General features: G+C 62.7%; 48 protein-coding genes and 2 pseudogenes. 25 read left to right on the top strand and 25 right to left on the bottom strand.

The window, feature by feature from the left end:
* A partial coding sequence (locus NKJ08_RS24140; protein WP_352783644.1) for a hypothetical protein occupies positions 1-345 on the top strand: 345 nt, incomplete at its 5' end.
* On the opposite strand, the gene NKJ08_RS24135 is transcribed toward NKJ08_RS24140, so the two are convergent.
* On the bottom strand, positions 342-1,121 hold the full coding sequence (locus NKJ08_RS24135; RefSeq protein WP_352523416.1) for an SDR family oxidoreductase: 780 nt from the start codon (positions 1,119-1,121) through the stop codon (positions 342-344). The genes NKJ08_RS24140 and NKJ08_RS24135 overlap by 4 nt on opposite strands.
* Positions 1,122-1,241: 120 nt before the next feature.
* Here NKJ08_RS24135 and NKJ08_RS24130 point away from each other — a divergent pair, with 120 nt between their 5' ends.
* Positions 1,242-2,063: a UDP-2,3-diacylglucosamine diphosphatase gene (locus NKJ08_RS24130; protein ID WP_352523842.1), complete on the top strand. Its 822-nt coding sequence runs from the start codon at positions 1,242-1,244 to the stop codon at positions 2,061-2,063.
* Positions 2,064-2,190: 127 nt separating this feature from the next.
* Positions 2,191-3,408: an MFS transporter gene (locus tag NKJ08_RS24125; protein WP_352523418.1), complete on the top strand. Its 1,218-nt coding sequence runs from the start codon at positions 2,191-2,193 to the stop codon at positions 3,406-3,408.
* On the opposite strand, the gene dgcA is transcribed toward NKJ08_RS24125, so the two are convergent.
* Complete coding sequence (gene dgcA / locus NKJ08_RS24120; protein ID WP_352523420.1) at positions 3,379-4,362, bottom strand: N-acetyl-D-Glu racemase DgcA; 984 nt, start codon at positions 4,360-4,362, stop codon at positions 3,379-3,381. The genes NKJ08_RS24125 and dgcA overlap by 30 nt on opposite strands.
* Positions 4,363-4,440: 78 nt before the next feature.
* Here dgcA and NKJ08_RS24115 point away from each other — a divergent pair, with 78 nt between their 5' ends.
* The 4 genes from NKJ08_RS24115 to NKJ08_RS24100 all read left to right on the top strand — a co-directional run bounded on the left by NKJ08_RS24115 (position 4,441) and on the right by NKJ08_RS24100 (position 8,523).
* On the top strand, positions 4,441-5,625 hold the full coding sequence (locus NKJ08_RS24115; protein WP_352523421.1) for an ABC transporter permease: 1,185 nt from the start codon (positions 4,441-4,443) through the stop codon (positions 5,623-5,625).
* Between the two features lies 1 nt (position 5,626).
* Complete coding sequence (locus tag NKJ08_RS24110) at positions 5,627-6,445, top strand: ABC transporter ATP-binding protein (protein ID WP_352523423.1); 819 nt, start codon at positions 5,627-5,629, stop codon at positions 6,443-6,445.
* 13 nt (positions 6,446-6,458) lie between these two features.
* Entirely contained in the window at positions 6,459-7,832 is a 1,374-nt protein-coding gene (locus NKJ08_RS24105) for an MlaD family protein (protein WP_352523425.1), read from the top strand.
* An 82-nt stretch (positions 7,833-7,914) separates the two neighbouring features.
* Positions 7,915-8,523: an ABC-type transport auxiliary lipoprotein family protein gene (locus tag NKJ08_RS24100; protein WP_502906350.1), complete on the top strand. Its 609-nt coding sequence runs from the start codon at positions 7,915-7,917 to the stop codon at positions 8,521-8,523.
* A 116-nt stretch (positions 8,524-8,639) separates the two neighbouring features.
* Here the strand turns inward: NKJ08_RS24100 and NKJ08_RS24095 are convergent, their stop codons facing one another.
* Positions 8,640-15,134, bottom strand: coding sequence for an apolipoprotein A-IV repeat region-like domain-containing protein (locus tag NKJ08_RS24095; RefSeq protein ID WP_352783635.1), 6,495 nt, complete (start codon positions 15,132-15,134; stop codon positions 8,640-8,642).
* A 284-nt stretch (positions 15,135-15,418) separates the two neighbouring features.
* On the opposite strand from NKJ08_RS24095, the gene NKJ08_RS24090 reads away from it, so the two are divergent.
* The 3 genes from NKJ08_RS24090 (at position 15,419) to NKJ08_RS24080 (ending at position 17,316) form a co-directional block, all read left to right on the top strand.
* Positions 15,419-15,787 (top strand): Hpt domain-containing protein, encoded by a 369-nt coding sequence (locus tag NKJ08_RS24090; RefSeq protein WP_352523846.1) that lies wholly within the window; start codon positions 15,419-15,421, stop codon positions 15,785-15,787.
* A 97-nt stretch (positions 15,788-15,884) separates the two neighbouring features.
* Complete coding sequence (locus tag NKJ08_RS24085) at positions 15,885-16,205, top strand: 2Fe-2S iron-sulfur cluster-binding protein (protein ID WP_023674833.1); 321 nt, start codon at positions 15,885-15,887, stop codon at positions 16,203-16,205.
* An 82-nt stretch (positions 16,206-16,287) separates the two neighbouring features.
* A complete protein-coding gene (locus tag NKJ08_RS24080) occupies positions 16,288-17,316 on the top strand; it encodes an NAD(P)/FAD-dependent oxidoreductase (protein WP_352783632.1) in 1,029 nt (342 codons plus the stop codon).
* Positions 17,317-17,343: 27 nt separating this feature from the next.
* Here the strand turns inward: NKJ08_RS24080 and NKJ08_RS24075 are convergent, their stop codons facing one another.
* A complete protein-coding gene (locus tag NKJ08_RS24075) occupies positions 17,344-18,825 on the bottom strand; it encodes an MDR family MFS transporter (protein WP_352523431.1) in 1,482 nt (493 codons plus the stop codon).
* A 226-nt stretch (positions 18,826-19,051) separates the two neighbouring features.
* Positions 19,052-19,669 carry a DUF922 domain-containing Zn-dependent protease gene (locus NKJ08_RS24070; protein ID WP_352523433.1) on the bottom strand — a complete coding sequence of 206 codons (618 nt, stop codon included), beginning with the start codon at positions 19,667-19,669 and terminating at the stop codon, positions 19,052-19,054.
* Positions 19,670-19,765: 96 nt separating this feature from the next.
* Between NKJ08_RS24070 and folP the strand changes: the two genes are divergently transcribed.
* Genes folP through folK form a run of 3 tightly spaced genes read left to right on the top strand, consistent with a single transcriptional unit; the run spans position 19,766 to position 21,482 of the window.
* Positions 19,766-20,611 carry a dihydropteroate synthase gene (gene folP, locus NKJ08_RS24065; RefSeq protein WP_352523435.1) on the top strand — a complete coding sequence of 282 codons (846 nt, stop codon included), beginning with the start codon at positions 19,766-19,768 and terminating at the stop codon, positions 20,609-20,611.
* Between the two features lie 3 nt (positions 20,612-20,614).
* Positions 20,615-20,974: a dihydroneopterin aldolase gene (gene folB, locus NKJ08_RS24060; protein WP_352523436.1), complete on the top strand. Its 360-nt coding sequence runs from the start codon at positions 20,615-20,617 to the stop codon at positions 20,972-20,974.
* Entirely contained in the window at positions 20,958-21,482 is a 525-nt protein-coding gene (gene folK / locus NKJ08_RS24055) for a 2-amino-4-hydroxy-6-hydroxymethyldihydropteridine diphosphokinase (RefSeq protein WP_352523438.1), read from the top strand. The genes folB and folK overlap by 17 nt, the downstream gene beginning before the upstream one ends.
* A 24-nt stretch (positions 21,483-21,506) precedes the next feature.
* Here the strand turns inward: folK and NKJ08_RS24050 are convergent, their stop codons facing one another.
* The 6 genes from NKJ08_RS24050 to NKJ08_RS24025 form a co-directional block, all read right to left on the bottom strand.
* Positions 21,507-22,055 (bottom strand): DUF924 family protein, encoded by a 549-nt coding sequence (locus NKJ08_RS24050; protein ID WP_352523847.1) that lies wholly within the window; start codon positions 22,053-22,055, stop codon positions 21,507-21,509.
* A gap of 20 nt (positions 22,056-22,075) precedes the next feature.
* Positions 22,076-23,911 (bottom strand): monovalent cation:proton antiporter-2 (CPA2) family protein, encoded by a 1,836-nt coding sequence (locus NKJ08_RS24045; protein ID WP_352783628.1) that lies wholly within the window; start codon positions 23,909-23,911, stop codon positions 22,076-22,078.
* 259 nt (positions 23,912-24,170) lie between these two features.
* Positions 24,171-24,725: a hypothetical protein gene (locus tag NKJ08_RS24040; protein WP_352523442.1), complete on the bottom strand. Its 555-nt coding sequence runs from the start codon at positions 24,723-24,725 to the stop codon at positions 24,171-24,173.
* Positions 24,726-24,812: 87 nt separating this feature from the next.
* Entirely contained in the window at positions 24,813-25,907 is a 1,095-nt protein-coding gene (locus NKJ08_RS24035; protein WP_352783624.1) for a YcjF family protein, read from the bottom strand.
* Complete coding sequence (locus NKJ08_RS24030; RefSeq protein WP_352523445.1) at positions 25,904-27,382, bottom strand: YcjX family GTP-binding protein; 1,479 nt, start codon at positions 27,380-27,382, stop codon at positions 25,904-25,906. Before NKJ08_RS24030 ends, NKJ08_RS24035 begins: the two co-directional genes overlap by 4 nt.
* Positions 27,383-27,446: 64 nt before the next feature.
* Positions 27,447-27,950 (bottom strand): SixA phosphatase family protein, encoded by a 504-nt coding sequence (locus NKJ08_RS24025; protein ID WP_352523447.1) that lies wholly within the window; start codon positions 27,948-27,950, stop codon positions 27,447-27,449.
* A 261-nt stretch (positions 27,951-28,211) separates the two neighbouring features.
* Between NKJ08_RS24025 and dksA the strand changes: the two genes are divergently transcribed.
* Positions 28,212-28,628, top strand: a complete 417-nt coding sequence (gene dksA, locus NKJ08_RS24020) for an RNA polymerase-binding protein DksA (protein WP_023717816.1) — start codon at positions 28,212-28,214, stop codon at positions 28,626-28,628.
* A gap of 84 nt (positions 28,629-28,712) precedes the next feature.
* On the opposite strand, the gene NKJ08_RS24015 is transcribed toward dksA, so the two are convergent.
* Entirely contained in the window at positions 28,713-29,504 is a 792-nt protein-coding gene (locus tag NKJ08_RS24015) for a hypothetical protein (RefSeq protein ID WP_352783620.1), read from the bottom strand.
* A gap of 203 nt (positions 29,505-29,707) precedes the next feature.
* Between NKJ08_RS24015 and cckA the strand changes: the two genes are divergently transcribed.
* Together cckA and NKJ08_RS24005 are read left to right on the top strand one after the other, a co-directional pair.
* Positions 29,708-32,281 carry a cell cycle histidine kinase CckA gene (cckA, locus tag NKJ08_RS24010; RefSeq protein ID WP_352523450.1) on the top strand — a complete coding sequence of 858 codons (2,574 nt, stop codon included), beginning with the start codon at positions 29,708-29,710 and terminating at the stop codon, positions 32,279-32,281.
* A gap of 83 nt (positions 32,282-32,364) precedes the next feature.
* Positions 32,365-33,075, top strand: a complete 711-nt coding sequence (locus NKJ08_RS24005; RefSeq protein ID WP_352523452.1) for a purine-nucleoside phosphorylase — start codon at positions 32,365-32,367, stop codon at positions 33,073-33,075.
* A gap of 103 nt (positions 33,076-33,178) precedes the next feature.
* Here the strand turns inward: NKJ08_RS24005 and NKJ08_RS24000 are convergent, their stop codons facing one another.
* A complete protein-coding gene (locus tag NKJ08_RS24000) occupies positions 33,179-33,574 on the bottom strand; it encodes a hypothetical protein (protein WP_352523453.1) in 396 nt (131 codons plus the stop codon).
* A 300-nt stretch (positions 33,575-33,874) separates the two neighbouring features.
* Between NKJ08_RS24000 and urtA the strand changes: the two genes are divergently transcribed.
* The 6 genes from urtA (at position 33,875) to NKJ08_RS23970 (ending at position 40,036) form a co-directional block, all read left to right on the top strand.
* Positions 33,875-35,185, top strand: a complete 1,311-nt coding sequence (gene urtA, locus NKJ08_RS23995; protein WP_352523455.1) for an urea ABC transporter substrate-binding protein — start codon at positions 33,875-33,877, stop codon at positions 35,183-35,185.
* 100 nt (positions 35,186-35,285) lie between these two features.
* On the top strand, positions 35,286-36,902 hold the full coding sequence (gene urtB, locus NKJ08_RS23990) for an urea ABC transporter permease subunit UrtB (protein ID WP_352523457.1): 1,617 nt from the start codon (positions 35,286-35,288) through the stop codon (positions 36,900-36,902).
* Positions 36,899-38,131 carry an urea ABC transporter permease subunit UrtC gene (gene urtC, locus NKJ08_RS23985; RefSeq protein ID WP_352523459.1) on the top strand — a complete coding sequence of 411 codons (1,233 nt, stop codon included), beginning with the start codon at positions 36,899-36,901 and terminating at the stop codon, positions 38,129-38,131. Before urtB ends, urtC begins: the two co-directional genes overlap by 4 nt.
* Positions 38,132-38,138: 7 nt before the next feature.
* Positions 38,139-38,885: an urea ABC transporter ATP-binding protein UrtD gene (urtD, locus tag NKJ08_RS23980; RefSeq protein WP_352523461.1), complete on the top strand. Its 747-nt coding sequence runs from the start codon at positions 38,139-38,141 to the stop codon at positions 38,883-38,885.
* 70 nt (positions 38,886-38,955) lie between these two features.
* Positions 38,956-39,651 carry an urea ABC transporter ATP-binding subunit UrtE gene (gene urtE / locus NKJ08_RS23975; RefSeq protein WP_006202038.1) on the top strand — a complete coding sequence of 232 codons (696 nt, stop codon included), beginning with the start codon at positions 38,956-38,958 and terminating at the stop codon, positions 39,649-39,651.
* Between the two features lie 208 nt (positions 39,652-39,859).
* Positions 39,860-40,036 carry a hypothetical protein gene (locus tag NKJ08_RS23970; RefSeq protein ID WP_352523462.1) on the top strand — a complete coding sequence of 59 codons (177 nt, stop codon included), beginning with the start codon at positions 39,860-39,862 and terminating at the stop codon, positions 40,034-40,036.
* A 38-nt stretch (positions 40,037-40,074) separates the two neighbouring features.
* On the opposite strand, the gene NKJ08_RS23965 is transcribed toward NKJ08_RS23970, so the two are convergent.
* The 9 genes and pseudogenes from NKJ08_RS23965 to NKJ08_RS23925 all read right to left on the bottom strand — a co-directional run bounded on the left by NKJ08_RS23965 (position 40,075) and on the right by NKJ08_RS23925 (position 48,596).
* A complete protein-coding gene (locus NKJ08_RS23965) occupies positions 40,075-41,226 on the bottom strand; it encodes a GGDEF domain-containing protein (protein WP_352523463.1) in 1,152 nt (383 codons plus the stop codon).
* A 96-nt stretch (positions 41,227-41,322) separates the two neighbouring features.
* Complete coding sequence (locus tag NKJ08_RS23960; RefSeq protein WP_352523465.1) at positions 41,323-42,129, bottom strand: DUF72 domain-containing protein; 807 nt, start codon at positions 42,127-42,129, stop codon at positions 41,323-41,325.
* 24 nt (positions 42,130-42,153) lie between these two features.
* Positions 42,154-42,622: pseudogene (locus NKJ08_RS23955) on the bottom strand (GNAT family N-acetyltransferase).
* Between the two features lie 34 nt (positions 42,623-42,656).
* Positions 42,657-45,578: an excinuclease ABC subunit UvrA gene (gene uvrA / locus NKJ08_RS23950; protein ID WP_352783612.1), complete on the bottom strand. Its 2,922-nt coding sequence runs from the start codon at positions 45,576-45,578 to the stop codon at positions 42,657-42,659.
* 701 nt (positions 45,579-46,279) lie between these two features.
* On the bottom strand, positions 46,280-46,576 hold the full coding sequence (locus NKJ08_RS23945; protein WP_502904174.1) for a hypothetical protein: 297 nt from the start codon (positions 46,574-46,576) through the stop codon (positions 46,280-46,282).
* Positions 46,577-46,673: 97 nt separating this feature from the next.
* Positions 46,674-47,279, bottom strand: coding sequence for an ATP-dependent Clp protease proteolytic subunit (locus NKJ08_RS23940; RefSeq protein WP_254817374.1), 606 nt, complete (start codon positions 47,277-47,279; stop codon positions 46,674-46,676).
* A 26-nt stretch (positions 47,280-47,305) separates the two neighbouring features.
* Positions 47,306-47,815 (bottom strand): SRPBCC family protein, encoded by a 510-nt coding sequence (locus NKJ08_RS23935; protein ID WP_352523470.1) that lies wholly within the window; start codon positions 47,813-47,815, stop codon positions 47,306-47,308.
* Positions 47,812-48,126 (bottom strand): ArsR/SmtB family transcription factor, encoded by a 315-nt coding sequence (locus NKJ08_RS23930; RefSeq protein ID WP_292653450.1) that lies wholly within the window; start codon positions 48,124-48,126, stop codon positions 47,812-47,814. Before NKJ08_RS23930 ends, NKJ08_RS23935 begins: the two co-directional genes overlap by 4 nt.
* A gap of 80 nt (positions 48,127-48,206) precedes the next feature.
* Complete coding sequence (locus tag NKJ08_RS23925; RefSeq protein ID WP_352523472.1) at positions 48,207-48,596, bottom strand: cupin domain-containing protein; 390 nt, start codon at positions 48,594-48,596, stop codon at positions 48,207-48,209.
* A gap of 209 nt (positions 48,597-48,805) precedes the next feature.
* On the opposite strand from NKJ08_RS23925, the gene ssb reads away from it, so the two are divergent.
* On the top strand, positions 48,806-49,315 hold the full coding sequence (gene ssb, locus NKJ08_RS23920) for a single-stranded DNA-binding protein (protein WP_352523473.1): 510 nt from the start codon (positions 48,806-48,808) through the stop codon (positions 49,313-49,315).
* Between the two features lie 123 nt (positions 49,316-49,438).
* Positions 49,439-49,861 (top strand): OsmC family protein, encoded by a 423-nt coding sequence (locus NKJ08_RS23915; RefSeq protein WP_352523475.1) that lies wholly within the window; start codon positions 49,439-49,441, stop codon positions 49,859-49,861.
* Positions 49,862-49,870: 9 nt separating this feature from the next.
* Here the strand turns inward: NKJ08_RS23915 and NKJ08_RS23910 are convergent, their stop codons facing one another.
* The 3 genes and pseudogenes from NKJ08_RS23910 to NKJ08_RS23900 form a co-directional block, all read right to left on the bottom strand.
* Positions 49,871-50,500, bottom strand: a complete 630-nt coding sequence (locus NKJ08_RS23910; protein ID WP_352783608.1) for a MarC family protein — start codon at positions 50,498-50,500, stop codon at positions 49,871-49,873.
* 115 nt (positions 50,501-50,615) lie between these two features.
* Positions 50,616-50,995, bottom strand: a pseudogene (locus NKJ08_RS23905) (VOC family protein).
* Positions 50,996-51,027: 32 nt separating this feature from the next.
* On the bottom strand, positions 51,028-51,558 hold the full coding sequence (locus tag NKJ08_RS23900; protein WP_352523476.1) for a hypothetical protein: 531 nt from the start codon (positions 51,556-51,558) through the stop codon (positions 51,028-51,030).
* A gap of 85 nt (positions 51,559-51,643) precedes the next feature.
* Between NKJ08_RS23900 and NKJ08_RS23895 the strand changes: the two genes are divergently transcribed.
* Positions 51,644-52,098: AraC family ligand binding domain-containing protein (locus NKJ08_RS23895; protein ID WP_352783604.1), on the top strand; the 455-nt coding region annotated here is incomplete at its 3' end.

Below are 52,098 nucleotides of genomic sequence, written 5' to 3'. Positions count from 1 at the left end.
GACAACGCCCCCAGACGCGTCGACGGCATGAACCTGAAAAATGCGCTTGGCCAGATCAAGGCCCACGGTGGTAATCTGCATGGCGGATGGCTCCTTTGCTCGGGTTGCCTGACAGCAAACCCACTGTGGCACTCAGAGGCCGGGAGCGGGAGCCATCCACCTCATCTGCTTTTGAGCAACCGCAGTCAACGTCGTTGCGGCCGACATGAGGCGCGACGCGGCTATTTACCGAGCGAAAGACCAAGGTCGCATTTGGGCCACGGCTTGCCCTTCAACTTCTTCGAAGGAATGGCAGAGAAGGGCCCGTTTCCCTTCGTTTTCAGCGGGTACCAAGCGTTGGATTAGAACGCGCTGACGTAGAGGCCACCATCCACCGGTATGTTCTGCCCGGTCAGATAGCCGGCGTGGACCGAGCACAGGAAGGCGCAGATCTGGCCGAACTCCTCCGGCGTGCCGAGCCGTTTGGCCGGAACGTTGGCTGCGGCCTGCGCCTTGCGGGCGGCGGCGGCAGCCGGATCTTCGACGCTGCCGGCCTCGTGCGGGCCGCGCAGCCGGTCGGTGTCGAGCTTGCCCGGCAGCATGTTGTTGATCGTCACATTGCGGTCGATCACCGTGCGCGCGACGCCGGCAAGGAACGAAGTCAGGCCGGCGCGGGCGCCGGACGACAGATCGAGGCCGGGAATCGGGACGTAGACCGACAGCGAGGTGATATTGACGATGCGGCCGAAGCCGCGCGCCGCCATGCCGTCGATCACGGCCTGAACCAGTTCGACAGGGGTCACCATGTTCTGGGTGACGCCTTCGAGGATCTTTTCACGGTCGAGCGCACGGAAATCGCGAAACGGCGGACCGCCATTGTTGTTGACGAGGATATCTGGATCGGGGCAGGCGGCAAGCAGCGCCTTCTGGACCCCGGGCTTGGATACGTCGCCGACAATCTCGGTCACCTTGACGCCGAATTTCTCGCGCAGTTCAGCGGCGGTTTTGGCCAGCTGATCGGCGTTGCGGCCGTTGACGACCAGATCGCAGCCTGCCTCGGCCAGTGCCATGGCGCAGCCGCGCCCCAGGCCTTTGCTCGAAGCGCAGACTATGGCCTTCTTGCCGCGAATGCCGAGGTCCATGGTGATTTTCTCCTCTGATTGCCGCGGCAACCTACCCGTATGGCTGGACCAATCGCAACCGTCATACGGTTGTTGCATGAATCGGGGCATAGCCTCACGCGAAAGCAACGGTGACAAATGATGTCCGGCGCAGAGCCCCGCACTTTCCGCAGCATGTTCATCTCCGACGTCCATCTCGGATCGAAGGCGGCGAAGGCCGAATTCCTGATCGATTTCCTGCGCCATCACGATGCCGATATCATTTATCTCGTCGGCGACATCGTCGACGGCTGGCGCCTGAGACGAAGCTGGCATTGGCCGCAAAGCCACAACGACGTGATCCAGAAATTGCTGCGCAAGGCGCGCAAGGGCGCCAGCATCACCTACATAGCCGGCAACCATGACGAGTTCGCGCGCCAGTTCCAGGGCGTGCATTTCGGCGGCATCGTCGTCGCCGACCGTGCCATCCACGAGACCGCCGACGGCAAACGCCTTCTTGTCATCCATGGCGACCAGTTCGACACCGTCGTCCACAATGCGCGCTGGCTGGCCTATCTAGGCGACTACGCCTATGACGCGGCGATGCTGGTCAACCGCGTCATCACTCGCCTGCGCCAAGTGCTCGGTCTACCTTACTGGTCGTTCTCGTCCTGGGCCAAGGTCAAGGTCAAGAAGGCGGTGAATTTCATCGGCTCGTTCCAGACCGTGCTGACCGAGGAGGCGCGCCGCTCGCATGTCGACGGCGTGATCTGCGGGCACATCCACCATGCCGCGATCGAAAGCTACGAGGACGTGCAATACATCAACACCGGCGACTGGGTGGAAAGCTGCACGGCGGTGGTCGAGCATTTCGACGGTCAGATGGAGATCCTGCACTGGGCGCATGTCCTGCCTGAAACGCCGGTCGGCGACGAAGTGCTGGTGCCGATCGACATCAAGGGCAGGGCAGTCCAGGCGGCTTGACCAACCCCGGCCTCATCGCGCTTTAATCGGTTAGTCCAACGGTTTCATCGACTTTTTCGCCGTGTTATGCAGCGGCAGGTGTGGTGGGCCGACCCGGCCAAATGCCGTGCCGACGGATCGCCTGTTGATGTCCTCGCTGCCGCCGCTTTCGCCCGAACAGCTCGTCAAGCCACGCCATTTCGAACTGCGCATGAGCTTGATGTTCTTTACGCTTTTTGTGCCGCTCGGAACGCATGTGCCCTATTTCCCGCTGTGGCTGCAGGCGAAGGGGTTCCATGCCGAACAGATAGCCGTGATCCTCGCCGCGCCGATGTTCCTGCGCGTGTTGACGACGCCTTTTCTTACCGCGCTGGCAGACAAAGCGAGGGACCGCGCCAATGTCTATGTCGCGCTGGTCGCCGCATCGCTGATCCTGTCGGCTGGTTACTTCCTGCCGCCGACCTACGCAATGGTACTTGCCGTATCGTTGGCGCTGACGGTCGTCTGGACGCCGCATTCGCCGATTGCCGATTCGCTCGCCCTTTCGGGTGTGCGCCGCTTCGGTTCCAATTACGCAAGCATGCGCAAATGGGGCTCGATCTCTTATCTCTGCGCCAATCTCGCCGGCGGTTTCATCCTGTCGGCGAGCGGTGCCCAGGCCGTCCCGGTGATCATCTTCGCGGCGTTGTGTGCCGCGCTAGCCGCCGGGCTGATTGCGCCGCGCCTCGGCCGCCCGCGCCGCGCCTCGCCACTTTCGGCCGCCGATATCCAGCAATCGGCACCGAAACTCCTCAACCCGTACTTCCTCTATTTTTCGACGGGCGTCGGCGTCATCACCGCCAGCCACGCGTTTCTCTACGGCTTCGTGTCGATCTACTGGAAGTCGATCGGCATCAGTGATTCGGTTGTCGGGTTGCTGTGGGGGTGGGGCGTTGTCGCCGAGATCTGCATGTTCGTCGTCTTCACCCGCGCTTTTGCCTCTTTCTCGGTCGTGTCGATCATGCTGATTGCCGGGATAGGCGCGATCGTGCGCTGGATCGCCTTCCCGCTGATCTGGCCGCTTGGCCTTGGCGTCGGCGGATTTTTCGCAATCCAGACGTTGCACGCGGTTTCGGTGGCACTGGTGCTGATCGGCCTGCAAAAGATGATCGGTGAGACGGTCTCGGAAGAACGCACCGGGGCCGCACAAGGCATCGCCTATTTCTCCAACGGCTTCTTCATGGCCGTGGCGACGCTCATTTCAGGCCCTCTTTATGACCGCTTCGGCGCGAACGGCTTCTTTGCGATGATCCCCATCGCCCTGACGGGCCTGGCGCTGATCGGGCTTGCGGCGCGTTCAACCCCACAGCGCCGGCTCGGGCGGTGACACCAGCGAACCTTGGTAGACGAGACCGGGAACGCGGTCGCGGGCTAGCAACAACGGACCGTCGAGATCGACGAAATCGGCACCCTGCGCTAATAGCACGGCCGGCGCCATCGCCAGCGATGTGCCGACCATGCAGCCGACCATGACGCCAAGACCCAGTTCGCGGGCGCGCTCGCGAAGAACGAGTGCTGCGGTCAGGCCGCCCGATTTATCGAGCTTGATGTTGACGGCGTCGTAGAGGCCGACAAGGGCTTCGAGGTCCTTCGCCTGGTGCACGCTTTCGTCGGCGCAGATCGGCACCGGATGCGCGATGTGGCGAAGAATATCGTCATGTCCCGCCGGCAGCGGCTGTTCGATAAGGGCGATGCCGTGCCCGGCGGCAAAGGCGAGGTTTTCCACGATGTTGCCGTTCGTCCAGCCCTCATTGGCGTCGAGGATGATGCGGCTGTCGGGTGCTGCCTCCGCCACCGCGCGGATGCGGGCGATGTCGTTGTCGCCACCGATCTTGACCTTGAGCAGCGGGCGCTTGGCATTTGCGCGGGCCTGCGCCGCCATCGCCTCCGGCTCGGCGAGCGACAGTGTGTAAGCCGTCTCAAGCGCCCGTAACGGAACGGCGCGTATCATATGCGCCACCGGTGTTCCGCTGATCTTCGCTTCCAGGTCCCAGAGCGCACAGTCAATGGCGTTGCGTGCCGCGCCGGCAGGCATGGCGTCGAGTAGGGCGGTGCGGCTGATGCCGCCCGCGATCTCACCGCGCATCGCCTCGATCGCGTCGCGCACACCCTCCATGATCTCGCCATAGCGTTTGTAGGGAACGCATTCGCCGCGCCCGATATGGCCGCCTTCGCTGATGGTGCAGGAAATCACCTCAGCCTCGGTCTTCGAGCCGCGTGAAATGGTGAAGGTGCCGGCGATGGGAAAGCGCTCGGCCTCGACCGAAATGACACGCGCCATATTTTTCTGCTCCGGCTGTGCAACAAGGAGGATGTCGGCAAATCGACAGGTCGGCCCCGTCAGGCTAAACAGGACGCCATGTTGACCATCCGCAAACGCGAGGCAAGCGGCACTGCCAAGGAGCCCGACCACCAGCCGCGCATCGCGATCGGCGAAGAGGGCGGCGTTCTCGGCTGCGCTTTCTCGGGAAGCTGGACGACACGTACCGTGGCGCTGGTCGACGCCGAGATGCGCAAGATCGAGAAGCGCAGCGGCTTCAAGACGCTGGCGCTCGATCTGTCGCAGATCGAGAAGATGGACACTGCCGGCGCCTGGCTGATCGATCGTCTGGTCAGCAGCTTCGAAAAGAAAGGCGTCGAGATCACGATGCAGGGGCAAAGCGAGATTGCCTCGATCCTGCTCGGCGCCGTCGGCGATGCGGTTCGACGCGAGCCCGAATCCGGTCCGGCAAAGCCGCCCAACTTCATCATTCGCGGGCTCGAGGCGGTTGGCCGGCGCGTCTATGAGATGCGCGACGATTTCCTGGCCGCAATGAACATCCTCGGCGCCACGATACGCGGCTCGCAGATGAAGCTTGGCCGCGGCCATGCCGTCAACATGGCGGCGATCTTCAACCAGATCGATCGCATGGGCGTCGGCGCCATACCCGTGGTGGTGCTGATGTCGGCCATCGTCGGCGCGATCGTCGCCCAGCAAGGCGCCTATCAGCTCAGCTATTTCGGCGCCGATATCTTCGTCGTCGACCTGGTCGGTGTGCTGATCCTGCGCGAACTCGGCGTGCTGATGACGGCGATCATGATCGCCGGCCGTTCGGGCAGCGCGATCACCGCCGAAATCGGCTCAATGAAGATGCGCGAGGAGGTCGATGCGCTGAAGGTCATCGGTCTCAATCCGATCGGTGTGCTGGTGTTCCCGCGGCTGGTCGCGCTGGTCATCGCGCTGCCTTGCCTGACGATCATCGCCAATTTCGCGGCACTTGGCGGCGGCATACTGGCTGCATGGCTCTATTCCGATATTGCACCGGCGGCCTTCATCGACCGGCTGCGCGTCGCCATCGACCTCAGCACCATTTTTGCCGGCCTGATCAAGGCGCCGTTCATGGCCATGATCATCGGCACGATTGCCTCGGTCGAAGGCATGAAGGTTGGCGGCAGCGCCGAATCGCTCGGCCAGCACGTGACCGCCTCAGTGGTGAAGTCGATCTTCGTGGTCATTATCCTCGACGGGCTTTTCGCCATGTTCTATGCAGCAATCGAGTTCTGACATGGCGCTGCCGGGCACAAACTCGACCAAGGTGGCGGAGAAAGCCAAAGAAGACGAGATCGTGCTGTCGGCGCACGACATCACGGTGTCCTTCGCCGATAAGGTCATTCTCGACAAATTGTCGCTCGATATCTGGCGCGGGGAAATTCTCGGCTTCGTCGGCGCTTCCGGTGCCGGCAAGTCCGTCCTCCTGCGTACCATCCTTGGCCTGACGCGCAAGCAATCGGGAACAATCAAACTGTTTGGCGTCGACGTCGAAAAGGCAAGCGAACGGGAGCGCCTTCGCATCGACATGCGGCTTGGCGTGCTGTTCCAGCATGGTGCGCTGTTTTCGGCGCTGACCGTTCTCGAAAACGTCCAGGTGCCGATGCGCGAATATCTCGATTTGCCGAAGAAGCTGATGGACGAATTGGCCATGCTTAAGGTCGAGCTGGTCGGACTGCCGCCGGACGCGGCGCAGAAATTCCCCTCCGAGCTTTCCGGCGGCATGATCAAGCGTGCTGCGCTGGCGCGCGCTCTGGCGCTCGACCCGGACATCGTCTTCCTCGACGAACCGACGTCGGGGCTCGATCCGATCAGCGCCGCGGAGTTCGACGAATTGGTCGTCAAGCTGCGCGATACAATGGATTTGACCGTGTATATGGTCACACACGATCTCGACACGCTGTTTACCGCGTGCGACCGCGTGGCGGTGCTCGGCAACAAGAAAGTGCTGGTCGAGGGCACGATCGACGACATGCTCAGGAGCGAGGAACCCTGGGTAAAATCCTATTTCCGCGGAAAACGCGCCCGGCAACTTGATCTTGCGGCGCGCGCATAGCCATAAGTGAGCAATGGAAACCAGGGCCAACTACGTCATTGTCGGCATTTTCACGCTGGCCGCGATCCTCGCGGCTTTCGCCTTCGTCTATTGGACGGCGGCGATCGGCGACAAGGGTGAGACGACGATACTGCGCGTGCGCATTCCAGGGTCCGCTTCGGGGCTCGGCCGTGGCAGCTTCGTGCTGTTCAACGGCGTCAAGGTCGGCGACGTGCGCCGTGTCTATATCGACGTCGACAATCCGACCGCTGCCATCGCCGACACCGAAATAGACCGGAATACGCCGATCACCAAGTCGACGCAGGCCGATATCGGGCTTGCCGGCCTCACCGGCCAGGCCAACATCGAGCTCAAGGGCGCCGACCCCAAGGAGCCCAAGCTCCTCGACGAGGCGGAAAAGGAAGGCCGTGTCGCCGAGATCGTTGCCAACCCGTCGGCGGTCACCAATCTGCTGCAGACGGCGCAGAACATCTTCACCCGCGCCGACAAGGTCCTTTCGGAGCTCGAAGGCTTCACCAAGGACGTTCGCGGGCCGCTCACGCAGACCGTCAACAATGTCCAGACCTTCTCCGATGCGCTGGCCAGGAATTCGGACGGCGTCGACAAGTTCCTGGCCAGCGTCAGCTCGCTGGCAGACGAATTGAAGGGCGTTTCGGGCAAGCTCGACAGCACCCTGAAGGCGGCGGAAGGGCTACTCAACGCCGTCGACAAGGACCAGATCAAGAGCATCGTCGCCAATGTCGACACTGTCACCACCAACCTCAAGGAAACCAGCAAGCAGTTCGACACGGTCATCAAGAACGTCGACACGGCGGTAGGCTCGATCAACGAGTTCGCCCAGAAGACGCAAGGCACGCTGGCCAAGGTCGACGGCGTTCTCGACGGCATCGATCCGGCTGAGGTTCGCACCGCGCTGGCCAATATCCAGAAGGCCAGCGAAAACGCCAACGAAGCTGCCGCCGACATCGCCAAGGTGACCAACAAGTTCGCCAACCGGGCCGACGACATCGACGAAACCATCAAAGACGCGCACCAGCTCGCAGGACGCCTCAACGATGCCTCGGTGCGAGTCGACGGTATCCTTGCCAAGGTCGACAAACTGCTCGGCTCCGGTCAGGCCGACGGCGTCATGGCCGATGCCAGGGCGACGCTCAAATCGTTCAAGCAGGTCGCCGACACGCTGAATGCCCGCCTCGGTACCATCACCGACAATCTGGCGCGGTTCTCGGGACAGGGGCTGCAAAACGTCGAATCGCTGGTCCAGGACAGCCGTCGTTCGATCAACCGCATCGAAGAGGCCGTGACCGACCTCAGCCGCAATCCACAGCGGATCCTGTCCGGCGGCGAGGGTGAGGTTCGGCAGTTCGACGGCAGGGTGCGCCGTTGACTTTGGCCTGCGCCCACCGCAAGAACATAGCTTGCAGATACGCGTTGTTTCCACGATCCGGGGGGGATCGCGTTTGAAGTCGATCAGTTCAGGCAGCGTCCGATCGAGTGGGTTCAAGGCCGGAGCGGCACTGCTGGCGCTTTCGCTCGCCGGCTGCGCGGCGCTGGGCGGCAAGCCGGCGCCGCTGGATACGTTTGAGCTTTCGGCGCCGTCGCTGGAAGCGCGTGGCCACAGCCGTCGCCAGATCCTCATCGCCCAGCCATCGGCGCTCAAGGCGCTGGACAGCCAAAACATCGTCATCAAGCCATCGCCGCGATCGATCCAGTATCTCAAGGGCGCGCAATGGGCCGACCGGCTGCCGATGATCGTACAGGCGCGGCTGGCAGAGACCTTCCAGCGCTCGGGCAGCTTTACCGGTGTTGGCAAGCCGGGCGAGGGGCTGGCGATCGACTATCAGGTGATCGTCGAAATCCGCTCGTTCGAGGTGCGGGTCGACGGCGGCGAACATGCCGAGATCGAGCTGTTCGTGCGCCTGTTGAACGACCGCAACGGCGAAGTACGGGCGTCGAAGACGTTTAGCGCGACCGCGCCCGTTTCGGGCAGCGGCAACCAGGCCTATGTCGGCGCGCTCGATGCCGCGTTCGGCGATGCGGCCAGGCAAATCGTCAACTGGACGGACACTGTGATCTGAACCGGCCAGACGCCGCCAGGCGCGATCATCCGGGCCGCCGATCTGTTCAGACTCAATCGGCGTAAATGAAAAAGGCGGGAGTTTCCCGCCTTTTTCGTTTGGCCTCTATCGCCCGCTTAGTGCAGGCGGCCGCTGGCGTGGGCCAGCATGGTATAGACCTTGCCGGTATCCGACGTCAGGTAGGTCTGCGCCATGATGTTGTCGCGGTCGTTGCGCGACACGTCCTTGAGCAGCTTTTCGAAATCATCGCAGTAACGGTCGACGGCGGCGCGGAACTCCGCCTCCGACTGATATTTGCGGCGGATCTCGTCGAACGTCTGCTGGCCCTTCAGTGTGTATAGACGCCTCGTGAAGACGTCACGCTCGCCGCGCCGGTAGCGGTTCCACAGCTCGATCGAGGCATCGTGATCGATGGCGCGGGCGATATCGACGGAAAGCGAGTTCAGCGACTCCACGACGTGAAGCGGCGAACGCGGAGCGGGAGCCGGACGCGGCGCTTCGGCAGGCGCTGCCGGCTTGGCGTCGTCTTCGCGCGATGCACCGGTCAGGAGGTCGCGCACCCAGCCGCCCTGCGGCGTGCGGCCGTTTGGTTCGCGCTGGCGCGGCGCTGTGTCTGCAGAACGTTCGAGGTCGAGCGTGCCGCGCAGCGCCGTCTCGCCCGAAGGCGCCTGCGGTGCACGGCGCTGTTCCGGAGCCGGAGCTGGGCGGCGTGGCGGTTCGGCGGCGCGCGCGGCAGGCGCTTGCGGCGCCGGACGGAGGTTGCGCTGCTCCGAACTGTCGGCGCTGCGGCCAGATTTCGCAACGATTTCAGAAAGTTCCTTCAGCGCGTTGATCTGCTCGGAAACGGCACGGCGGATAGCCGTGGTTGATTCCTTTGCCTCTTCCGGCATTTCGATGACGCCTTTCTTGAGCTCGGCGCGGGTGAGGTCGAGCTCGCTCTTGATTGAACCGGCGGTGCGCCGCATCTCCTCGGTCGCATCGGCAAAGCGCTTGGTGGCCGAATCGACCACTTCGGAAATCGCGGTGCGGATCTTGTCGGCGGATTCCAGCGTCTTGCCTTCGGCGTTCTGCAGCGTCTGGCCGACCAGATTCTCGAACGAGCGCATGACCCTTTCGAGATCTTCCGATTTCTTGACAAGGCCGACAGCGAGGTCTTCCAGCGACGATTGCCTTTCGAGCGTGTGCTCGAGGTTGCTCTGGGCCGAGCTCAACAGGTCCGAGGCACTGGACAGCAACCGGCTGTGCTCGTCGAACTTGGTGGCGATAGAGGCAACCTCGCGCAAGGTCGAGGACGACAGCTCGGTGAGCCGCGTCGTATTCGAATCGACCAGGCGCGCCGAGCTGGCGAAGGTCTGCGCGGTCTTTTCCGTGGTCGCCGCGAAGCTTTGTGTGCTGCCGGTCAGGCGTTCGTCGACCTGGCCGAGATTGGTCGCTGCCTGCTCGATCAATTGACCGAGCTGCGAGCTGGAGGTGGTCATGCGGCCGATGAGGTCGGCAACGCTGTCAGCAAGCGTCGAGCGCGCGCCTTCGACGGCCGACAGGGTTTCGGCCGTGCGGCTGGCGAGGGCGTCGACGAGGGCGGCGTTTTGAGTGCGCAGCTTCTCGGTCGCACGTTCGGTGACCTCTTCCATGCTCTTTTGCAGCTCGGAGCCGCCTTGGGCGAAGCGCTCGACCAGAGGTCGTGCCGTCTCGTCCAGGATTTTCGATATTTCGGCCGAACGTGCCGCAAGCATCGTATTGAGCTCGCGAGTATTGGCACCGATGGTCTTTGCGGCGTCATTGGTGCTCTGGCCGATATGCTGGCCGACCGCGGTGAAGGTTTCGGCGATCGTGTTGGCACGCGAGATCAGCTGCGCCTCGGCGTTCGAGACCTGTTCGGTGAGCTTTTGGCCCATTGTCTCGGCGGTGTAGGCGAAGCGGTTCTCGACGCTCACGACCTGCTCCTCGACGCGGGCCGCTGTGGCAGCAGCACTCGATGCCAAGCGTTCGTCGGCGCCGGCAAGCACCTGCTCGATTTCACGGGCATGGACGGCGAGTTCCTGGCCAGTCTGCCTGGCGCGTTCGGCAACCCGCTGCTCGGTGCTGGTGAAGGCGCCGACAATGTTGTCGGCATGTTCGCCGATGGCGGTGCTGCTGTCGGCGATACGGGACACCAGGCGATGATCCGCCTCCTCGAAGATGCGGCCGATCTCGGACGCACGGGCCGAAAGTGCTTCGGAGCCTTCGGCAATGCGCGAGATAAGTTGCTGGTCGGCGGCATCGAAAATGCGGCCGAGATCCGACGCACGTGCCGCGAGAGCTTCGGCGGATTCGCCGATGCGCACACCCAGCCGCTCATCGGCTGTTTCGAAATTGCGCAGGATGTCGCCGGCACGTGCAGCCAGCGACTGGGCCGTTTCGATGGCGCGAGAGACCAGCCTGTGATCCGCCGCGTCGAAGGTACCGGCAATCTCACTTGCTCTGGCTGCCAGCTGATCGGCCGTCTCCTGAGCACGCGCCAGCAAGGTGTTCGACGTGTCGTCGGCGCGGGCAATCAGCGCGCTCGACGTATCCTCGGCGCGTGCGGCGAGGCGGCGATCCGCCTCCTCGAAGGTGCGCGCGATGTCCTCCGCCCTGGCGAGCAGGGCGGTCGAGGTCTGCTCGGCGCGCTCGGCGATCTTGCGGTCGGCATCGCTGAATGCTGCGCCAGCCTGCTCATGCAGCGCGCTGGTGACTTCCATGACCTTCTCGCGCAGCGCTCCGGCGACGAAGACGGCACTTCTTTCGAGCACACTGCGAACGTTGTCGACACCCGTCGACAGCGCCCGCTCCATGGTGCTGGCGCGCTCCTCGATGATGCCTGTCTGCCGGCTGAACGCCTGCTCGATCTTTTCCACGTCGGCAGCAATTGCATCGGAGATGTCGGTGCTCCTGGCGGCGATCTGGTCGATATGGCCGGACAGCGAACGGTCGACATCCTTGCGCGTATCGGCGAGCCTGGAGAGATCGTCCTGCAATGCGCGGGTCAGCATGTCGCGGCCCTCGGTCAGCTTGCCGACATGACCAGCGACGATCTCGTCGACCTCGCTGCGGCTTAATGCAAGCCTCTCCAGGTCGGCTTCCAACGCGCGCCTGAGGATGTCGCGGCCTTCGGCCAGTTTCTCGACCTGGCCGGCAACCAGCCCATCGATGCTCGAGCGGCTTTCGGCCAGCTTGGCGAGATCGTCCTCGAGCGCCTTCGACAGGGTCGAGCGGTCCTGGACGAGCTTCTCGGCGTGGGTTGCGACAAGGCTGTTGACGTTGCCGAGATCGGCTTCCAGCGCACGCGAAAACTGTGCGCGATTGTCGGTCAATAGCTGCGACTGATCGGCGATGGCACCCCTGATCGTGCTGAGATCGGCCTCCAAGGCGCGCCTGAGGATGTCGCGGCCTTCGGCCAGCTTTTCGACCTGGCCGGCAACCAGCCCGTCGATGCTCGAGCGGCTTTCGGCCAGCTTGGCGAGATCGTCTTCCAGCGCGCGCTTGAGGATGTCGCGGCCCTCAGCCAGTTTCTCCACCTGGCCGGCGGCCAGCCCGTCGATGCTCGAGCGGCTTTCGGCCAGCTTGGCCAGATCGTCTTCCAGCGCGCGCTTGAGGATATCGCGGCCCTCAGCCAGCTTGTCCACCTGGCCGGCGACCAGCCCGTCGATGCTCGACCGGCTCTCTGCCAGCCTGGCGAGATCGTCCTCGAGCGCCTTCGACAGGGCCGAACGGTCCTCGGCGAGCTTGTTCATATGATCGGAGACGACGCCCCGCACAGTCTCGAGATCGGTCTCCAGTGCCCGCGACAACTGACCGCGATCCTCCGCCAGCTTTTCGGATTGACTGGCGATGACGCCCTTGACGGTGCTTAGATCGGCTTCCAGCGCGCGCTTGAGGATGTCGCGGCCCTCTGCCAGCTTTTCGACCTGGCCGGAAACCATCACATCGATGCTCGAGCGGCTTTCGGCCAACTTGGCGAGATCGTCTTCGAGCGCCTTCGACAGAGTCGAACGGTCTTCGGCGAGCTTGTTCATGTGATCGGAGACAACGTCCCGCACGGCCTGCAGGTCGCCCTCCAGTGCCCGGGACAACTGGCCACGGTCTTCTGCCAGCTTTTCGGATTGGCTGGCGATGACGCCCTTGATCGCGTTCAGGTCCGATTCCAGCGCGCGCTTGAGAATGTCGCGGCCTTCGGCCAGCTTCTCGACCTGGCCGGCAACCAGCCCGTCGATGCTCGACCGGCTCTCTGCCAGCTTGGCAAGATCGTCTTCAAGTGTCTTCGAAAGCAGGCTGCGATCATCGGCGAGCCTGCCCGAATGATGGGCGATCAGACCTCTGATGTCGGACAGGTCGTTCTCGAGCGACTGGGAAAGCCCGCTGCGGTCTTGCGCCAATTTCGCGGAGTGGGTCTCGATGAGGCTATTAATGCCGGCGATGTCGGCTTCCAGCGCACTGGCGAGTATGGCGCGACCCTCGCCGATCTTTTCGACCTGACCGGCGACAAGGCCGTCGATGCTGGCGCGACTGTCTGCCAGCTTGCCGAGGTCGGCCTCGAGCGCGCGCGAAAGAATGCTGCGGCCTTCGGCGAGCTTGCCGACGTGTCCGGCAACCATTTCATCAATTATCGTGCGGGCTTGCACGAGTTTTCCAGAGTCTTCGTTCAATGCCTGGGCAAGCCTGTTGCGGCCCTCTTCAAGCCTTTCTAGATGGCTGCCCAGCGAAGCGTCGATCGCCGCGCGCGATTCGTTGACCTTGCGCAGATCCTCTTCAAGAGCGCGCGAGATCTGGCCGCGGCCTTCGGCAAGCTTCTGCACCTGGTTGGTCACCGCTGCGTCGATTTCGGCGCGGCCCTCGGCGAACTTCGCCAGATCGGCCTGCATTGCCGCCGCCATCCGGTCGCGGCTTTCGGAAAGCTTGCGGCTGTGGTTTTCGACGGCTTCCTCGATGCCGGCGCGAGCATCGGCAAGCCGCTGGATGTCCGTATCGAAGGAACGCGATACGACATGGCGCGCCGCTTCCATGCGCCCGGCGAAATCGCCGGCGCGGGCTTCAAGCATGGTCGAGGTCGACGAAACGATGTCGGCCATGTCGGCGCCGATCTGGGTCTTGCCCTGATCGATCATCGCCGACAGCGTCTCCTTGCTTTCCTGGAAGGTGTGGGCGATTTCGCGCGCGCGCTCGACCAGCGTCTCGTTGATCTGGCGTGCGCGAGCCTCCAGCGCGGCGTTGAGCTTCTGCGTACCGGTGTCGAGCGCCTCGGCGCGGGTCTGGAACTCGCTGATCAGCGTCTGGCCACGTTCGGCAAGCGTCCGCTCGATGCCGTTGAGGCTGGCTTCGAATTCGGAATTGAGTGTGCGGGCGGCACCGCCGAGCAGCGACACCATGCCGGTCGTGCGGTCGTCGAGCAGGTCGATCAGCGACCGCGTCAGGCCATCGGTGGTGTCCGTCAGCTTGGCGATGCGGGTGTCGAGCAGGCTGGCAAAGGCCTCGCCCGACGTCGACAGCCGGTCGGTGATCGATTCCAGCCGGCCTTCCACCGAATCGAAGATCGACATCGAGCTTCCGTTGATCCTGTCGATCAGCGTGTCGCCGGATTCGTTGATCGTCATCGACAGCTTGGTCGAGGCGTTGAGAATGCTGTCGCGAATGATATCGCTGGCGGCGTTGATCTCGTCCTTCAGCGTCTCGTGGGCGCCGGTGATCGAGGCGCGCACGCGCTCGGCATGGGTGACGACCGCTTCGCGCTCGCTGCCCAGCCCGTCGACAAGCGAGCGGATGCGGGACTCGTTCTCCGAATAGGAGCGCTCGATCTGGTTCACCTCGCTGTGAACCAGCGTTTCGAGTTCGACTGCACGCGCAAGCGTGCGTTCGATGCCTTCGCCCATGGCCGCCACCTCGCGGCGAACCGCTTGGCCGATCATCATGACGCGGTCCTGGGCAAGATTTTCCGGCTCGGCCAGACGGAAGGCCACCTCGGTCATCGACTGCGCGGCAAGGCGCATCTCCTGAGCGCGGCGAATCATCACTGCGAATGCCCAGAACAGGATGACGGGCACGATTGCCGCGACCGCCAGGCCGATCAGCTCAGGACGGGCGAAAAACTGATCGACGGTGCGGATGTTCCAGATGCCAGGTCCGAACAACAGGTTCGCGAGCCCACCGGCGCCGGCGATCCAGGCCAGCGAAACAAAAGCCACGACCCAATAGATCGTGTTCGAGGCGCGCAGATTGAGGGTGTGCAGAAGCGTCTTATAGTCTTTTTGGCGATCGTCATTGGCCGGCGAGAAAGCGGCCGGCTGCGAGCCATTGCGCGTCGCAACGGGGCGCAACTCAGCCGGCTTGGCTTTTGGCGCGGGATTTGCGTTCTGGCTTTGATTGGCGGCAGGTGCCGCGTTCTGGCTCTGGTCGGGGGCAGGCGCCTCGTTCTGGCTGCGACCTTCGCGCGCCAGTTCGTCGGCGGCTTGCGATATCTGCGCTTCCAGATCTTCCATGGATGCCGCGATGTCGAAGTCGCCGCCGGCATCGCCGCTCAGATCGATATCAAGTGCCTTTTCGAGTTCCCTGGCTACGTCGCTGTCGAGCGTTCTCGTCGTCGTTGGTTTCTTCGCCATGCCTTCGCTACCCTGTACAAGCTGCCGCGGGACTTATGTTCTGCTTATTGATTCTGCCTAGCGTGTCCCGCGCAGGAGGCTGAAAATGGACCTGTCGTATCGTAATGACACAGCGGGGTAAAGAAAACATGCATTCCGCCCGATACGTAAAACTTTAAATATAAGGTTAACGAAGCCGTGATTTCGGCGCCGTTATCGCGACATTTTTCCGGGCCAATCATTAACCCGTTATCCACCGGATACGCCTAGTTTTTGCGGCGGCCGAAGAACGGAGTCTCAAAGTGATACGTGGCGAAAACGGCATTGCCTTCTCGATGCCCGGCGGCGACGTGTCGGGGACAGCCGGGGCGCGGCCGATCGACCTGGCGCATCTTGCGCGCCAGACGATGGGCGATCGGAGCCTCGAGCAGGAGGTGCTGGCGCTGTTCGTCCAGCAGGCGCTGTCGGTGCGCGACAAGATCGTCGATGCGGATGTCAGCCAGCGGCTGCTACTGGCGCACGGGCTCAAAGGCTCGGCGCGCGGGGTCGGTGCCTTCGCCATTGCCGATTGCGCCAGTGCGATCGAATGCCGGCCCGAAGACGCCAGCACGCTGAAGCGGCTTGGCTCGCTGATCGAAGAAGTGCGCGATTTCGTCGCCGCCATCAGCCGATAGGACTTATTCCCAAAACGCCACGCAGCGGCGCTTTCGCGCCGCAGTTGACTTGTCCGGCAGAGTGATTATGTCGGCTCAGACTCCCTTCAGGTGACAAATGACCAAGCTGACCTTCATCGCCCATGACGGCACGCATTTTGACGTGGATGCCGAAAACGGCTCGACCGTCATGGAAAATGCGATCCGCAATGCGGTGCCGGGAATAGAAGCGGAATGCGGCGGCGCCTGCGCCTGCGCGACCTGCCATGTCTATGTCGACGAAGCCTGGACGGCGGAGGTCGGCGAGCCGGAAGCTATGGAAGAGGACATGCTGGACTTCGCCTACGAGGTCCAGCCGAACTCGCGGCTGTCATGCCAGATCAAGGTGCGCGACGCCCTCGACGGGCTGGTCGTGCGCGTGCCGGCCCGCCAGGGCTGAAGCCGATTTTTGCCGCTGCCGCTTGGCAGCGGACCAATGGTCATGCAGTGTCGCGCCGTTTTCCCATAAAGGCGCACGCTCCATGACCGCTATCACCAAGACGGACGTACTCATTGTCGGGGCAGGGCCTGTCGGCCTGTTTGCCGTATTCGAGCTCGGCCTCTTCGACATGAAGTGCCATCTGATCGACATACTCGACCGGCCCGGTGGGCAATGCGCCGAACTCTATCCGGAAAAGCCGATCTACGACATTCCGGGCTGGCCCTCGATCTCGGCGCAAGGCCTGGTCGACAAGCTGCTTGAGCAGATCGCGCCGTTCAAGCCCGAATTCACCTATAACCGCATGGTTTCGAGTCTGGAAAGGCTGGAGGACGGCAGCTTCCGCGTCACGACCGACGAAAACGAGGTGTTCGAAGCCAAAATTGTGGTGATCGCCGCCGGCGGCGGCTCTTTCCAGCCGAAGCGGCCGCCGATTCCGGGCATCGAGCCCTATGAAGGCAAGGGCGTGTTCTACTCGGTGCGCCGGATGGAGGACTTTCGCGGCCACGACCTCGTCATCGTCGGCGGCGGCGATTCGGCGCTCGACTGGACGCTGAACCTGCAGCCGGTCGCCAAGAGCGTGACGCTGGTGCACCGGCGCCCCGAATTCCGCGCAGCGCCCGACAGCGTCAACAAGATGTACGCCATGCAGGAGATGAAGGAGCTGGAATTCCAGGTTGGACAGGTGACTGGCCTGACCGGCACCGACGGCCAGCTAGTCTCCGCCACCATCAAGGGGCCGGAGGGCGATATCGAAGTGCCGTGTACGCGGATGCTGCCGTTCTTCGGCCTGACGATGAAGCTTGGCCCAATCGCCGAATGGGGCCTCAATCTTCACGAGAACCTGATCCCGGTCGATACCGAAAAATTTCAGACGTCCGTGCCCGGCATCTTCGCCGTCGGCGACATCAACTGGTATCCCGGCAAGCTGAAGCTGATCCTGTCGGGGTTCCATGAGGTCGCGCTAATGGCGCAGGCAGCCAAGCGCGTCATCAGCCCCGGCGAGCGCATCGTGTTCCAGTATACGACCTCGTCGACCAGTCTGCATAAGAAGCTCGGCGTGGTCGACTGAGCCTCGCTGTATTTTCGTCAGGCGGGTCTACTCCGCCATGGCCGGGGCCACAGCCTCGGCATGGCCGCGAAGCGTTTTCTCCGGCATCAGCCAGAGCGTGATGAACGACAGCAGCAAGGTCGCCGCCGCGGCAAGAAAGATCATCACAAAGGGCGTAACTGACCCGATATGGCCGACCTCCTGCGCGCCTTCGCTGGCCAGCGGCAGCCCGTAGCCAAGGGCGACGGCACCAAGCATTGCGACGCCAAGCGCACTACCCAGCGAGCGGAGGAAGGTGAGCACGCCGGTCGCCACGCCAAGGTGCATGCGATCGACGGCGTTCTGGACCGATACGGTGGCAACCGGAAAGGTCGTGCCTGTGCCCAAGCCTATGCAGGTCGTCAACACCTCGACAACCAACAGCGAGGCATGCCCGGCGACCAGGCTGAGTACACCGAGGCACAGGATCGAGAAAACAGTGCCGATCATGGCGATGCGCTTATAATGGAAAAAGCGCGGGATCATTCGCCCGCTGAACGTCGCACCGGCGACCGTGCCGAGCATCAGCCCAAGCAACGCGGTGCCCGATTCACTGACCGACAGGCCGACGATCGACTGCAGGTAGACAGGCAGATAGACCGACAAGCCGACATTGGCGGCCTGCAGCAGGAACATCGAAAGCGTGCCGGCGAGAACAATCGGATTGCCTAGCACTTCGAGCGAGATCAGCGGTTCGGCCGCGCGCATGAGCCGCAGCGCGAACGCGCTCCAGAACGCAGCAGAGCAGGCGAGCAGTCCAAGGATGTCAGGCGACAACCACGGATACTCGCTGCCGCCCCAGTTCAAGGCAAGCAGCAGCAAGGAGGTGGCCGCGATCAGAAGCACCGCACCGAGGCCGTCGACGCGGTGATGCTTTGCGGCGATCGGCAGCTTCTTGAGCGGCTTGTTGATGATCGCCATGGCCAGCAGGCCAAGCGGGATGTTGATCCAGAAGATCAGCGACCAATGCAGATGCTCGGCGAAGGTGCCGCCGAGCAGCGGCCCGGCGATGCTGGCGACGGCCCAGGTGCCCGAGATCCAGGCGGCGTAGCGGGCCCGCTCGCGCGGCGGCACGAGATCGCCGATCACGGTCTGCGTCAGGGCGAACAGGCCGCCGCCGCCGGCGCCCTGGATCGCCCGGCCGACGACGAGGACCAGCATGTTGGGGGCCATGGCGCTGACCAGCGACCCGGCGAGAAAGATCAGGATTGCCGCATAGACGGTCGGCCGGCGGCCATAGATGTCGGAGATATTGCCGTAGAGCGGCGCCACGGCGGTCGCGGTCAGAAGATAGCCGGTCACGATCCACGGCAGATATTCGGCATGCCCGAGCAGACGTGCCATCGTCGGCATCGCCGGCGCGACGATGGTCTGGTCGAGCGCCGCCAGCAGCATCGACAACAGCACGCCGCCGATGATGGCGTTTTTCTCGGCTTCGGTCAGCGGCGTGCTGGTTTCCACCATCGCTTGCTTGTCGATAGTCTGGTCCATATCGGTTCATCCATTAATGCTTGCGTGCACGTCCGCGAGGCGGCTGGACTGCGTCGAGTGTGCAGATTGGACGTGTTCTCGTGCCTTGAGACTGAGCCTTGCGAACTTGACATATGTCGTTCGCTATAGGCCGATTTCGACAGGGGCTCGAAAGTTTTTCGAAGCTGGCACTATGCTTCGCCAAAATTGGCTTATTCCAAATTGGTTTTGTCCGACGACGCAGAGTTCAGCCGGGAGCGAGCCGGCCGTTCTCGATGCGCTCGATGCGATAGTGCAAAAGCCGCAGGATACGGCTTTGGAAATTGGCGCTTTCCACACGATCGAAGCGCATCTGGTCCTGGTCGTGCTTGGCAAGCATGGCCGCTGTGATTTTCGCGGCCTTGGCCTTGGCCAGTTCGCAGGTCTTTTCCGGGTAGCTCGCCTTCAAGGCGTCTTCGAGTTCGCGGCCATGGTTCTTGGCAATCTCGACGTGGCGTTCCTCATGGCGCTTGATGTCGGCGGATAACGTATCCCAGAACAGCCTGACGCCGGCATCGGCCTTGCGCGGGCGGCGCCATGAGGGAAGGATGACCTTGACCTTGACGGTGACGACGGCGTCAGCAATCCAGCACGAGCCCGGCTTTTCCGCATAACTGACGCGGGTGGTGAACGCCATCTGGGTGGCGCCTGGATGCCGCGACCCGGTGCTTTTCACCTGAGGCCCGAGTTTCGACAGCTGGGTCTCGATGTCGTCGAGCGTCCTGCCGCCGATCGGGAAATAACTATATGTCTTGACGAGAGTCGTAGCGCCGGCCGGGAGTGCGGTCAGAGCGAGCATCAGGGCGCAGAGGAGGGATCGTGTCATCGTGTTGCCTCTTTGCCCACCTTGCTTTACCGCCGTCTCCGGCGCAACGGAATTGATCCCCGGTCGTGGCGCGGGATCGAACATGGTTGATGGGCAATGATGACAGGGCGATGGCAACTGGCACATGGGCGCCATCTCGACCTTGGCGGCAAGGCCGTCGTCGTCGGCATCCTCAACGTCACGCCCGACAGTTTTTCCGACGGCGGGCTGTTCGATGCCCCGGAAAAAGCGGTGGCCCGGGCGCGCCGTATGGTGGAGGAGGGGGCCTCCGTCATTGATCTCGGCGGAGAATCGACACGTCCCGGCGCGACTGCGGTCTCCGCAGAGGAAGAACAGGCCCGCATATTGCCGATCATCGAGGCGCTCGCGAAATCTGGCGGAACGCTGATCTCGGTCGACACCTACCGGGAGGACACGGCCCGGCTTGCCGTCCAAGCCGGCGCGCATATCGTCAACGACGTCTGGGGCCTGCAGCGCGAACCGGGTATTGCCCGCATCGCGGCCGAAACCGGCGCCGGGCTTGTCATCATGCACACGGGACGGGATCGGCAGAAACTGCCCGACGTGATTGCCGATCAGCTTTTCTTCCTCAGGAAGTCGCTGGAAATCGCGCAGCGGAGCGGTGTTGCCGACGACCATATCGTGCTCGATCCGGGCTTCGGCTTCGCCAAGGAGACAGCTGCGGAAAACTTTGACCTGATGGCACGATTTTCCGAGCTTCATGCGCTGGGCTTTCCGCTGATGGCCGGCACATCGCGAAAGCGCTTTATCGGCACCGTCACCGACCGCGACGCGGCGGCAAGGGGTGCCGGAACCGCGGCCACCAGCGTCATCCTGAGGCTCAAAGGCGCGCATCTGTTTCGCGTCCACGATGTCGCAATCAACGTGGATGCGTTGGCCATTGCCGATGCTATGCTGGCACGTGAGACCGGGGAAAGCTGAGCCATGTATGTCATCCGAATGAAGAACTGCGCCTTCTTCGCCCGGCACGGCGTGCTGGACGAGGAGGAGACGCTCGGTCAGCGCTTTTATGTCGATGCCGCACTCACGGTGGATCCAGGGCGGGCGCTGGTCGACGATTCCATCGAAGACACCGTCAATTATGGCATTGCCTTTGCGGTGATCGAAAGGATCATTACCGGCGAGCGGCGCTTTCTGATCGAAGCGCTGGCGCTCGAAGTGGCGAGGGCGCTGACGGCACGGTTTCCGCAGATCAAAAAGGCCGAGATTACCGTGCGCAAGCCGAATGCCCCGGTGCCGGGTGTGCTCGATCATGTCGAGGTGACCGTTGTCTGGCCAGAATAATAATACCAGTAACACCGTCTATCTCAGCCTTGGTGGCAATCTCGGCGATCCGGCGAAGTCGATGGCTGCGGCACTGGGCATTCTGGATGCCGACGAGAGTACGCGCGTCGTTGCCGTTTCGTCGCTCTACCGCACGCCGCCCTGGGGCAAGCTCGATCAGCCGGATTTCCTCAACGCTGCGGCCGAAATCTCGACCGTGCTCGCGCCGCGCGCCTTGCTCGAGCTTTGCCTTGATGTCGAGCGAAAACTGAAGCGGGTGCGCGAGGAGCGCTGGGGTCCACGCCTGATCGATATCGACATTCTCGTGTTCGGCGACCGCATCATCCACGAGACCGGACTGGAGGTGCCGCATCCGCGCATGCTGGAGCGCGCCTTCGTGCTGGCGCCGCTGGCAGAAATTGCGCCGGAGCTTGTGGTCGACGGCAAGAGCGTGTCGGAGCGACTGGCCGCCGTCGACACTTCGGGCATTGGACGGCTGCCGTCGGGCCGGGATTGGTGGACGGCCTGACGCTGCCGCCATCGGTGCCCGAACTCAGCCGGAAAACCCACCGCCGTCGAGGAACATCTGTTCGTCGGGTGTCGTCTCCCGGCCAAGCATCCTGTTTCGATGCGGAAAGCGGCCGAAGCGCTGGATGATATCGCGGTGCTCTACCGCATATTTCAGATAGGACGGGGCTTTGGCGGCGGTAAGCTCCATCGATTTGAGCTGGTCGGCAAGGTCCTCCGAATGCTCATAGGGCAAATAAAGAAAGACGCGGAGCTCTTCGTCGAGCGCCAGGTCATGACCGGCGGCAATCGCCTTCCCGGCGAAATGCCGCGCCAGCGGGTCCGTGGCGTACATGTGGCCGGTGCTGCGAAAGCAGTTTCGCGGAAACTGGTCGAGCAGGATCATCAGCGCCAGCGACCCTTCGGCGTGTTCGGACCAACCGTCGCATTCGCGCCGGGCGGCGGCGAAGTGCAGATCGAGAAACCGGGTGCGGAAGTCGGCATCAAAGGTGTCGCTCTTCTCGAACCATGCATCCTCCCCGGCGTCGCGCCAGAATCTGGTGACGGAGAGAGCGCGCTCGTCCAGTTCGTTCATCATTCGCGTCTTTCCAGGGGTTAGTCGGCCGGCTCGGATTTCTGCAGCACGCCGGCGGTCTCTTCATTGAGCGCCTGGCCCGCGCGCCGTGGTGTGCTGAGCGGCGTCGGGATGGGCGTGCCGATATTGCCTTTGAGAAAGCGCCGCCCGGCGCGGATGCCTTCGGCCTGCTGCAGTTCGAAACGGGCAGCATCGCGGCGACGGACGTCCTCGACGACCTCGGCGACCTCTTCGGGGTCGACGCCAAGAGCTTCCAGCGTCGAGCCGCCGAAGACAAGCGCCGATTCGAAAGTCTCGCGGAGCTGATAGTCGACGCCGGCACGAATGAGCTGTAAGGCGGTGCCGCGGTCGAAGGCCCGCGCCAGCACGGTCAGCAAGGGAAACTCCGCCTTGATCAGCTCCGCGATGCGCACGGCGGCATCGGGCTTGTCGACGCAGATCAGCACGGCGCGGGCCCGCCCGGCTCCCGCGGCACGCAGGATGTCCAGCCGCGTGCCGTCGCCATAATAGACCTTGAAGCCGAAATCGGCCGCCGCCTGGATCATTTCGACCTCATTGTCGATGATCGACACGTCGATCCCGCGCAACAAAAGCGGCTGGCTGGCGATCTGGCCGAACCGGCCAAAGCCGATGATCAGCACGCTGCCGGTCAGGCCGTTGGCGACATCGACGCCTTCGAGCGACTGCTCGTCGCGCGGCGTCAGATACCGCAGTGCTATGATTGCCAAAGGCGCCAGCACCATGGAAATGATGACGATGGCGGTCAGCATCGCATTGGCCTGGCCGTCGATGATGCCCACCGCCGCCGCTGCGGAATAGAGGACGAAGGCGAATTCGCCGCCCTGCGCCATGAAGACGGCGCGCTCGAGCGCTTCCCGATGGCCGGTTTTGAGGATGCGGGCAACGAGATAAATGCCGATCGCTTTCATCACCATGTAGGCAACGACATAGATGGCAATGAGCTGCCAGTTGACGACGACCACATGCAGGTCGAGTGACATGCCGACGGCGAGGAAGAACAGACCGAGCAGAATGCCGCGGAACGGTTCGATGTCGGCCTCCAGCTGGTGACGGAAGGTCGATTCCGACAAAAGCACGCCGGCCAGGAAGGCGCCCATCGCCATCGACAGGCCGGAAAGCTGCATGGCAAGCGCCGATCCGAGCACGACCAGAAGGGCGGCTGCGGTCATCACCTCGCGGGCGCGCGCATCCGCCAGGATACGGAAGAACGGATTGAGCAGATAGCGCCCGGCAACCACCAGACCGACGATAGCGGCAAGGCCGATGCCGACCTCCGTCAACCGATCCGACAGGCTCATATCGGCGCCGCCCGGCGCAAGGAAGGCGATCAGCGCCAACAGCGGCACGATCGCGAGATCTTCCAAAAGCAGGATCGAGACGATGCGCTGGCCCTTGGGCGTGGCCAATTCGCCACGTTCTTCCAGCAACTGCATGACGATTGCGGTCGAGGTGAGCACGAAACCGGCGCCGGCAACGAAGGATTGTGCGATCGGAAAGCCTCCGGCCAGCCCGACGCCGGTCAGCAGAACCGCGCAGACGCCGACCTGCAGCGCGCCAAGCCCGAAAATCTCGCGGCGCATGCCCCATAGCCGTGACGGCTGCATCTCCAACCCGATGATGAACAGGAACATGACGACACCGAGTTCGGCGACATGAAGAATGGCTTCCGATTCGGAGAAGATGCGCAGCCCGAACGGGCCGATCACGACACCGGCCGCCAGATAGCCGAGAATGGAGCCTAGTCCCATGCGCCTGAAGATCGGCACCGCAACGACGCCGGCGGCAAGCAGCGCCACCACTTGGATCAGATCGCTGTTCGATGCCTCTGCCGCCATGCCTGCCGTTCCGCTCTCTTGGGAGTCAAGCGGCCAAGATAGGGGCTTCGGCGCGGATCGAACAGTGCGAATCCAGCGCATCGTGAAAGCGATATTGCAGGCGCACTGCACAGGATAGTGGGGCCTCCGGGGCGGCACGGTAGCGGCCGACGCCTGCAAGGCCTATGACGAGCTGATTGCCGCGATCAAGGGCTGAGCGCCCAGGTGCATGTCAAAGAGGGCGGCGCCGCTTGGCTGCCGCCTTTTTTATGCCGGAGGCTCAGTTCGGAGCGATGGAGCCAACTTCTACCGCATCGATCCGCTTCAACTTCATGCCGATGACCGGGACCAGTTGCTGGTCGACGCGCACGGCAACGGTCACCGTCATCGAATTGTCGTCGGGGACAAGCGCCTGCATCACGCCGCGCAACTGATTGCGATTGATGGTGAAAACCACCTTGTGCGCATCGACGACATTGCCACCGATAATGTCGAGGCCGGAGCCAGCGGCCCCGCCCATGAAGCTGCCCTTGTAACCCTGCCGGCCCTTGTGTTCGATCGTTGCCGACATCTGCTGGGTGAACATGCCGACCCGGCAGCCGCCGTCGAGCGACATGCCGACCTTGCCGTCAGGCGTCGAGCCGATGAAGCTGCAGGTGAATTTCGTGCCCTTGTATTTGCCGGCAACGATTTCTCCGGGGCCGACCCATTTGCCTTCGACCGATCGAAAGAACTGCTTGTCCGGTTCCGCCGCCGAAGCCTTTCCGGCGATGCCGACGATTGCGACAAGCGTGAGCGCCACGGGCAGCACGCTGGACAGAATAACGCTTTTCATCGACGACACCCGGCAACAAAGAGACTGGTTTGGACGCCTCCGACCATGAACAAGATTGGTTAATGCTTTGTCACCCGAAGGCGATAGTCACGTTCCGGAAGCGGATGTTTCTTTTTCTTTCTTTGCTGCAAAGGAGGTCAGCGCGGAGAGGAAATCGCCCAATCCTGGCCGCCTGACAGCGTTAAAGGGCAGGGGCCTTGCGGTTTCCATGGCGGCAATGCCGATGCGCGCGGTCATCATGCCGTTGACGACGCCTTCACCAAGCTTCGCCGACAGCCGGGCGGCGAGGCCGTGGCCGACGATCTGCTGGACGAAACTGTCGCCGACGGCGATCGACCCGGTGACCGCCAGATGGGCGAGAACGCTGCGCGCCAGGCGAAAGAAGCCAAGCGTGCCCGGGCGGCCGCCATAGAGCTCCGACAGGCGGCGAATCAGCCGGCCGGCTTCGAATACGACATAGGCGACGTCGACCAGCGCGCGTGGGCTGACCGCGGTTACCAGCGACACACGCTTCGCCGCATCGAGGATCATCACCTTCGCGCGGGCGTCGAGCGGGCCGAGGATCTCGGTCTCGGCCAGGCGCACCAGATTGCCGCCGTCGATGATCTCGCCGCGCAATTCGGCCAGCGAGCGCCTGCCGGCCGCTGTTTCGGGCTTGGCCGCGACAAAGGCCGACAACTCGTCGACCACGGCACGCGCGGCCTTCGGATCGTCGCGGGCAATCGCGTCGAGTGCCCGCTTCTGCAGCTTTTCGACCTCGGCGAGGCGGGCAATCGCCAGGAATTCGCGGACGAGGATGACCAGAAGCGCCAGGATGGCGATCGCGGCCATTCCGGCGGCCAGCCAGCCCAGCCATTCGGCGCGCTCGAACAGGTCGCGAATCAGCTGGGCGGTCCAGAGGCCGACGGCCAGCGAAACCAGAACGCCCAGCGCGCCGAAGAACAGGCTGCCAAGCAGCGAACGTTTTCGCGGCGCAATCGCCGGCGGCGGTTCGGCAGCGACGATATCAGGCTCGTCGAAGACGTCGATCTCCGCCGGTATGACCACGGCAAGATCCGCCTTCACGGTACGCGGCTTTCGCGCCGGCGCGGCCTCGGACGCGGCATGGCGAGACGTCGGATCTTCCTTCGGCAGGGGCTCCGGCTCGATGCGAAAGGCCGCCGGTCTGCGGGGTGCGCTCATGCGAGATGGTCTCCGATCAGGAACTGCAGCGCGCGGTCGAGCCTGATATGCGGCAGCGACAGCGTCACGCCTTCGGCCGTGCGTTCGAGTTTCGGCGGGCGAAAGCGCACGAAGCGGATCGCCGGGTCGTCATTGTTCTGCCGGTGCTTCGATTCGGAAACATCGAACACCGCATCAACTTTCTCCGGCAAATCACCGGGAAATATGGCCGTTTCGGTGTTCCCGTCAAAGGTTTCGCCATTGATTTTTTCGCCGCGCAATGGCGTGCCGATAATGATCGGCAAAGTCTCGCGGCCCTGCTTGACCGTGCCTTCCCGCGTCGCGCGCATGGCCGCCATGGCGACGACGTCGACGTCGGCGCCGGTGAAATTCGCCCGCGCCACGGCGCGGTCGGCAAGCCGCCGCACGATCGCCTGCAGCCGGTCGTGGCTTTCGTGGTGCAAATGGTCGGCCTTGGTCGCGGCCACCAATATGCGGTCGATGCGCCTCGAAAACAGGTCGGTCAGGAAGTTGCCACGGCCGGGACGGAAACAGGACAGGATTTCGGTGACCGCGCGTTCCAGATCGGCCATCGCGCCGGGGCCGGCATTCAACGCCTGTAAGGCGTCGATGAGCACGATCTGCCGGTCGAGACGCGTGATGTGTTCGCGAAAGAACGGTTTGACGACATGCGTCTTGTAAGCCTCATAGCGCCGCTCCATCATCGCCTGCAGCGATCCGGAGCGGGCGCGCCCGGCGCCGAGTTTCGGCAGCGGCGCGAAGGTCAGCGCCGGCGAGCCTTCAAGATCGCCGGGCATCAGGAAGCGGCCGGGCGGCAAGGTCGAAAGCGCCCGCTCGTCGAGCTTGCAGGCCTTGAGGTAGGCGGCGAAGCACTCGGCGAGGCGCCGCGCCGCCATCTCGTCGGCGTCGGCGTTCGGATCGACGGAGGCGGAGAGTGCCTGCCATTCCCGCGAAAGATCGACACGCACCGGCAACGCGGCCATCTCGAAGGCTTCGCGAGAAAAATCGGCGAAGGACTTGCCGAGCAGCGGCAGGTCGAGCAGCCATTCGCCGGGGTAGTCGACGATGTCGACCGACAATTTGCCGGCAGAAAACATGCGGCTCCAGCCCGAGGCCGCTTCGTATTCGATGGTGAGCCTCAGTTCGGAAATCGCACGCGTCGAATCCGGCCAGAGGCGGTCGTCGACAAGAGCCGCGATGTGATCCTCGTACTGGAAGCGTGGTACGGCGTCGTCCGGCTGCTCTTCGAGAAAAGCCCGGGCGATGCGCCCCGATTTTTGTGCCTCAAACAGCGGCAAGCGCCCGCCATGGACCAGATTGTGCACAAGGGCCGAGATGAACACCGTCTTGCCGGCGCGGGACAGCCCGGTCACGCCAAGACGCAGCGACGGAGTGAAAAGCCCGGCAGCGCGGCCTGACAACGTATCCAAGGCAATCTTCGCCTCGTCGGTGAAAGTCGTCAGCGATGATGCCAAAATCTGTTCTCGCGGGGCCGGTCAGGCTCCGATATAGGCTTTGATGCGCGGCTTTGAAATGGCCTCAGATATCGGCAGGCGTCAGGAAGGCTTCGAGATAGCCGGCGCCCGGCGCAGCCTCTTCAAGACTGCCTTTGAACCGGACCACCGCAAGAGCGGAGGTCGGGAAGCCGTGGTTCAGCATGGCCCGCGCGGTCTCGTCGCCATCGCCTGAGACCGCCATGGCGAGATCCTCAATCATCGGATTGTGGCCGATGACGAGCAGGGGGCCCAGCCCGCCATTCTGCCGGATGGTAGCCAGATACCCGGCGGCATCGTCACTGTAGAGCGTGTCAAAGAACAGCACCCGGCCCGTGTCCGCATAGCCCGCTAAGCTTTCCAGCGTCTGGCGCGCACGCCTGGCGCTGGAACAAAGGGTGAGGTCCGGTAGATAGTTGCGGGCGCGCATCAGCACGCCCATCGCTTCGGCATCGGCGAAGCCGGATGCATCGAGCGGGCGATCGAAGTCGCGGACGCCGGGCAGCGCCCAGCCGGCCTTTGCATGCCTCAGCAGGTAAAGTCTGGTCACGGAACCCCCGATATGTCGGGTACCGACCGGTCAAATGCGGCCGCTGGAATTAGCCATCAGAAGCGCTTCGCGCGCAATGCCGATGCCCGTCAAGCATAATGAATCATGCGCGAATTCGGGCGTGCCGTTCATGCGAATGATGTCGCCAATGTCGGTTTGTCCCACATAAACAAATGCGTGAAACTGTCGTCGATTGAGCTTGTGCAGTTTTCGGTCCGCGAATATATAGGCGCAAAAATTGGGGTTTGTTGGGTGAGTCGAATGAACGACATCGTTACCGCCGATTACGTACCCTCCGAAGACGAGCCGTTCATGAACGAGCGGCAGAAATCCTACTTTCGCCTGAAGCTCGTCACCTGGAAGAACGACATCTTGCGCGAAGCACGCGAAACTCTCGAAATCCTGCAGCAGGAAAACGCCAACCACCCCGACCTCGCCGATCGCGCCTCCTCGGAAACCGACCGCGCCATCGAACTTCGCGCCCGCGATCGCCAGCGAAAACTCATCTCGAAGATCGATTCCGCCCTCCAGCGCCTTGACGAAGGCACTTACGGCTATTGCGAGGAGACGGGCGAGCCGATCGCGCTGAAGCGGCTCGACGCGCGCCCGATCGCTACCTTGTCGATCGAGGCACAGGAGCGCCATGAGCGGCGCGAGAAGGTCTACCGCGACGACTGAGTCGGCGGGAAAAACAGCGGCATCGGTAAAGCGTTCAAAATGGCCGGTTTTCCGGCCATTTTTCATTGGCCGTTCGCTATCAGCCTATCTTTTCTGATTGGACAACTCGCCGAGGAGCTTCGTCATCTCGTCGTCGAGAGAGGGCGATGCCTTCGCCACTGGCTTGCTCGGCGTTTGGCTGAAGCGTGGCTCGTCGAGGGAAACCTCCAGCTCCTTCATCAGCGCATCGTCGATCGACTCATGCCGTGCCGGGGACGATTCATGTCTTGTCGCGGACTCGTGCCTTGCCGGAGGCTCGTATCTTGCCGGGGAGTCCTGTCTTGCCGGCGGCGGTGCATGTCGCGAGACATTGGCGTTGACGGATCCATAACTTGGCAACGGTGTGACGTTCGATGCCGGTTTCGGCGCCGGTGCTGGCATTATTGCCGGGGTTGTCGCCGTCTGGCGGGCTCGGACGGGCGTTGCGGCTGCACTTGCCGGCTGCGGCGGCGCTTGCCTCACCGGCGCGGCTGTGGTCTGAGCCGACCTTGCTGCTGGCTGGTGGCTGTTGTCTCCGGTCAATGCCGGGCGGCGCAGCGCCGAGAGCCTGATGTCGCGCTCGACGACGACGTCGGTCGGGCCACCGATCAAGAGCAGGTGCTCGATATCGTCGCGGCGCACCAGCACCAGCCGCCGGTGACTGTCGACCGCTGTGGCGTCCATGACGGCCAGCCGCGTCTTGCGGTTCCTGCCGCCGGCGACGAATGTTCCGAATGTCAGGCTGCGGACCAGCTTGATGATGAGAAGAATGATGAGCAGAAGGACAAGTACTGCAAACGTCCACAGGATTGCTGCGGCATAACCAGGACCCGCCACGCCATCCAGCCATTGCAGCATTGGTTCCCCCAAAATCGGCTTTCGAAGAGAGGCGACACTAGACTGTTGCGGCAGGCCACCGCAAGTTGCCTTTCACGCTTCGTGAACAGCTTGAAACACCGGGAGCCGAACGGCGTCATTTTTAGCGGACATTTGCCGCCGGGCCTTTTCCCGACCCTGAGAATATGATTCAACCGACACCGGAATTCACGAGCAGGGGGCACATGGCCAAGGAAGCGCGCGGCGATTTCTATCCGGTACCTATCGTCGACCAGAACACGCGACCGGGCGCGGTCACCCGGCTCATCGTCTTCATCGTCGTCCTGACAGGGGCAGCGATCGTCTTCGGCCTTTTCCGCGAGCGACTTGGCGATCCATTCCTGCTCGGCATGCTTGGCGTGCTGGCGATGATCGGCGTCGGCTTTCTGTTCGCCACTGCGATCGGCTTCGTGCACATCACGCCGCGCTCGACAAGCGACGAACTGTCGAAAGCTTTCGTCGATTCGATGTCGCAAGGTCTCCTGGTCACCGACACCAAAGGCCGCATCATCTACGCCAACCGGACCTATGCCGACATGACGGGCGCCGAGTCGGCGGCCGCCCTCAAGACGGTCGAAGGTTTGCTTTCAGACGTTCCCGAGGCCTCGGTGACCATATACCGGCTGGCGTCGGGCCTGCGCGACGGCCAGCCGGGCGACGGCGAGTTTCGGCTGGCCCAGTCCATTCGGCCAGGCGCCGAACCGGGCGCGCGCTGGTACCGCGTTCGTGCCCGCGCGTTCAGCGTTCCCGGCCAGCGGCTGCCCATGCTTGCCTGGCAGCTTGCCGATATCTCGCAGGAACGGGCCGAGCAGGAGCGGTTCTTTCTCGACCTGCAAAAGGCCATCGATCACCTCGACCATGCGCCGGCCGGTTTCTTTTCCGCTGACCAGGAAGGCCGCGTCACCTATATCAACGCGACCCTTGCGGAGTGGCTGGGCATCGACCTGGCCAGCTTCACCCCCGGCGCCATCAAGCTGCCGGAGATCGTCGCCGGCGACGGCATGGCGCTGGTCCGTTCGGTCAAGGCCGACGCGGGTACCACGCGCAATGCCGTTATCGATCTCGATCTGACGACGATGACCGGCGAGGCGCTGCCGGTGCGCTTCATGCATCGTGTTTCGGCCAGCCGAGAGGGCCTCAACGGCCCGACTCGCACCATCGTGCTCAACCGGACGCAAGGCGAGGATGCTTCGGCCGACCTCCGCGCCTCGGAAATACGCTTCACGCGGTTCTTCAATTCGACGCCAATGGCGATAGCCGGCGTCGACCATGCCGGGCGCATCCTGCGCACCAATGCGCCGTTCCTGTCGCTGTTTTCCTCGGTCGTCGACCGCGACGCGGTCGATCGGCGTGTGCGGCTGGATACGGTGATCCACGAGCGCGACCGGCCGGCTTTCGCCGCGGCATTCGAAAAGGCACGCCAGCAACAGGCTGACATCGAACCGATCGATACGGTGCTGCCCGGCAATGAGGAGCGCCACATACGCTTCTACGTCAATGCAGTAGCAGACGGTACCGGCGGCGAGGGTGCCGAGGAATCGGCCATCGTCTATGCCGTCGAGACCACCGAGCAAAAGGCCCTCGAGGGCCAGATGGCGCAGAGCCAGAAGATGCAGGCGGTGGGCCAGCTCGCCGGCGGCATCGCGCACGACTTCAACAATGTGCTGACCGCCATCATCATGGCCTCGGACCTGCTTTTGACCAATCACCGGCCGTCCGATCCGTCGTTCCCGGACATCATGAACATCAAGCAGAATGCCAACCGGGCGGCCTCGTTGGTGCGGCAGTTGCTGGCCTTCTCGCGCAAGCAGACGTTGCGGCCGGAGGTGCTCAACCTGACCGACGTGCTCGCCGATCTAAGGATGCTGCTTGCCCGCCTGGTCGGTAACGACATCAAGCTCAAGATCGACCATGGCCGCGACCTGTGGCCGGTCAGGGTCGATATCGGGCAGTTCGAGCAAGTGGTGGTCAATCTGGCGGTCAATGCGCGCGATGCGATGCCGGCCGGCGGTGACCTCACCGTGCGCACCCGCAACGTCAGCGCCGGGGAATGCAAGACCTTTTCCTATCGCGAACTTACTCCGGCCGACTATGTGCTGGTCGAGGTCGAGGACAGCGGCAGCGGTATCGCGCCTGATGTGCTGAAAAAGATCTTCGAGCCCTTCTTCACGACAAAGGAGGTTGGCAAGGGAACTGGCCTTGGCCTGTCCATGGTCTATGGCATCATCAAGCAGACAGGCGGCTTCATCTTCTGCGATTCCGAAGTCGGCAAGGGATCCGTGTTCCGCATCTTCCTGCCGCGGCACATTGCGGAGGCGAGAAAGGCGGGCGAGGCCGGAGAAGTGCCGGCCGCACCTGCCAAGATCGCCGACTCAGCCAAGGATCTGTCGGGCTCGGCCACGGTGCTGCTGGTCGAAGACGAGGACGCCGTGCGCATGGGCGGCATGCGGGCGCTGAAATCGCGCGGCTATACCGTCCACGAGGCGTCCTCGGGCGTCGAGGCGCTTGAAGTCTACGAAGCGCTCGGCGGCAAGGTCGACATCGTCGTCTCCGATGTAGTGATGCCGGAAATGGACGGCCCGACGCTGCTTGGCGAATTGCGCAAACGGCAGCCCGACATCAAGTTCATCTTCGTGTCCGGCTATGCGGAAGACGCGTTCGCCAAGAACTTGCCGGCGGACGCGCATTTCGGCTTCTTGCCGAAGCCGTTTTCGCTCAAGCAATTGGCCACAATCGTAAAGGACATGCTGGAATCCTGACTCTTCCAATGCTCCGCTTGCGCAATGTCGTGAGACTGCCATGATTGCAGGCGAAACGGGCGACGGGTTTTGGAAAGCATGCCGTGACGCCACACAACGAGGCAAGCAAGGGCGAGTACGCAAGCACGGTGCTGCTGCCGGGCGATCCGCAGCGCGCTGAATGGATGGCACAGACTTTTCTGGAGGCGCCGCGCTGCGTCAACCGCCGCCGCGGCGCGCTTGGTTTTACCGGCCTGTTTCGCGGCAAGCCTGTCAGCATTCAGTCCACCGGCATCGGCGTCCCGTCATTCCTGGTCTACGTGCATGAGCTGCTGGATTTCTATGGTGCGAAAACACTGATCCGTACCGGCACATGCGGTGGGCTGACCGCCGAGCTGGTGCTGCGCAGCCTGGTGATCGCGCAATCGGTGCGCGCTGAAAGCTCAGAAAGCGGCCAGAGTTTCGGGCTCTACCGTGCCGATGCCGGCCCCGATCCGGCATTGTTGGCTCAGGCGTTGGCCCGGGCCGCCGAGCTCGGCATCGATCATCGGGCCGGGCTGACCATCTGCAGCGATATTTTCTATCATCCGCAGGGGCGCGAGCGCTTCGCCGAAGCACAGGCACAGGGCGCGCTCGCCGTGGACATGGAAACCAGCGCGCTCTACCGCATTGCGGCCGATTTCGACGCCCGGGCGCTGTCGATCCTGACCGTCGTCGACAATGTGGCAACCGGCGAGCAGACCGACTATTCCGAACGCCAGGGGCTTTTCACCGATATGACGCGGCTGGCGCTCGACGTGGCGGCGGAGAGCTAGGCGGCTTTCTGCTTCGGCGCGATTTGCTTTTCGACTTTGGGCGAGGGCCACACAAATTAGAGCTGCCTTCCGGCGCGGAACCTTGCCGGGTTCGGCAATTTTTTCAGCGCCTCGTGCAGGTCGAGGCAGTAAAGGCTCCGTCCGACTGCTTCATGATGACATCGAAGGACGGGGTGGTTTCGCCGTCCAGCGTCGCTTGCGTGAGCGAGATCGAGTTGCCGCCGCTGGTGTAGCCGCCTAGTGGACCCAGCCAGGTGATCACCCCGTCTGCGTCCATCTGGTAGTTATGGCTCGGCGGGGCGGCGCCGAAGCTCACCGGACCGCTATAGACGTTTCCCTTGATGGTGATGTCGCCGAGGCTGAGAAACATGCCAAGCAAATAGACCTCGCAATGATAGGTGCCGTCCGGCAGCTTGCCGTCGCTGAAGTTGGCGCGCGCCGCGGTCGTCGTCGCCAGCAGAAGCATGGTGGTGAAAATGCAAGAAGTTCTGAAGGCCATGGCGTCGCTCGTTTGAGAGGCGAACTTGCCCCAGTTCGCTGCGGCGCCGCAATCCTTCGCCGGCGCTCATGTGATGTTGCCTAAAAACAAGTCATCTGTTGGCATATGAGTAAAACTTAGGCTGACGCGGGTGGTCGTTTCTCATTCAAAACCTGGTGAGCGGTGTTCATCTTCTGCGGCTAATATATTAACCCGCTGATAGGGCTGGGAAATCTCAATTCCTCCGATCTTGCTCCGGTGATTGGCACAGCCGTTGCATGGTCTGTTCCGATGCAGTTAACCAGTTTGGGAGTTAAAAGTATGAGGGGCAGTTTCTCGACAATAACAAAAATGTTTTCGGCCGGCGTGGTCACCGCCGGCTTGCTGATGAGCGTTCCCGCCAGGGCGGCCGACGACACCATCAAGGTCGGCATCCTCCATTCGCTGTCGGGAACCATGGCGATCTCGGAGACGACGCTGAAGGACGCCATGCTGATGCTCATCGAAGAGCAGAATGCCAAGGGCGGCCTGCTCGGCAAGAAGCTCGAGGCGGTGGTCGTCGATCCGGCTTCGAACTGGCCGCTGTTCGCCGAAAAGGCGCGCGAGCTGATCTCGAAGGACAAGGTCGCGGCGGTGTTCGGCTGCTGGACCTCGGTGTCGCGCAAATCGGTGCTGCCGGTGTTCAGCGAGCTCGACAACATCCTGTTCTACCCGGTCCAGTATGAGGGTGAGGAAAGCGAGCGCAACGTGTTCTACACCGGTGCGGCGCCGAACCAGCAGGCCATTCCGGCCGTCGATTATCTGATGAGCGAGGATGGCGGTTCGGTGAAGCGCTGGGTGCTCGAAGGCACCGACTATGTCTATCCGCGCACCACCAACAAGATCCTCGAAGCCTATCTGAAGGCGAAGGGCGTTGCTGCCGAAGACATCATGGTCAACTACACGCCGTTCGGCTTCTCCGACTGGCAGACCGAAGTCTCGGCGATCAAGAAGTTCGGTTCGGCCGGCAAGAAGACCGCGGTCGTCTCGACCGTCAACGGCGACGCCAACGTGCCGTTCTACAAGGAACTCGGCAACCAGGGCATCAAGGCCGAGGACATTCCGGTCATGGCCTTCTCGGTCGGTGAGGAAGAGCTTGCCGGTCTCGACACCGCGCCTCTGGTCGGCCATCTCGCCGCCTGGAATTATTTCGAGAGCGTCGATACGCCCGAGAACGAGAAGTTCATCGCCGACTGGCACAAATTCATCAAGAACGACAAGCGCACCACCAACGACCCGATGGAAGCCCACTATATCGGCTTCAACATGTGGGTGAAGGCAGTCGAGAAGGCCGGTACCACCGATCCGGACAAGGTCATCGACGCCATGATCGGCATCTCGGTGCCGAACCTGACCGGCGGCTATTCGACCATGATGCCGAACCATCACATCACCAAGCCGGTGCTGATCGGCGAAATCCAGGCCGACGGCCAGTTCGAAACCGTCTCGCAGACGCCGGGCCTGGTGATGGGCGACGAATGGTCCGACTATCTGCCTGATTCCAAGGACCTGATCTCCGATTGGCGCGCGCCTCTGTCCTGCGGCAACTTCAATGTTGCCACCGGCAAATGCGGCGGCAAGGGAACCAACTGATCCTCCCGGTCTGTCCTCCCAGACCGCAAAGCCTCCGGGCGGGCTCGTCCTCCAGCCTGCCCGGAGGCGACATTCAACCTCCAAGAGCCACCAGAAACCGATGATCCTGATCCGCGCGATTGGCCTGATGCTGCTCCTCCTCCTTGGAATGCTGCTGCCGTCGAACGCCAGCGAAGCCGATCTGCGCGCGGTCGTCGCCAAACTCGCCACCGCCTCCAATTTTTCAGCGATCGAAGCCGTCGTGCGCGAGCTTGCGGCTTCCGGCGATCCGGCCGTAGAACGGCCGCTTGCCGCGCTTGCGGAGGGCAGCCTTTACGTCCGCAAGGCCGATTCACTGGTCTTTGTCGGTAAGGAGAGCGGCGACAGCATCGAGCTGCTCGATGCGCTCACCGGCGAAAAATCGGGCGAAGCTGCCAAGACCGACATCACCAAGATCAAGGTCAACAACACGCTGCGCCGCGTCATCCGCGACGCGCTGGGGACGCTGACGCTTGGCTCCAAGGATTCCGCCGTGCGCATTGCCGCCGCCGACACCATGTTCAAGACGCCGGACGCGGCAAACATCGAGCCGCTCGACACCGCGATCGCCAATGAGAGCGTGGCAAGCGTCAAGGCGCTGCTCGAACAGGCCCGCGCCGCATCGGTTCTCGTTTCCGACAGGCCGGAGGCCGACAAACTGGCGGCGATCGCACTCATCGGTGCGCGCGGCGACCGCGATGCGGTGTCGCTGCTCACGTCGGTAGAGGCCAATTCCGAAGGTGCGGTGAAGGACGCGGCGACGGCGGCGATCGCCAACATCAATTCGACGCTGGCGCTGTGGGATGCCGGCCAGAACATCTGGTACGGCATATCGCTCGGATCGGTGCTGCTGCTGGCGGCGATCGGCCTCGCCATCACCTTCGGCGTCATGGGCGTGATCAACATGGCGCATGGCGAGATGGTCATGCTTGGCGCCTACACGACGTTTGTCGTGCAGGAGGTGATCCGCAATTCCTTTCCCGGCCTGTTCGACTGGTCGCTGGTCATCGCCCTGCCGCTGGCCTTCCTGGTAGCGGCGCTCGTCGGCCTTGTCATCGAGCGCGGGCTGATCCGCTTCCTCTATGGCCGGCCGCTGGAGACCCTGCTGGCGACGTGGGGTGTCTCGCTGATCCTGCAGCAGGCCGTGCGCACCATTTTCGGGCCGACCAACCAGGAGGTCGGCAACCCGTCCTGGATGTCCGGTTCGTTCGATATCGGTCAGCTTGCCGTGACCTGGAACCGGCTCTGGATCCTGGCTTTTGCGCTCGGCGTGTTCGCGGTGCTGCTCTACGTGATGAAACGCACACCCTGGGGGCTGCAGATGCGTGCCGTCACCGCCAATCGCCGCATGGCCGCCTCGATGGGCATCAGGACGCCGTGGGTCGACGCCCTGACCTTTGCATTGGGGTCGGGCATTGCCGGCATCGCCGGTGTCGCGCTCAGCCAGATCGACAACGTCTCGCCCAACCTTGGCCGCGGCTACATAATCGATAGCTTCATGGTCGTCGTCTTCGGCGGTGTCGGCAACCTTTGGGGCACGCTGGTCGGCGCCTTCTCGCTCGGCATCGTCAACAAGTTCCTCGAACCTTATGCCGGAGCAGTCCTCGGCAAGATCGTCGTCCTGGTGCTGATCATCCTGTTCATCCAGAAACGCCCGCGCGGCCTGTTTGCGCTCAAGGGCAGGTCGGTGGAAGCATGATCACGGGACGCTTCTTCGCCGCCGGCGCCGACCGCCGCATCGCCATCACGATCTTCATCCTGCTGGCGGTCGCCATCATCGTGCCGCTGCTCAACCTTGCGGTCTCGCCGACAAGTTCCTTCTACGTGCCATCCTATATCGTCGCGCTCACCGGCAAATATCTCTGCTACGCGCTGCTCGCTTTGGCGCTCGACCTCGTCTGGGGCTATTGCGGCATCCTCTCGCTCGGCCATGGCGCCTTTTTCGCGCTCGGCGGTTATGCGATGGGCATGTATCTGATGCGCCAGATCGGCTCGCGAGGCGTCTATGGCAATCCGCTGCTGCCGGATTTCATGGTGTTCCTGAACTACAAGGAATTGCCGTGGTTCTGGTATGGTTTCGACCATTTCTGGTTTGCCGCGGTCATGGTCCTTGCGGTGCCCGGCCTGCTCGCGTTCATCTTTGGCTGGTTCGCCTTCCGCAGCCGCGTCACCGGCGTCTATCTGTCGATCATCACCCAGGCGATGACCTATGCGCTGCTGCTTGCCTTTTTCCGCAACGACATGGGTTTCGGCGGCAATAACGGCCTGACCGATTTCAAGGACATTTTTGGCTTCAACGTGCAGGCCGACATGACGCGCTCGGCGCTGTTCGCGGCCAGCGCCGTCATGCTCGCGTCTGCCGTCTTCGTCACCTGGGCAATCGTCGGCTCCAAATACGGCAAGCTTTTGATGGCAGTCCGCGACGCCGAGAGCCGCACTCGCTTTCTCGGCTGGCGCGCGGAGAACGTCAAACTGTTCGCCTTCACCGTGTCGGCTGTCATGGCCGGCATCGCCGGCGCGCTTTACGTGCCGCAGGTCGGCATCATCAACCCGGGTGAGTTCGAACCGTCCAATTCGATCGAGGTGGTGGTATGGGCGGCAGTCGGCGGGCGCGGCACCATCGTCGGGCCGATCGTCGGCGCGCTTCTGGTCAATGCCGGTAAATCCTGGTTCACCGGCGTGCTGCCGGAGTTTTGGCTGTTTGCGCTGGGCGGGCTGTTTGTCGCCGTCACGCTGTTCCTGCCCAAGGGCATCATCGGCATGTGGGATTCCTGGCGCGGCAATGCCAAGGCGATGCGGGCAGCCTCGGTCGCCGAGGAAGCCGGCATCGATCCCGACGCGCCGGTGCCGCCGAAAACCGATCGCTCGGCGGCAAGAAAGCCGGGCGACTGGTCGGCCTCCGGCGCCGAACCGCAGCCTGCGGAGTGAAGGCCTGATGTCGAAGAGCAATACCATCCTCTATCTCGACGGCGTTTCGGTTTCCTTCGATGGTTTTCGCGCCATCAACAATCTGTCGCTGGTGCTCGACAAGGGCGAGATGCGGGCGATCATCGGCCCCAACGGCGCTGGCAAGACGACGATGATGGACATCGTCACCGGCAAGACGCGGCCCGATGCGGGCGAAGTTTTCTTCGACGGCGAGGTCGATCTGACCAAACACGATGAGGCCGAGATCGCCATGATGGGCATCGGCCGTAAATTCCAGAAGCCGACCGTCTTCGAAAGCCATACGATCGAGGACAATCTGATGCTGGCGCTGAAAGGCCCGCGTTCGATTTTCCCGGCGCTGTTCCATCGCCGCTCGGCCGTCGAGGCGCGGCAGATCGACGACATTCTCGGCATCATCCGGCTTGGCGACAAGCGCGACGAGCTCGCCGCCAGTTTGAGCCATGGCCAAAAGCAATGGCTCGAGATCGGCATGCTGCTCGCGCAGGATCCGAAGCTGCTCCTCGTCGACGAACCTGTCGCCGGCATGACCGACGCCGAGACCGAGGAAACCGCGCGGTTGCTTAGGGATATCGCGCGCGACCATTCGGTCATCGTCGTCGAGCACGACATGCATTTCGTGCGCGAGCTCGGCGTCAAAGTTACCTGCCTGCACGAAGGCTCGGTGCTTTCCGAGGGCTCGCTCGACTTCGTTTCGGCCGACGAACGTGTCGTCGAAGTCTATCTGGGGAGATGAGCATGGTCTGGCGGGTTCCGTTCCATCATTTCGACCTTTCGTTCTTCAGGCGTTGGAGAAAGCGCTGATCATGCTCGAAGTCTCCAATGCCACGCTACATTACGGCGCCGCCCAGGCGCTGCGCGGCGTCTCGCTGAAAGCCGGCGCCGGCAAGATCACCTGCGTGCTCGGCCGCAATGGCGTCGGCAAGACCAGTTTGATGAGATCGATCGTCGGCCATCACCGGCTGACGAGCGGAAGCGTTGCCTTCGAGGGGAAGGCGCTCGACCGGAGCGCGGCGTATGATCGCGCCCGGTCGGGCATCGCATTCGTGCCGCAGGGCAGGGAGATCTTTCCGCTGCTTACGGTGCGGGAAAACCTCGAATCGGGCTTCGCGCCGCTGAAGCGCGCCGACCGCAACATTCCCGGTCACGTCTTCGAGCTGTTTCCGGTGCTGAAGCAGATGCTCGGTCGCAGGGGCGGTGACCTTTCCGGCGGCCAGCAGCAGCAGCTTGCCATCGGCAGGGCACTGGTGATGCGGCCGAAGCTGCTGGTGCTCGACGAACCGACCGAGGGCATCCAGCCGTCGATCATCAAGGACATCGGCCGCGCCATCCGCTATCTGCGCGACCAGGCCGGCATCGCCGTGCTTTTGGTCGAACAGTATCTCGATTTCTGCCGGGAATTGGCTGATGAGGTCAACATCATGGACCGCGGCCAGATCGTCCATACCGGCCCGGCCGAGGATCTCGACCGCGCGGATGTCCGCAAATTCCTGACTGTCTGAATTCTTATTGATTCTATTACTTTGCAACCCTGGCGCGCCGAAGATTGCATGCTAGGCTTTGCTTGGCCTTGGTGAGTCGGCCGCTTTCCGTATCAGTCTCAATTGGCAGATCAGAGGAAGGTGCGGGCCGCGCCATCACGCTTCATGCGAGCGGCTTCCTTCCTGCGATCTGACTGTTATTTCAACTTTTCGGGCATCAGGGAAGCTGATGGAACGTTACGTCGAGGACTACCAGAAACGACGGCTCACGGAGCGCGTCGACATCATGACCGCCATCAACATTTTGAAATCTCACGGATACGACCACGACGAGCTGATCGCGGAGATCACCAAGGTCTTCTACGTCGATCTCGATGCCTACAATGAGATCGTCATGGCGGCATGAGGACTAGCTGAGGCCGATTACCCTGTGCTGCCGAGCGGCTAGCCTGCCAGTCGGAGCGTGGCGGCCGCGACGCGGTTGCGACCGCCGCGCTTGGCGGCATAGAGCGCCTTGTCGGCGGCACTGAGCACCTTGTCGAAACTCATGCCGTCCTTGCTGCCGAAAGCGTATCCGGCGCTGACCGTACATGTCAGCGGACGGGTTTCGGTCGCAATGACGCGGGCAGCGAAGGCGGTACGTATACGCTCGGCGGTGAATTCCACTGTTTCGGGCAGGGTCCGCTTCAGAGCCAGCGCGAATTCCTCTCCGCCCAAGCGCGCGGCGACATCGGTCGGGCGAAGATTCTCGAGCAGTTCCTCGGCGAACACTTTCAGCACCTGATCGCCCGTGGCGTGGCCGAATTCGTCGTTGATGGCCTTGAAACCGTCGATGTCGAACACGACCACTGCCGTGAACGCCCCGATCGGGGCGCCGCCATTGAGATCGAACAGGGCACGCCGGTTGAGAAGGCCGGTCAGCGGATCGGTCAGTGCATCCAGACGGTGATGCCGGGCTAGACGGCCTTGGTTGAGCGCCAGCGAAAGGGCGCCGATGCCTGTCATGCCGGCAATGACGATGACGAGGCTCAGATCCTCGGCCCAGTTGCTCGGCGCATGTCCAAGAATCAGCTTCCCGTCCCACGCAAGAGCCATGGCACACAGCACGAAGGACATGGCCGTGGTCGAGTAGAGCGCGGCGAGGCCGATGATCGGGACGGGGGCTTCAGCGCGCCCGATCCAGTACTGATAGGCCGTTGCAAACAAAAGCAGGGCGGCAAGAAGATTTTCGAACATGAAGCCGAGACCGTCATAGCCGAACGCCATCGGCGGCAGCGCCAGGGCAAGCGAGATGCAACTGCCGCGAACCGTCAGCGGGATCGGCGACCGGCCGGTTCTGAACTGATAGGCGGCGCCCAGTATGGTCGAGAACCCAACCAGGAGCAGGGCAAACGTCGCGATGCCGAGGATGCGTCCGGGCGTCTCGATATAGTCCTCGTAGATGAAAACGTCGCCGACGATCAACAAAGCGCTAATCGCCCATGTCAGCAGGAACTTTTCGGTTCGCGCGGTCAGCCAGATGCCGAACAGCGTCAGGCTCAGGCAGGCGGCGGAAAAACCGACAGCCAGCAGAAGTGAGTGGTAGTCGAGCGACATGCCCTAACCCGCGGCTGCCCTAGCTCCGCGGATTCATGCAGCAAGGAGGTATCGATAAGGTTACGATGGTGATGAAGATGTCACAATTCGGGGTCGTCAGCCCGTGACCCGCTTCATCAGCGCCATGGCGCCGAATGGAGCGCGGACCTTGCCCTCGGTGATGAAGTAGACGAACACGTCGCGTGGCTTGACCGGCGCGTCCGTCGAAGGATCGGCGCGCGGCAGGTCGGCGGGAACCTTGCCTTCCGCCCAGACCTTTGCCCGGGCTGCCCATTCGTCGAGCCCGTTCGGCGTGTAGCAGTCGGGATTGTCGTCGCTGCCGGTCTGCAGCCGGGCATAGACGAAGTCGCCGGTAACGTCGGCGATCGCTGGATATTTGGCATGGTCGGCATAGACGACCGCGACCTTGTATTTGCGGGCCAGCGCGGCGAATTCCGGCACGACGAAGCTATCGTTGCGCACCTCGACCGCGTGGCGCAGCCCAACGCCGTCCTGCTTTTCCGGCAACAGCTTGAGGAAGGCTTCGAAATCGTCCGGGTCGAATTTTTTGGTCGGCGCGAACTGCCACAGGATCGGCCCGAGCTTGTCGCCAAGTGCTGCGACACCCGACCCGAGAAAGCGCATCACCGATTCGCCGGCCTCGCCGAGCACGCGACGGTTGGTGACGAAGCGGTTGCCCTTCAGCGAATAGACGAAACCGTCCGGCGCCTCGTTGGCCCATTTGACGAAGGTCGGTTCCTTGAAGCTCGAATAATAGGTGCCGTTGACCTCGATGGTCGGCACCTGCCGGCTGGCATAATGCAGCTGCTTGGCCTTCGACAATTTGTCCGGGTAGAAGGACGTGTCCCACGGCTCGAAGGTCCAGCCGCCCATGCCGGCGCGGATTGTTCCTGATTGAGTCATTGTCGTCCTCCCGGTTTGAAAAGATCAGGCGATGGCGGTCGTCTGGACGGCTTTGGCCATGTCGACGATCGTCCATCCTGGCCGGTATGGATTGGGCCGACGACCCGTTTCGCGAAAGCCATGGGCTTTGTACAGTGCGATGTTCCGTTCCATCCTGGCATTGGTATAGAGCCGCACCTCGGGCAAGCTCCACAGGCGGGTCTGTTCCTCGGCCCAGTTGAGCAGCGCGACGCCGAAACCCTTGCCTTGAAAGGCCGGCGCGACGGCGACGCTGAAGATCATCGTATGGTCTGGGTGCCGTTCGAGAACGACCAGGCCGGCCGGCTGTCCATCTTGCTCTGAAAGCCAGACCTCGCCGCGTTCGATGCGCAGCGCATAGTCTTCGGTGACAGGGATCGGTGGCGCCGAGCAAGGCGGTGTAGGGCGCGTAGGCGGCGCCGGTCAGCCGGACGACAGCATCAAAATCACCGGCAAACGCTCTTCTGATCTTCATTTGAAGGTTCTTCCAAACGCTAGCCAGTCCTCATTCACTCCGCCGCTTCGCGCTTACCCCCGGGCCTTCGTTCCAGCAACTCCCTCAGGAACTGCCCGGTATAGCTGCGTTTTTCGCGGGCGATGTCCTCCGGCGTGCCGGACGCCACCAGCTCGCCGCCGCCGTCGCCGCCCTCGGGGCCGAGATCGAGTACCCAGTCGGCGGTCTTGATCACCTCGAGATTGTGCTCGATGACGACGACCGTGTTGCCTTGGTCGACCAGCTCGTGCAGCACTTCGAGCAGCTTGGCGACGTCGTGGAAATGCAGGCCGGTGGTCGGCTCGTCGAGGATGTAGAGCGTCTTGCCGGTCGCCTTGCGCGACAGTTCCTTGGCGAGCTTGATGCGCTGTGCCTCGCCGCCCGACAAAGTCGTCGCCTGCTGGCCGATATGGATGTAGCCGAGGCCGACCTGGTTCAACGTCTCCAGCTTGTCGCGCACGCCGGGCACGGCGGCGAAGAAATCGACGCCTTCCTCGACCGTCATGTCGAGCACATCGGCGATCGACTTGCCCTTGAACAGGACGTCGAGCGTCTCGCGGTTGTAGCGCTTGCCGTGGCAGACGTCGCAGGTGACGTAGACGTCGGGCAGGAAGTGCATTTCGATCTTGATGACGCCGTCGCCCTGGCACGCCTCGCAGCGGCCGCCCTTGACGTTGAACGAGAAGCGCCCCGGCTGGTAGCCGCGCGCCTTGGCTTCCGGCAGGCCGGCGAACCAGTCGCGGATCGGCGTGAAGGCGCCGGTATAGGTGGCGGGATTGGAGCGCGGGGTGCGCCCGATCGGCGACTGGTCGATGTCGATGACCTTGTCGAGGAATTCCAGCCCCTCGATGCGGTCGTGCTCGGCCGGATGCTCGCGCGAGCCCATGATGCGGCGCGACGCCGCCTTGAACAAGGTCGCGATCAGGAAGGTCGACTTGCCGCCGCCGGACACGCCGGTGACCGCGGTAAAGGTGCCGAGCGGAAGTTCGGCGGTGACGTTCTTCAGATTGTTGCCGCGTGCGCCGACGATCTTCAGCCGCCGGTTCTTCTTGGCCTCACGCCGCACCGAAGGCGCCGCCACTTCGAGTTCGCCAGACAGGTATTTGCCGGTGATCGAGGCGGGGGTGGCCATGATCTGCTGCGGCGTCCCCTGGGCGATGATGTGGCCGCCATGGATGCCGGCAGCCGGGCCCATGTCGACGACATAGTCGGCATGCAGGATGGCGTCCTCGTCATGCTCGACGACGATCACCGTGTTGCCGATGTCGCGCAGATGCTTCAGCGTGTCGAGCAGGCGGGCATTGTCGCGCTGGTGCAGGCCGATCGACGGCTCGTCCAGCACGTAGAGGACGCCGGTCAGGCCGGAGCCGATCTGCGAGGCGAGGCGAATGCGCTGGCTTTCGCCGCCCGACAGCGTGCCGGAGTTGCGCGACAGCGTCAGATAGTCAAGCCCGACATCGTTGAGGAAGCGCAGCCGCTCGCGGATCTCCTTGAGCACGCGCACCGCAATCTCGTTCTGCTTGTCGTTGAGGGAAGCAGGCAGATCGGTGAACCACTGGTCGGCCTTGCGGATCGACAGCTCGGTGACCTCGCCGATGTGCTTGCCGGCGATCTTGACCGCGAGCGCCTCCGGCTTCAGCCGATAGCCGCGGCAGGCCGGGCAAGGCGTGGCCGACATGAAACGCTCGATCTCCTCGCGCATCCAGGCTGATTCGGTTTCCTTCCAGCGGCGCTCGAGATTGGGAATGACGCCCTCGAAGGTCTTGGTCGTCTTGTAAGAGCGCAGGCCGTCATCATAGTGGAAGGTGATTTCGCGCTCGCCGGTGCCGTGCAGGATGGCTTGCTTTGCCTCCTCGCTCAAATCCTTGAACTTGTCGCCAAGCTTGAAGCCATAGGCAACGCCCAGCGCTTCCAGCGTCTGCGCATAATAGGGCGAGGTCGACTTCGCCCACGGGCTGACGGCGCCGGCACGCAGCGAGACATTCTCGTCGGGCACGACCAGGCTGGCGTCGATGGCGCGCTGGCTGCCGAGACCGTCACAGGTCGGGCAGGCGCCGAACGGATTGTTGAACGAGAACAGCCTGGGCTCGATCTCGGGAATGGTGAAGCCGGATACCGGGCAGGCGAACTTTTCCGAGAACAGCATGCGCTCATGCGTCTCGTTCTTCGACTTGTTGACCGAATCCTCGCCGGTTTGGCTGGCGTCGAGCGGCTTGTCGGCGAACTCGGCCACCGCCAGTCCGTCGGCCAGCTTCAGCGCGGTCTCGATGGAGTCGGCGAGCCGCGTCGCCAGATCGCCGCGCACGACGATGCGGTCGACGACGACGTCGATGTCGTGCTTGTACTTTTTGTCCAGCGCCGGGACGTCGGCGATCTCATAGAAGACGCCGTCGACCTTGACGCGCTGAAAGCCCTTCTTCTGCAACTCGAGCAGTTCCTTGCGGTACTCGCCTTTGCGGCCGCGCACCATCGGCGCCAGAATGAACAGCCGGGTGCCTTCCTCGACCGCAAGCACCCGGTCGACCATCTGCGAAACCGTCTGGCTCTCGATCGGCAGGCCGGTGGCCGGCGAATAGGGGATGCCGACGCGGGCGAACAAAAGCCGCATATAATCGTAGATCTCGGTGACAGTGCCGACCGTCGAACGCGGGTTCTTCGAGGTGGTCTTCTGCTCGATGGAGATGGCCGGCGACAGGCCGTCGATCTGGTCGACGTCCGGCTTCTGCATCATTTCGAGGAATTGCCGTGCATAGGCCGAAAGGCTCTCGACATAGCGGCGCTGGCCTTCGGCATAGATGGTGTCGAAGGCAAGCGACGACTTGCCGGACCCCGACAGCCCGGTCATGACGATCAGGCTGTCACGCGGCAGGTCGAGATCGACATTCTTCAGATTGTGTTCGCGTGCCCCGCGAATGGAAAGATATTTATGGTCGGCCATCGCCGGTCGCCGCCTCAGAATCTGGAATTCGTGGGATGGGCGGGTTTTCCCGACCACCCCCCTATGTAGGTAATTTCGCCGCCTTTTCGAGAGACGCCACAACTCTCGACCAAAGCGTTTAACCGTCTTTCGCGCGAACGGGCAAGCGGAAAGAACAAAGGCCGAACACGCTCCTGACAAAAGCTGCCCGTGCAGCCGGCTTCACAAAGCGTCTCGCGATCACATTTTTCGGTAAATCGGCTATTCAAGGTTGACGTCCCTGCGCCATGGGGGCAGACTCCAAACGTCAACGAAGCCGGCCGTCTTTCGATGGCCTCGCGGCCTGGGGCCAGCCTGCGAGACGCTGCAGGGTATGCGATGAGCGCTTCGATGACGACAGTCACAACGAACAGAAGGAGAGCAGAGGCATGACTCCACCGGATAGTTCCTTGAGGCTCCACGTGTCGCTGGAGCCGCGGCAGGTATAAGTGGCCAGGGTCAGGCGTTTTCGCCGCCCGTTAAACGTTGATCTGCCGATCCCCACAAAAATCAGAGACTGCTAGTCGGATCGTCGGCTGAACGCCGCGAAGCATCCGAAATAAAAAGCCGGCAGTACACTCCCGGCAATTTGGATTTCAGATCCAAGAAGCCCCGTCAGTTGCAAAAGCAATGGCGGGGCTGTTCGTTTGAGGCGCAACGATTGTGGTGCATACCAGGCGAACTTACCGGCTGGAGGGCCTGATCCCGCCGGTAGCGACATCGATAGTTATGCTACCGGAAATCCGAACATCGGTATCGCCGATCTTGGACGTGCCGTTGCCGCTGCTGGGAACCGCGTCGTCGGGCTCGGGCTGCGGGGCTGGCTCGGCGATGCGATAGTCGCTGGTCACACCGGGCAGGGCGCCCTTTTGCGAAGACGTCGAACTATCTTGGGCAAATGCCGTGCCGACCAGCATGTTCGTGCCGGCAATGGCGACGGCGGCAAAGCGCAATATGCTGGATGAACGGCAGGCGATCATCGCCGGACTATAATGCCGCGATAGCGGCAGGACCAGACCGGCGGCGCTGAATTGCGGGCGCTCAATCGCCGCAGTTCCGTCCGCCGGCTCCGCTCGTTCACGCGGCCTGTTTGCGAGTGTCGAAAACATGGTCGACAAGGCCCCAATCCTTGGCCTCCTGGGCGGTCATGAAAAAGTCGCGGTCGAGCGTGCGTTCCACTTCTTCGTAGGTGCGGCCGCAATGGTGGGCGTAAAGATCGGTCATGCGCCGCTTGGTGCGAAGGATGCCCTCGGCATGGCGCTGGATGTCGGAGGCTTGGCCCTGGAAGCCGCCGAGAGGCTGATGCAGCACGATGCTGGTGTTGGGCAGCGCGATACGCCGCCCCGGCGTGCCCGCCATCAAAAGGAACGAGGCCATCGAGGCGGCAAAGCCCATACAAACGGTGGAGACCGGGCAGCTGATGTACTGCATCGTATCGTAGATGGCGAAACCGCTGGTCACCACGCCGCCCGGCGAGTTGATGTAGAGCGAGACCTCCTTGTCGGGATTGTCGGATTCCAGCGACAGAAGCTGGGCGCAGACCAGCGCCGAGGTGCCGTCATCGATCGGCCCGTTGATGAAGACGATGCGCTCGCGCAGCAGCCGCGAAAATATGTCGAAGGCGCGTTCGCCGCGGCTCGACTGCTCGATCACCATTGGGACCAGGTTGGCAAGGCCGCTCATCGTTTCTCTCCGTTGACTATTGTCGTTCAGGCCGCGCGCCGGAAGAGGCGCGGGGTGTTTGCGGCGATCTGCTTGTGGCTGGGATTGCTTGCTTCAAACGAAAGCCTGCAGCCGGCGCCTGCCATCGCGATCTCTGGCATCGCTGCCCGGGCAAAACCATCATGGACGATGCGCAGATGCGTGCCCCCGGAAACGGTGCGGTCGAGCGTAAAGGTGACGATGCTGTCGATTGGGCTGTCCGTTGGACTGTCGAGCGGGGCCTGCGCATCGCCGGGCGCCGGCCGTTCCCGCCAGGAATACCGCAGCAGGCGTCCGGGATCCGCGTCGAGGATTTCGCACTCGATCGGCGCCTCCGGCGTTTTAAAGGCAAAGCGGCTACCGATTTCGGGCTTTATGTCGTTCGGCATCATCCAGGCCGCGAGCAGGTCCGGCACTGTCAACGCCCGCCACACCTTTTCCGGCGGGTCGGGCAACTCGCACTCGAACTCGATCTTGTCTGCCGCCATTTCCGCGTGTTCTTTGCCTCGGCTGGTCATTGGTCCATATCCTTCAAAACCGTCTTGAGCCTTTCAATGCGCTCTGGCCAGAATGCACGGTAGCGTTCGATCCAGCCGAGCAGCGGCGCAAGCCCCTTCGGATCGGCGCGGTAATAGGCGTTGCGGCCAGCCCGTCGCTCGACCACAAGGCCGGCGCCGCGCAGCACGGCCAGATGCTGCGATACCGCCGGCTGCGATACCGGCATGCCAGTGCGCAGTTCCGACACCGTCATCTCGCCGTCGGCGAGCCGCTCATAGACGGCGCGACGCGTTGGATCGGCCAGCGCCCGAAAAATCTCTGCTTCGATCATGCCGAAAGCATAAGTCGATACTTATCGGTTTGGCAAGCGAAGTTTTTTAAGACAAGCGGTGTTTTAAGACAGGCGAGGTTTTACAAACTCTCTGGGAGCCAGCGTCTCACCATGTCGGGGGATCCGTTGAACGTCGCCTCGAAAACTGGTGACGCGAGCACGGCATGGATATGAAGCATTTCGGAGCCGACGTTTCTGAAGCCATGTTGCCTGCGCGCGGCAACAACAAGCGACTGTCCAGCAGTCAAGACGAGATGCTCTTGGTCGATCCACATCTCGGCCTTGCCAGCGATGACGGTAAGCACTTCCTCGACCCGGTGCCAATGGGTCGGGGCGCCAACCGCCGGTTCGACCCATTGTTCAAATATGCAAAGTTGAGTTGCGCCGTTGCGGGCCGAGACATGCATGCGGGTCTTTACTCCCGCTCGCCATTCTTCTTGCGGCTGGTCGTCGTGCGCAATCATCTTCATTGCGTTCGCCTCGATCTCATGGTTCGTGGAAATTCGACGCCAAGACACTACTTGTTACTGACAACTATTGACAGTGCAGGGCCTTTAGCCTAGAACGAAAAGAGAACAAAAACCTTGTGGGAAAAGGCAGCCACGGCAGGCGGGGATCGTCCGCAGCCTGTAAGGTGCAGCGACAAAAGTTTGGTTTCGGATAAGCGCGGAGAAGTGTCATGGCGGGTAGCGTCAACAAGGTCATTCTGGTGGGCAACCTCGGGGCGGACCCTGAAATCCGCCGCCTGAATTCGGGTGACCTGGTCGTCAACATCCGCATCGCCACCTCGGAAAGCTGGCGCGACAAGACGTCAGGAGAGCGCAAGGAAAAGACCGAGTGGCACAATGTCGTGATCTTCAACGACCAGATCGCCAAGGTGGCCGAGCAGTATCTGAAGAAGGGCATGAAGGTCTATGTCGAGGGCCAGCTGCAGACGCGCAAGTGGCAGGACCAGACCGGCAATGACCGCTATACGACCGAGGTCGTGCTGCAGAAATTCCGCGGCGAGCTGCAGATGCTCGATGCGCGGGGCGAGGGCGGCGGCCAGGTCGGCAACTATGCCGGTGGTGGTGCGAGCCGCGGTTCCGATTTCGGCCAGTCCGGCCCCGGCGAAAGTTTCAATCGCGGCGGACCCAACAAGGGCGGCGGTGGTTCGTCGCGCGAGCTGGACGACGAAATCCCGTTCTGATTTCTCGGGGCGGACTACCCTTACGGCGAAAAACGCCAGCTACTTGGCCACGAATTGGCGTCCTGAAAATCTGTCTTGGATTTTCGGGACGCTGTGCGTTTGAGCGGTGAAAGGACGTATCAAGTGAAAGCACGGGTCAAATGGGTCGAGGAGCGCACTTTCGTCGGCGAGTCCGCCAGTGGGCACAAGCTGGTCCTAGGTACTGCGTTGGGACCGGAAGGCAAGACGCCGGGGCCGAGCCCAATGGAACTGGTGCTGATCGGCACCGGCGGCTGTTCGGCCTATGACGTGGTCCATATCCTCGAAAAGGGGCGCGAGGCGGTCGAAGATTGCGTGGTCGAACTCGATGCTGATCGCGCAGAAGCCGATCCCAGGGTGTTCACCCGCATCCACATGCATTTCGTCGTCAAGGGCCGGGCGCTGTCGCACGACAAGGTGAAGCGGGCTATCGAGCTTTCGATCCAAAAATACTGCTCGGCCTCGGCAATGATGGCCAAGACCGCCGTGATCACCCACGACTTCGAAGTCATTGAGACGGCAAAGTAAGACAGTTTCCTACGTCGCCATCAGCGCCTTGATGCCATCGGCGACGAACTGTACGGCGAGCGCCGCCAGGATGACGCCCAGCAGCCTTGTCAGGATCGAACGGCCAGTTTGGCCAAGGATACGGTCGATGCGCTCTGACAGCACGAATACCAGATAGGTGATGACAAGGCAGATCGCGATGATGCCGACAAGGGCTGCCTGTGCGCCAAAACCCTGAAACGAGCTTGAGAGCAGAACGGTCGCCGAAATCGCGCCGGGACCGGCAATAAGCGGGATCGCCAGCGGAAAGGCGGCGATGTTGTGGATCATGTCCCTGGTGATGGCGACGTCGCCGATCTTCTCCTTGCGGTCCTGCCGGCGCTCGAACACCATTTCGAAGGCGATGAAGAACAGCAGGAAGCCGCCGGCGACGCGGAAGGCCGGCAGGGTGATGCCGAACACCGACAGGATCGACGCACCGGCGACGGCAAACAGCGCCATCACCAGGAAAGCAATGATCGAGGCGCGCACGGAGACCTGGTTGCGCTCCTCGCGGTTCATGCCGCGGGTCACGGCGAGGAAAAGCGGCGCCAGGCCAGGCGGGTCGATGGTCACGAGAATGGTGACGAAGGCGTTGAACAGGCTGTTGAAGCTCGGCATCTCTGACCCTCCCCGCCGGGCCGTGCCCGAATACTGGCATTGGTAGAGCAAAGCAGGGTTAGTGGAAACCGTTTGAGCTGCGGGAATTCGGCAACCTTGATGGGGTAGGATGAGCCTAGCCGGCCGCTCCGCAATAGGCCTCGATGCGATAGCCGTCCAGGTCGATAACAAAGGCGGCGTAGTAATTTTCGCCATAGCCGGCGCGCAGGCCAGGCGTGCCATTGTCGCTGCCTCCTGCACGCAAGGCGCCCGCATGGAAGGCATCGACGTTGCTCCGCGTCGGCGCCGCAAAGCAGAAATGCAGGCCGGACTCGCCGTCTGCTGAAACCGGGCGCTGAGCCTCGTTCACCCACACAGCGCAACACCTTGCGCGCCATAGCCGAGCGAGCCCGGCGACTGGCTGAGACAGGTATAGCCGAGCGGCTTCAGCGCGGCATCGTAGAAACGCTTCGAGGCGTCGGTATCGCGGACACCTATTGAAACATGGTCAAGCATGGTTTTCTCCTTTTTTACAATGTATTGGGCTGTCAAGTGTCGGCTGTTCTGTGGGCCAGAAACTCGACCTCGAGACGCCAGGTGGCGCCGTCGTCCTGCGAGCGCTCGCCCAGCCAGCGGAAGGAATTTCCGGTGATTTGGGAAAAGCTCCAGCGCACTGAAGCGCCGGTACCGTCTGCGCCCAATTGGACGATCGTATCGCCCTCGGCGCGGCCGAGCTGGCGGCTGTAATACTGGCTGCGCGGATCGCTCCAGAAGATGTGCCAGGCATCGACGCCGGGGTCGTAGACGCGCAACGTCGTGCCGTAGAAGGTCCATTTACCGAGCGAAGGCGAGGCACCTGCGTCACGGGCGGGCAGGATCCACACGTCCTGGATCGCCCGGCCCTCCAGGACCCAGCCGAAATGCACCTCGCCGCGCCCGGTCAGCACCGAACCGTCCTCGAGATGGCGTGTGGCATCGAATGTCCAGGCGCCGACGAAACGGCCGTAAAGGTCCAGTTTTTCGGCAAGGGCCGGTGCGGGCCAATCGCTGTGCAAGGCTTTGGCAAAAGAATTGGACATGGCTTCGCTCTCATCGTGTCAGGAGACCGGCAGGCATAGTGACTGACAGTGTTCTGCGCTTGGGAAAAATTGCTATCTTTCGGTGATGACGACGAGCGCGCATAGGCTGGCGTCGGGCCGAGGCTGGCAGGTGTCGGATGTCATCTGCACCGCCAGTGCCGCCGACAGGCCATTCGAGGAGGAGCATCGGGATTTCTGCGTCGCCGCCGTCACCAGCGGCACCTTCCGTTATCGCGCGCGCCAGGGCACGGCGATGCTGGCGCCGGGGGCGCTCCTGCTCGGCAATCCCGGCACATGCTACGAGTGCGGCCACGAGCATGGCGCCGGCGACCGCTGCCTCTCCTTCCATTTCGGACCGGCCTATATGGAGCGGATCGTCGCCGACGTGCCGGGCGCGAAGCAGCTTGATTTCAGGATGCCGCGCCTGCCGCCATTGCCGGCGCTGGTGCCGCTGCTCGCCGAAGCAGAGGCGGCGCGCGAGATGGCCGACACCGGCGCCTTCGAGGAATTCGCCCTGCGCATTGCCGGTGCGGCGGTGAC

It is taken from the genome of Mesorhizobium sp. M0244, assembly GCF_040321795.1.
Classification (GTDB): domain Bacteria; phylum Pseudomonadota; class Alphaproteobacteria; order Rhizobiales; family Rhizobiaceae; genus Mesorhizobium.
This window is presented reverse-complemented; position numbering and strand designations above follow the sequence as displayed.

Bases quoted from the DNA above. Each gene is read 5' to 3' on its own strand.
- NKJ08_RS24135 (WP_352523416.1), bottom strand. From the start codon at position 1,121: ATGGACCTCGGCATTCGCGGCAAGAAGGCCATAGTCTGCGCTTCGAGC.
- NKJ08_RS24130 (WP_352523842.1), top strand. From the start codon at position 1,242: ATGTCCGGCGCAGAGCCCCGCACTTTCCGCAGCATGTTCATCTCCGAC.
- NKJ08_RS24125 (WP_352523418.1), top strand. From the start codon at position 2,191: ATGTCCTCGCTGCCGCCGCTTTCGCCCGAACAGCTCGTCAAGCCACGC.
- dgcA (WP_352523420.1), bottom strand. From the start codon at position 4,362: ATGGCGCGTGTCATTTCGGTCGAGGCCGAGCGCTTTCCCATCGCCGGC.
- NKJ08_RS24115 (WP_352523421.1), top strand. From the start codon at position 4,441: ATGTTGACCATCCGCAAACGCGAGGCAAGCGGCACTGCCAAGGAGCCC.
- NKJ08_RS24110 (WP_352523423.1), top strand. From the start codon at position 5,627: ATGGCGCTGCCGGGCACAAACTCGACCAAGGTGGCGGAGAAAGCCAAA.
- NKJ08_RS24105 (WP_352523425.1), top strand. From the start codon at position 6,459: ATGGAAACCAGGGCCAACTACGTCATTGTCGGCATTTTCACGCTGGCC.
- NKJ08_RS24095 (WP_352783635.1), bottom strand. From the start codon at position 15,134: ATGGCGAAGAAACCAACGACGACGAGAACGCTCGACAGCGACGTAGCC.
- NKJ08_RS24085 (WP_023674833.1), top strand. From the start codon at position 15,885: ATGACCAAGCTGACCTTCATCGCCCATGACGGCACGCATTTTGACGTG.
- NKJ08_RS24080 (WP_352783632.1), top strand. From the start codon at position 16,288: ATGACCGCTATCACCAAGACGGACGTACTCATTGTCGGGGCAGGGCCT.
- NKJ08_RS24075 (WP_352523431.1), bottom strand. From the start codon at position 18,825: ATGGACCAGACTATCGACAAGCAAGCGATGGTGGAAACCAGCACGCCG.
- NKJ08_RS24070 (WP_352523433.1), bottom strand. From the start codon at position 19,669: ATGACACGATCCCTCCTCTGCGCCCTGATGCTCGCTCTGACCGCACTC.
- folP (WP_352523435.1), top strand. From the start codon at position 19,766: ATGATGACAGGGCGATGGCAACTGGCACATGGGCGCCATCTCGACCTT.
- folB (WP_352523436.1), top strand. From the start codon at position 20,615: ATGTATGTCATCCGAATGAAGAACTGCGCCTTCTTCGCCCGGCACGGC.
- NKJ08_RS24050 (WP_352523847.1), bottom strand. From the start codon at position 22,055: ATGAACGAACTGGACGAGCGCGCTCTCTCCGTCACCAGATTCTGGCGC.
- NKJ08_RS24045 (WP_352783628.1), bottom strand. From the start codon at position 23,911: ATGGCGGCAGAGGCATCGAACAGCGATCTGATCCAAGTGGTGGCGCTG.
- NKJ08_RS24040 (WP_352523442.1), bottom strand. From the start codon at position 24,725: ATGAAAAGCGTTATTCTGTCCAGCGTGCTGCCCGTGGCGCTCACGCTT.
- NKJ08_RS24035 (WP_352783624.1), bottom strand. From the start codon at position 25,907: ATGAGCGCACCCCGCAGACCGGCGGCCTTTCGCATCGAGCCGGAGCCC.
- dksA (WP_023717816.1), top strand. From the start codon at position 28,212: ATGAACGACATCGTTACCGCCGATTACGTACCCTCCGAAGACGAGCCG.
- NKJ08_RS24015 (WP_352783620.1), bottom strand. From the start codon at position 29,504: ATGCTGCAATGGCTGGATGGCGTGGCGGGTCCTGGTTATGCCGCAGCA.
- cckA (WP_352523450.1), top strand. From the start codon at position 29,708: ATGGCCAAGGAAGCGCGCGGCGATTTCTATCCGGTACCTATCGTCGAC.
- NKJ08_RS24000 (WP_352523453.1), bottom strand. From the start codon at position 33,574: ATGGCCTTCAGAACTTCTTGCATTTTCACCACCATGCTTCTGCTGGCG.
- urtA (WP_352523455.1), top strand. From the start codon at position 33,875: ATGAGGGGCAGTTTCTCGACAATAACAAAAATGTTTTCGGCCGGCGTG.
- urtB (WP_352523457.1), top strand. From the start codon at position 35,286: ATGATCCTGATCCGCGCGATTGGCCTGATGCTGCTCCTCCTCCTTGGA.
- urtC (WP_352523459.1), top strand. From the start codon at position 36,899: ATGATCACGGGACGCTTCTTCGCCGCCGGCGCCGACCGCCGCATCGCC.
- urtD (WP_352523461.1), top strand. From the start codon at position 38,139: ATGTCGAAGAGCAATACCATCCTCTATCTCGACGGCGTTTCGGTTTCC.
- urtE (WP_006202038.1), top strand. From the start codon at position 38,956: ATGCTCGAAGTCTCCAATGCCACGCTACATTACGGCGCCGCCCAGGCG.
- NKJ08_RS23970 (WP_352523462.1), top strand. From the start codon at position 39,860: ATGGAACGTTACGTCGAGGACTACCAGAAACGACGGCTCACGGAGCGC.
- NKJ08_RS23965 (WP_352523463.1), bottom strand. From the start codon at position 41,226: ATGTCGCTCGACTACCACTCACTTCTGCTGGCTGTCGGTTTTTCCGCC.
- NKJ08_RS23960 (WP_352523465.1), bottom strand. From the start codon at position 42,129: ATGACTCAATCAGGAACAATCCGCGCCGGCATGGGCGGCTGGACCTTC.
- uvrA (WP_352783612.1), bottom strand. From the start codon at position 45,578: ATGGCCGACCATAAATATCTTTCCATTCGCGGGGCACGCGAACACAAT.
- NKJ08_RS23945 (WP_502904174.1), bottom strand. From the start codon at position 46,576: ATGATCGCCTGCCGTTCATCCAGCATATTGCGCTTTGCCGCCGTCGCC.
- NKJ08_RS23940 (WP_254817374.1), bottom strand. From the start codon at position 47,279: ATGAGCGGCCTTGCCAACCTGGTCCCAATGGTGATCGAGCAGTCGAGC.
- NKJ08_RS23935 (WP_352523470.1), bottom strand. From the start codon at position 47,815: ATGACCAGCCGAGGCAAAGAACACGCGGAAATGGCGGCAGACAAGATC.
- NKJ08_RS23930 (WP_292653450.1), bottom strand. From the start codon at position 48,126: ATGATCGAAGCAGAGATTTTTCGGGCGCTGGCCGATCCAACGCGTCGC.
- NKJ08_RS23925 (WP_352523472.1), bottom strand. From the start codon at position 48,596: ATGAAGATGATTGCGCACGACGACCAGCCGCAAGAAGAATGGCGAGCG.
- ssb (WP_352523473.1), top strand. From the start codon at position 48,806: ATGGCGGGTAGCGTCAACAAGGTCATTCTGGTGGGCAACCTCGGGGCG.
- NKJ08_RS23910 (WP_352783608.1), bottom strand. From the start codon at position 50,500: ATGCCGAGCTTCAACAGCCTGTTCAACGCCTTCGTCACCATTCTCGTG.
- NKJ08_RS23900 (WP_352523476.1), bottom strand. From the start codon at position 51,558: ATGTCCAATTCTTTTGCCAAAGCCTTGCACAGCGATTGGCCCGCACCG.